This window comes from Pusillimonas sp. (assembly GCF_044464525.1).
GTDB lineage: Bacteria > Pseudomonadota > Gammaproteobacteria > Burkholderiales > Burkholderiaceae_B > Pusillimonas.
The window spans coordinates 54187-111857 of record NZ_JBIQLE010000007.1; the positions used below are offsets into that span (position 1 = coordinate 54187).

The 57671-nt window shown below is 59.8% G+C and carries 51 protein-coding genes (2 of these 51 only partly in view); 33 read left to right on the forward strand and 18 right to left on the reverse strand.

Annotated elements, in window-relative coordinates; translation table 11 throughout:
- From pxpB to ACIY1O_RS05845, 21 genes are all read left to right on the forward strand, one after another.
- Positions 1-667, forward strand: partial view of a 5-oxoprolinase subunit PxpB gene (gene pxpB, locus ACIY1O_RS05745; RefSeq protein WP_397474135.1) — the 3' portion only. It extends 56 nt beyond the left edge of the window; the window shows 667 of its 723 coding nt (coding positions 57-723); its start codon lies beyond the left edge, outside the window; it ends in the stop codon at positions 665-667.
- Positions 664-1689, forward strand: coding sequence for a 5-oxoprolinase subunit C family protein (locus ACIY1O_RS05750; protein ID WP_397474136.1), 1026 nt, complete (start codon positions 664-666; stop codon positions 1687-1689). The genes pxpB and ACIY1O_RS05750 overlap by 4 nt, the downstream gene beginning before the upstream one ends.
- Before the next feature lie 40 nt (positions 1690-1729).
- Positions 1730-2515: a GntR family transcriptional regulator gene (locus tag ACIY1O_RS05755; protein ID WP_397474137.1), complete on the forward strand. Its 786-nt coding sequence runs from the start codon at positions 1730-1732 to the stop codon at positions 2513-2515.
- Between the two features lie 138 nt (positions 2516-2653).
- Positions 2654-5071 (forward strand): xanthine dehydrogenase family protein molybdopterin-binding subunit, encoded by a 2418-nt coding sequence (locus tag ACIY1O_RS05760; protein WP_397474138.1) that lies wholly within the window; start codon positions 2654-2656, stop codon positions 5069-5071.
- Positions 5068-5883 (forward strand): FAD binding domain-containing protein, encoded by an 816-nt coding sequence (locus ACIY1O_RS05765; RefSeq protein ID WP_397474139.1) that lies wholly within the window; start codon positions 5068-5070, stop codon positions 5881-5883. The genes ACIY1O_RS05760 and ACIY1O_RS05765 overlap by 4 nt, the downstream gene beginning before the upstream one ends.
- On the forward strand, positions 5883-7112 hold the full coding sequence (locus tag ACIY1O_RS05770) for a xanthine dehydrogenase family Fe-S subunit (RefSeq protein ID WP_397474140.1): 1230 nt from the start codon (positions 5883-5885) through the stop codon (positions 7110-7112). The genes ACIY1O_RS05765 and ACIY1O_RS05770 overlap by 1 nt, the downstream gene beginning before the upstream one ends.
- A gap of 203 nt (positions 7113-7315) precedes the next feature.
- Positions 7316-8479, forward strand: a complete 1164-nt coding sequence (locus tag ACIY1O_RS05775; RefSeq protein ID WP_397474141.1) for an ABC transporter substrate-binding protein — start codon at positions 7316-7318, stop codon at positions 8477-8479.
- 155 nt (positions 8480-8634) lie between these two features.
- Complete coding sequence (locus tag ACIY1O_RS05780; protein WP_397474142.1) at positions 8635-9510, forward strand: branched-chain amino acid ABC transporter permease; 876 nt, start codon at positions 8635-8637, stop codon at positions 9508-9510.
- The gene (locus ACIY1O_RS05785; protein ID WP_397474143.1) at positions 9507-10607 is read left to right on the forward strand and encodes a branched-chain amino acid ABC transporter permease; all 1101 of its coding nucleotides are present in this window, start codon (positions 9507-9509) and stop codon (positions 10605-10607) included. The genes ACIY1O_RS05780 and ACIY1O_RS05785 overlap by 4 nt, the downstream gene beginning before the upstream one ends.
- Positions 10604-11398: an ABC transporter ATP-binding protein gene (locus ACIY1O_RS05790; RefSeq protein WP_397474144.1), complete on the forward strand. Its 795-nt coding sequence runs from the start codon at positions 10604-10606 to the stop codon at positions 11396-11398. The genes ACIY1O_RS05785 and ACIY1O_RS05790 overlap by 4 nt, the downstream gene beginning before the upstream one ends.
- Positions 11391-12095, forward strand: coding sequence for an ABC transporter ATP-binding protein (locus ACIY1O_RS05795; RefSeq protein ID WP_397474145.1), 705 nt, complete (start codon positions 11391-11393; stop codon positions 12093-12095). Before ACIY1O_RS05790 ends, ACIY1O_RS05795 begins: the two co-directional genes overlap by 8 nt.
- 201 nt (positions 12096-12296) lie before the next feature.
- Entirely contained in the window at positions 12297-13253 is a 957-nt protein-coding gene (locus tag ACIY1O_RS05800; protein ID WP_397474146.1) for a CoA transferase subunit A, read from the forward strand.
- Positions 13246-14058 (forward strand): CoA-transferase subunit beta, encoded by an 813-nt coding sequence (locus ACIY1O_RS05805; RefSeq protein WP_397474147.1) that lies wholly within the window; start codon positions 13246-13248, stop codon positions 14056-14058. Before ACIY1O_RS05800 ends, ACIY1O_RS05805 begins: the two co-directional genes overlap by 8 nt.
- 47 nt (positions 14059-14105) lie before the next feature.
- Positions 14106-15080: an LLM class flavin-dependent oxidoreductase gene (locus tag ACIY1O_RS05810; RefSeq protein ID WP_397474148.1), complete on the forward strand. Its 975-nt coding sequence runs from the start codon at positions 14106-14108 to the stop codon at positions 15078-15080.
- Positions 15081-15161: 81 nt separating this feature from the next.
- Positions 15162-16592, forward strand: a complete 1431-nt coding sequence (locus ACIY1O_RS05815) for a carboxyl transferase domain-containing protein (protein ID WP_397474149.1) — start codon at positions 15162-15164, stop codon at positions 16590-16592.
- Positions 16593-16609: 17 nt separating this feature from the next.
- Entirely contained in the window at positions 16610-18589 is a 1980-nt protein-coding gene (locus ACIY1O_RS05820) for an acetyl-CoA carboxylase biotin carboxylase subunit (protein WP_397474150.1), read from the forward strand.
- Between the two features lie 7 nt (positions 18590-18596).
- A complete protein-coding gene (locus ACIY1O_RS05825) occupies positions 18597-19718 on the forward strand; it encodes a Re/Si-specific NAD(P)(+) transhydrogenase subunit alpha (RefSeq protein WP_397474151.1) in 1122 nt (373 codons plus the stop codon).
- On the forward strand, positions 19718-20032 hold the full coding sequence (locus ACIY1O_RS05830) for an NAD(P) transhydrogenase subunit alpha part 2 (RefSeq protein WP_397474152.1): 315 nt from the start codon (positions 19718-19720) through the stop codon (positions 20030-20032). Before ACIY1O_RS05825 ends, ACIY1O_RS05830 begins: the two co-directional genes overlap by 1 nt.
- Positions 20029-21462, forward strand: coding sequence for an NAD(P)(+) transhydrogenase (Re/Si-specific) subunit beta (locus ACIY1O_RS05835; protein WP_397474153.1), 1434 nt, complete (start codon positions 20029-20031; stop codon positions 21460-21462). Before ACIY1O_RS05830 ends, ACIY1O_RS05835 begins: the two co-directional genes overlap by 4 nt.
- Before the next feature lie 288 nt (positions 21463-21750).
- Complete coding sequence (locus ACIY1O_RS05840; protein ID WP_397474154.1) at positions 21751-22734, forward strand: diaminopimelate dehydrogenase; 984 nt, start codon at positions 21751-21753, stop codon at positions 22732-22734.
- 186 nt (positions 22735-22920) lie between these two features.
- The gene (locus ACIY1O_RS05845; RefSeq protein WP_397474213.1) at positions 22921-23208 is read left to right on the forward strand and encodes a HigA family addiction module antitoxin; all 288 of its coding nucleotides are present in this window, start codon (positions 22921-22923) and stop codon (positions 23206-23208) included.
- Here ACIY1O_RS05845 and pobA read toward each other — a convergent pair.
- On the reverse strand, positions 23198-24379 hold the full coding sequence (pobA, locus tag ACIY1O_RS05850; protein WP_397474155.1) for a 4-hydroxybenzoate 3-monooxygenase: 1182 nt from the start codon (positions 24377-24379) through the stop codon (positions 23198-23200). The genes ACIY1O_RS05845 and pobA overlap by 11 nt on opposite strands.
- 166 nt (positions 24380-24545) lie before the next feature.
- Here pobA and ACIY1O_RS05855 point away from each other — a divergent pair, with 166 nt between their 5' ends.
- The gene (locus ACIY1O_RS05855; RefSeq protein ID WP_397474156.1) at positions 24546-25433 is read left to right on the forward strand and encodes a helix-turn-helix domain-containing protein; all 888 of its coding nucleotides are present in this window, start codon (positions 24546-24548) and stop codon (positions 25431-25433) included.
- Positions 25434-25455: 22 nt separating this feature from the next.
- On the opposite strand, the gene ACIY1O_RS05860 is transcribed toward ACIY1O_RS05855, so the two are convergent.
- Together ACIY1O_RS05860 and ACIY1O_RS05865 are read right to left on the reverse strand one after the other, a co-directional pair.
- The gene (locus tag ACIY1O_RS05860) at positions 25456-26622 is read right to left on the reverse strand and encodes an ABC transporter substrate-binding protein (RefSeq protein WP_397474157.1); all 1167 of its coding nucleotides are present in this window, start codon (positions 26620-26622) and stop codon (positions 25456-25458) included.
- Between the two features lie 96 nt (positions 26623-26718).
- Positions 26719-28359 (reverse strand): FAD-dependent monooxygenase, encoded by a 1641-nt coding sequence (locus tag ACIY1O_RS05865; protein ID WP_397474158.1) that lies wholly within the window; start codon positions 28357-28359, stop codon positions 26719-26721.
- A 207-nt stretch (positions 28360-28566) separates the two neighbouring features.
- Here ACIY1O_RS05865 and ACIY1O_RS05870 point away from each other — a divergent pair, with 207 nt between their 5' ends.
- The gene (locus tag ACIY1O_RS05870) at positions 28567-29520 is read left to right on the forward strand and encodes a LysR family transcriptional regulator (RefSeq protein WP_397474159.1); all 954 of its coding nucleotides are present in this window, start codon (positions 28567-28569) and stop codon (positions 29518-29520) included.
- Between the two features lie 130 nt (positions 29521-29650).
- Here ACIY1O_RS05870 and ACIY1O_RS05875 read toward each other — a convergent pair whose 3' ends face one another.
- Together ACIY1O_RS05875 and ACIY1O_RS05880 are read right to left on the reverse strand one after the other, a co-directional pair.
- Entirely contained in the window at positions 29651-30316 is a 666-nt protein-coding gene (locus ACIY1O_RS05875) for a 3-oxoacid CoA-transferase subunit B (RefSeq protein ID WP_397474160.1), read from the reverse strand.
- Between the two features lie 10 nt (positions 30317-30326).
- Entirely contained in the window at positions 30327-31025 is a 699-nt protein-coding gene (locus ACIY1O_RS05880; RefSeq protein WP_397474161.1) for a 3-oxoacid CoA-transferase subunit A, read from the reverse strand.
- A 158-nt stretch (positions 31026-31183) separates the two neighbouring features.
- On the opposite strand from ACIY1O_RS05880, the gene ACIY1O_RS05885 reads away from it, so the two are divergent.
- Positions 31184-32014, forward strand: a complete 831-nt coding sequence (locus ACIY1O_RS05885; protein WP_397474162.1) for an IclR family transcriptional regulator domain-containing protein — start codon at positions 31184-31186, stop codon at positions 32012-32014.
- A gap of 341 nt (positions 32015-32355) precedes the next feature.
- Here the strand turns inward: ACIY1O_RS05885 and ACIY1O_RS05890 are convergent, their stop codons facing one another.
- The 7 genes from ACIY1O_RS05890 to pcaH all read right to left on the reverse strand — a co-directional run bounded on the left by ACIY1O_RS05890 (position 32356) and on the right by pcaH (position 37933).
- The gene (locus tag ACIY1O_RS05890) at positions 32356-32982 is read right to left on the reverse strand and encodes a BPSL1445 family SYLF domain-containing lipoprotein (protein WP_397474163.1); all 627 of its coding nucleotides are present in this window, start codon (positions 32980-32982) and stop codon (positions 32356-32358) included.
- Between the two features lie 162 nt (positions 32983-33144).
- The gene (locus ACIY1O_RS05895; RefSeq protein ID WP_397474164.1) at positions 33145-33336 is read right to left on the reverse strand and encodes a hypothetical protein; all 192 of its coding nucleotides are present in this window, start codon (positions 33334-33336) and stop codon (positions 33145-33147) included.
- A 121-nt stretch (positions 33337-33457) separates the two neighbouring features.
- Complete coding sequence (locus tag ACIY1O_RS05900) at positions 33458-34747, reverse strand: saccharopine dehydrogenase family protein (protein ID WP_397474165.1); 1290 nt, start codon at positions 34745-34747, stop codon at positions 33458-33460.
- A 42-nt stretch (positions 34748-34789) separates the two neighbouring features.
- Positions 34790-35887 (reverse strand): carboxynorspermidine decarboxylase, encoded by a 1098-nt coding sequence (locus ACIY1O_RS05905; RefSeq protein ID WP_397474166.1) that lies wholly within the window; start codon positions 35885-35887, stop codon positions 34790-34792.
- A gap of 17 nt (positions 35888-35904) precedes the next feature.
- Positions 35905-36258: a helix-turn-helix domain-containing protein gene (locus tag ACIY1O_RS05910; protein ID WP_397474167.1), complete on the reverse strand. Its 354-nt coding sequence runs from the start codon at positions 36256-36258 to the stop codon at positions 35905-35907.
- 296 nt (positions 36259-36554) lie between these two features.
- Positions 36555-37193, reverse strand: a complete 639-nt coding sequence (gene pcaG / locus ACIY1O_RS05915; protein ID WP_397474168.1) for a protocatechuate 3,4-dioxygenase subunit alpha — start codon at positions 37191-37193, stop codon at positions 36555-36557.
- Positions 37193-37933 (reverse strand): protocatechuate 3,4-dioxygenase subunit beta, encoded by a 741-nt coding sequence (gene pcaH / locus ACIY1O_RS05920; RefSeq protein ID WP_397474169.1) that lies wholly within the window; start codon positions 37931-37933, stop codon positions 37193-37195. The genes pcaG and pcaH overlap by 1 nt, the downstream gene beginning before the upstream one ends.
- A gap of 223 nt (positions 37934-38156) precedes the next feature.
- Between pcaH and pcaQ the strand changes: the two genes are divergently transcribed.
- The 3 genes from pcaQ (at position 38157) to ACIY1O_RS05935 (ending at position 41938) form a co-directional block, all read left to right on the forward strand.
- A complete protein-coding gene (gene pcaQ, locus ACIY1O_RS05925) occupies positions 38157-39125 on the forward strand; it encodes a pca operon transcription factor PcaQ (protein WP_397474170.1) in 969 nt (322 codons plus the stop codon).
- Between the two features lie 287 nt (positions 39126-39412).
- Positions 39413-40573 carry an ABC transporter substrate-binding protein gene (locus ACIY1O_RS05930; protein ID WP_397474171.1) on the forward strand — a complete coding sequence of 387 codons (1161 nt, stop codon included), beginning with the start codon at positions 39413-39415 and terminating at the stop codon, positions 40571-40573.
- 192 nt (positions 40574-40765) lie between these two features.
- On the forward strand, positions 40766-41938 hold the full coding sequence (locus ACIY1O_RS05935; protein ID WP_397474172.1) for an ABC transporter substrate-binding protein: 1173 nt from the start codon (positions 40766-40768) through the stop codon (positions 41936-41938).
- 363 nt (positions 41939-42301) lie between these two features.
- Here ACIY1O_RS05935 and pcaCD read toward each other — a convergent pair whose 3' ends face one another.
- The 3 genes from pcaCD to ACIY1O_RS05950 all read right to left on the reverse strand — a co-directional run bounded on the left by pcaCD (position 42302) and on the right by ACIY1O_RS05950 (position 46855).
- On the reverse strand, positions 42302-43570 hold the full coding sequence (gene pcaCD, locus ACIY1O_RS05940; protein ID WP_397474173.1) for a bifunctional 4-carboxymuconolactone decarboxylase/3-oxoadipate enol-lactonase PcaCD: 1269 nt from the start codon (positions 43568-43570) through the stop codon (positions 42302-42304).
- 53 nt (positions 43571-43623) lie between these two features.
- Positions 43624-45015, reverse strand: coding sequence for a lyase family protein (locus tag ACIY1O_RS05945; protein ID WP_397474174.1), 1392 nt, complete (start codon positions 45013-45015; stop codon positions 43624-43626).
- A gap of 112 nt (positions 45016-45127) precedes the next feature.
- Complete coding sequence (locus ACIY1O_RS05950; RefSeq protein WP_397474175.1) at positions 45128-46855, reverse strand: methyl-accepting chemotaxis protein; 1728 nt, start codon at positions 46853-46855, stop codon at positions 45128-45130.
- Between the two features lie 150 nt (positions 46856-47005).
- On the opposite strand from ACIY1O_RS05950, the gene ACIY1O_RS05955 reads away from it, so the two are divergent.
- Complete coding sequence (locus ACIY1O_RS05955) at positions 47006-49588, forward strand: GDYXXLXY domain-containing protein (RefSeq protein WP_397474176.1); 2583 nt, start codon at positions 47006-47008, stop codon at positions 49586-49588.
- A gap of 45 nt (positions 49589-49633) precedes the next feature.
- Positions 49634-50194, forward strand: coding sequence for a peroxiredoxin (locus ACIY1O_RS05960; protein WP_397474177.1), 561 nt, complete (start codon positions 49634-49636; stop codon positions 50192-50194).
- Between the two features lie 69 nt (positions 50195-50263).
- Here ACIY1O_RS05960 and ACIY1O_RS05965 read toward each other — a convergent pair whose 3' ends face one another.
- From ACIY1O_RS05965 to ACIY1O_RS05975, 3 genes are all read right to left on the reverse strand, one after another.
- The gene (locus ACIY1O_RS05965) at positions 50264-52738 is read right to left on the reverse strand and encodes a TonB-dependent siderophore receptor (RefSeq protein WP_397474178.1); all 2475 of its coding nucleotides are present in this window, start codon (positions 52736-52738) and stop codon (positions 50264-50266) included.
- Between the two features lie 169 nt (positions 52739-52907).
- Complete coding sequence (locus ACIY1O_RS05970) at positions 52908-53894, reverse strand: FecR domain-containing protein (protein ID WP_397474179.1); 987 nt, start codon at positions 53892-53894, stop codon at positions 52908-52910.
- 7 nt (positions 53895-53901) lie between these two features.
- On the reverse strand, positions 53902-54414 hold the full coding sequence (locus tag ACIY1O_RS05975; RefSeq protein WP_397474180.1) for a sigma-70 family RNA polymerase sigma factor: 513 nt from the start codon (positions 54412-54414) through the stop codon (positions 53902-53904).
- Between the two features lie 331 nt (positions 54415-54745).
- Here ACIY1O_RS05975 and ACIY1O_RS05980 point away from each other — a divergent pair, with 331 nt between their 5' ends.
- From ACIY1O_RS05980 to ACIY1O_RS05995, 4 genes are all read left to right on the forward strand, one after another.
- Entirely contained in the window at positions 54746-55945 is a 1200-nt protein-coding gene (locus tag ACIY1O_RS05980) for a PepSY-associated TM helix domain-containing protein (RefSeq protein ID WP_397474181.1), read from the forward strand.
- 40 nt (positions 55946-55985) lie between these two features.
- A complete protein-coding gene (locus ACIY1O_RS05985) occupies positions 55986-56552 on the forward strand; it encodes a thiamine pyrophosphate-binding protein (RefSeq protein ID WP_397474182.1) in 567 nt (188 codons plus the stop codon).
- Positions 56552-56884: a hypothetical protein gene (locus ACIY1O_RS05990; protein ID WP_397474183.1), complete on the forward strand. Its 333-nt coding sequence runs from the start codon at positions 56552-56554 to the stop codon at positions 56882-56884. Before ACIY1O_RS05985 ends, ACIY1O_RS05990 begins: the two co-directional genes overlap by 1 nt.
- 132 nt (positions 56885-57016) lie before the next feature.
- On the forward strand, positions 57017-57671 hold the start of the coding sequence (locus ACIY1O_RS05995; protein ID WP_397474184.1) for a DUF3772 domain-containing protein. 1781 nt of this gene lie beyond the right edge of the window; 655 of the gene's 2436 nt are visible here — the first part of the coding sequence; it begins with the start codon at positions 57017-57019; its stop codon lies off the right edge, out of view.

The following is a 57671-nucleotide window of genomic DNA, read 5'->3' on the forward strand; positions in this document are numbered from 1 at the left end:
TGTCATCGACCGGGCGCTTAGCGATCGCGTGCTGCGGCTGGGCCGGCGGATACGGGCTTTGGGCATCGTGGGCATCACCGATCTGGTGCCGACCTTTCGGTCTTTGCTGGTCAATTACGACCCTTTGGTCGTGGGCGGCGAAGAGCTGCAGGGCAAGCTCGAGGGTTTGCTTGAATCTTCCGAAGCAGAAGGACAAGAGGCGCGCCAGTGGACGATTCCGGTTTGCTACGAGGGCGAGTATGGGCCCGATGTCGACGAGGTGGCGCAAGCCGGTGGCCTAAGTTCAGCCCAGGTTGTCGAGCAGCATGCCGACACGCTTTTCCATGTATATATGCTGGGCTTTGTGCCGGGCTATCCCTATATGGGAGATTTGCCCTCGTCGCTCGTACTTCCCAGGCGCAGCAACCCGCGAACCCGCGTGCCGCCCGGCTCTGTGGCGATTGCATCGGTCATGACCGCCATCTACCCGCTTGAAAGCCCCGGTGGTTGGCATCTTATCGGTTCGACGCCTGTTCGCTTGTTCGATGCAAAAAGCGAAAGCCCGGCCTTGCTCAGCCCGGGCGACAAGGTCAGGTTCAAACCCGTCGGCATTGATGAGTATTCGAATATCCGCAAGGCCGTCGAAGCCGATGATTACGAAATTGATTGCCAGAGGGTCGTATCATGACAGCGGTATTGAAGGTGCTCGATGCCGGGCCGTACACTACTTTTCAAGACATGGGCCGCATGGGTTATCAAGACGTCGGCGTGCCGGTTTCGGGCGCCATCGACAGGGTAAGCGCGCGGCTGGCCAATGTGCTGGTGGGCAATTCTGCGGGCTCGCCCGTGTTGGAAATGCTTTTGCAAGGCATGTCTTTCGAAGTGCAGGCCGGTTCGGCCAGGGTGGCTCTGTTCGGTTGCGATGGTTCCTTGGCGGTGTCCGGCGCGCGCCAACTGACGGTGCCCGCAGGCCGCAGTGTCCGCCTGCTGCGGGGCGATGTGGTGAAAGTCACATCGCTTGGCCAGTCGCTTTGCGGATACGTGGCGGTTGAAGGCGGTTTTGATGTGCCAGTGCAGTTGGGCAGCGCTTCAACCTACGTAAGGGGCGGTATTGGCGGGTTTGAGGGGCGGACGCTGCGACGCGGCGATATGCTGGGCCTGATGATGCCCGACGCAGAAATACGCTTCGAAAAAGAGCTGGCCGTGCCGTACGATTATGCTTATGGGCAAGCTATACGTGTGGTGCTGGGGCCTCAGGACGATTACTTTACGAGCCGGGCCAAGGAAGACTTTTTTTCCGGGCAGTACGTGGTTTCGGACAAAGCCGACCGCATGGGCTTTCGCCTGGACGGGCCTGCGCTTGCGCACGTCGATAGTTATGATCTGGTGTCAGACGGTATTGTCAGCGGCGCCATCCAGGTGCCCGGTTCAGGAATGCCGATCGTGTTGCTGGCCGATGCGCAGACCACGGGCGGGTATCCCAAGATCGCCACGGTCATTTCCAGCGACATACCCGTGTTGGCTCGACGCCGTCCGGGTTCCGCGGTCGAGTTTCAGCAAGTAAGCTTGGAAGAGGCCGAGGGTCTCGCGCGCGACCTGAATGTTAAATTGTGTAATATCGCTGAATATGGCTTGAAAGAAGTGGCGCCGGCCGGTGTCATTGATCAGGCAGCATTGCGAACCGAAAACTTGACGAGCGGAGTGGTATAACCCCGGCGCTTCTTGTTATTGAATCTATAGAGAACACGATATGCAGAAACGGCACGTAGAGGGTTTGTCTGGTCACATCCCCGCATATATACAGGTGGCCTCGGCGCTGCGGCGCCGCATCGAAACGGGTGAGTGGCTGCCTGGCGAAAAAATTTCCACGCTTGAAGAACTTGAAGAAGAGTTCAAGCGGGCCCGGGTAACCGTCAGGCAGGCCGTGGGGCTGCTCGAGAAAGAAGGCTTGCTGATGCGCCAGCAGGGGCGCGGCACCTTCGTGGCAGAGCATGTGAATGACAAGCGCTGGCTCACGCTCCAAACTTCTTGGGACGCGATGATCCGCTCCATCAAGAACAACGTGCCACGATTCATCACTGTCAACGAGCCGCCGGCATTTCCCCGCCTTAGCGCAGAAGAGGGCAAGCTGGCGGACGAGTACGGCTTCTTGCGCAGCCTGCAGTTGCGCGACGGCATGCCTTACGCCGTGGTAAGCGTACACATTAAAAGCTCGGTTCTCGAGCAATATCACGACGAGTTCATGAAGCAGACGGCGCTTGCCGTGCTCGACAAGCTTCGCGGCAGCGTGGTCAAGAAAGCCCATCAAACCATGACCATCGGCACCGCCGATCCGGAAGTCGCCCGCTTGTTGGGAGTTTCGCTAAGCGCACCCACGGCCGAGTGCCGTTGCGTTGTCACGTCCGACGACAACGAGGCCATCTACGTGGGTGAAATCACATACCGCAGCGATTGCATCCGCCTGTATATGGACCTTCTCGACAACGGCGAGGCTTCCGAAGAAGCCGCCGAGCTCGAAGCGAACAGTAAAGCCTGACCCTATTTCTTTCGGTATATCCACGTAAACCCGAATTGAAGGTATATGGTCCTATATTTAGAATGATGGTAAGAAGACAACTTATCTGGGCATCTCGTCGCTAATGTCGGTCGGGAAAGCTCCTTCAGGAGGTTTGCGATGTCTAAACAAGGTGTGGGCAAAAGGGTTCTTCGCAAGGAGGACGATCGGTACATGCGTGGTCGGGGCAAGTTTGTAGCCGACATACGCTTGGCTGGAATGCAGGACGTTGCGTTTGTGCGCAGCCCGGTGGCCCATGCCAATTTGTCCGACATCCACATTCCGGAAGGCTACGAAGATCAGGTCTTTACAGTTGCCGACCTGAACAGCGCCGGCGTCAAGCCGATTGTCGCCGATACCGCACTGCCGGGTTTTCGTTCTTCGGCGCAACCGATTCTGGCCGAAGGCAAGGTGCGCCACGTGGGCGAGATGGTTGCCATGTGCATGGCAAAAAACCGCGCTCAAGCAGAAGACATTGCAGCGGCCGTGCAAGTGGATTACGACGAGCTCGATGTCGTGTATGACATGCTGCAGGGGCGCGAGGCCGAGGCGCCGCGTCTGCACGACGCCTGGCCCGACAACCTGTTTCTTACCACCGACTTCAGCGTCAATATAGATGCGGTGCGCGACGCTCCGATCAAAATCAACCGAAAAATACGCACCTCACGCCAGGCGATGGCGCCGATGGAAGGGCGCGGTTGCGTGGCTTACTGGGACAGCCGGGTCGAGCAACTGGTTATCTACACCGCAACCCAAATTCCGCATATCGTGCGCACCGGGCTGGCCGAGTGCTTGGGTCTACCCGAGGCCAAGGTGCGAGTCATCACGCCTGACGTCGGCGGCGGCTTCGGCTACAAGGGCTTGTTGCTTCCCGAAGAGGTTGCCGTCAGCTGGCTGGCCATGCGCAGCGGCCATCCGGTGCGTTGGATCGAAGACCGGCGCGAGCACTTGACCGCCGCCGCCAATTGCCGCGAACACTATTACGACATCACCTGCTATGCATCGGCCGACGGCCGGCTTCTGGGTATCGATTGCGAGGCAACGGTTGATTCGGGCGCGTATTCGTCCTATCCGTTTTCGGCCTGTTTGGAAGCGGGGCAAGTGGGCAGTATTTTGCCGGGGCCTTACGACTTTCCCTCATATCATTGCGAAACCTATTCTGTTGCGACCAATAAATGCCCCATCCTGCCGTATCGGGGCGTGGGCCGTACGGGCGTTTGCTTCGCGCTTGAGCTGGTGCTTGACGAGCTGGCGCATGAGGCAGGCATCGAACCCTACGAACTGCGTATGAAATCGCTGGTGAAGCCCGAGCAAATGCCGTTCGACAACATCACCAACAAGCACTTTGACAGCGGCGACTATCCCGAGGCCCTGCGCCGCGCCGTCGAGGCCATCGATGTGCCCGGCGTGCGCGAGCGGCAGAAGCGCGCCGAGGCCGATGGCCGCCTGATAGGTGTTGGGCTGGCGGTATATTGCGAGCAGGCAGCGCATGGCACTTCCGTTTACGCCGGCTGGGGGATTCCCATGGTGCCGGGTCACGAGCAGGCAACCCTGCGCATTACACCCGACGGCGGCCTTGAAATCCGCATCGGTGCGCACTCGCACGGACAAAGTCTCGAGACCACATTGGCCCAGGTGGCCAATGAGAAACTTGGCATTGATATCGCAGACATCAAGGTCGTGCACGGCGACACCGAATACACGCCTTATTCGACGGGCACCTGGGGTTCGCGCTGCATGGTGATGTCCGGGGGCGCAGTGTCGCGCGCCTGCGATGCGCTGCTCGAACGCCTGAAAGAAATCGGCTCGTTCGTGCTGAAAACCACGCCAGACAAAATCACGGTGGCCGATGGAATCGTGTATGCCGATGATGTCAGCATGCCCATCAGCGACGTGGCTCGAACCTGGTACCGGCGTCCGCAAGATCTTCCCCCCGGCGCCAACGCCAGTGGACTGGAAGTTACCGAAGGGTATAAGCCAGACCGCGATACCGGTACCTTCGGGTATGGCGCGCACGCCGCGCTAGTGGCGGTCGACCCGCAAACAGGCGATGTAGAAATTTTGGACTACGTGGTGGTGGAAGACGGCGGCAAGCTGGTCAACCCCATGGTGGTAGACGGCCAAATTTACGGTGGAACGGCACAGGGAATTGGCACGGCGCTGTACGAAGAGATGCCTTTCGATACCGCCGGCCAGCCCCTGGCTTCTACTTTCGCCGATTATCTGTTGCCCGGCCCCACCGAAATTCCCGAGCCCAGGCTTATCCATATGGAAACCCTCTCGCCGTATACCGAGTTTGGCGTGAAAGGTATTGGCGAAAGCGGCGCCATTGCGCCGCCCGCAACCGTACTTAACGCGATCAACGACGCCTTGCGTCCGCTGGGTGCCGCGCTGTATACGTCGCCGGCCACACCGCATCGCGTGCTTGAAGCTATTTTCGAGGCCCGCGCGGCCGAGGGCGTGACACCTGAATTCAAGGTGCCGCAATTCGAGCCTGTCGCCAAAAAAGAAAAGCAATTGGCTGGAGAGGGACTATGAAGCCGTCGTTGTTCGAGTACGAGCGGGTTGCCGATTCCAAGTCGGCGATCAAGTTGGTTGAGCGTGAAGACATCACGGTCAAGGTACTGGCGGGCAGCCAGTCGCTTGGCCCCATGCTGAACTTGCGCTTGGTTCAACCGGATCTGCTGGTCGATATTACGCACATCCCCGAGTTCAAGCGGGTGGAAGAGGGCGCTGACGGCGTCACTTTGGGCGCCTGCGTCACTCATGCCGACATCGAGGACAAACGTGTACCCGACGTTACCAACGGGGCGCTGCCCGCTGTTGCACGAGGCATTGCCTATCGCGCTGTGCGCAACCGCGGCACGGTGGGCGGCAGTCTGGTTCACGCCGACCCCGCGGCTGACTGGATCACCTCTTTGGCCGCGATCGGCGCCAAGGTGAACATCGTCGGCCCCGCCGGCGGGCGCAGCATGCCGGTCGAGAACTTGATGACCAGCGTGTTCGAGAGTGATCTTGGCCCGGGCGACCTGGTCGACTCCATCTATATTCCGCGCTTATCCGCCGATGCCAAATGGGGGCATTGCAAGATCAATCGCAAGACGGGCGAGTTCGCCCACGCCATGTCCGTCGTGCTCAAGGACCCCGCGCGCGGCGTCTGCCGCATTGTGATCGGCGCGATCGAGGCCAAGCCCATCGTCATCGCCGATGCGCATGATTACTTTGAGAGCAACGGCGACATCAAAAGAGCCATGATCGAGCAACTGTTCGAGCAGGCCGGCCTGGTGGACCCGATAGCAAATCAAATTCACATGACCGCGCTTATGCGTGCCGTCCAGCGAGCACAGTAATGAAAACCATATCCCTGAATGTCAATGGAAAAGCGCATAAGGGCCTGGCCATCGAGGCGCGTACTCAGTTGGCCGACCTTCTGCGCGACGAGTTGAACCTTACCGGCACGCACCTGGGCTGCGAGCATGGTGTTTGCGGCGCGTGTACGGTGCTGATCGACGGCGTTCCCGCCCGCTCATGTATTTCTCTGGCCGTGGCTTGCGACAACGCACAGATCACCACCATCGAAGGCATGGATGACGACGAGGTCATGAAATCGCTTCGAACCGCATTCACCGAAGAGCACGCCCTGCAGTGCGGTTTCTGCACCCCCGGCATGCTGGCATCGGCCCGCGACCTCGTGCTTCGCATGCCCGAGGCAAGCGAACACGAGATCCGTTTGGAAATGAGCGGCAACCTGTGCCGCTGCACGGGCTATGTCGGCATCGTCAAGGCGGTCAAGCGCGTTATCGATGAGCGTCGCGAAGCCGGCCGGAACCAGGTCGTGAACGGCCGGACAGACCTGGGGCCGGTAGGTTCGGGTCACGCCCAGATCATGGCCGCCGATCCGGCGGGTATTGTGCTGCCTTCAGGCGCCGCGACAAAAAAAGCCGCACCGGCGCCCCGGGCCGCCGCGCCCGCCGCCGCACGCAAGGTTGACGATTCCAAGCCCATGACCCGGCTGCAGCAATCGTTTACCGTGGCCTTCCCGCGCGACGAGGTCTGGGAATTCTTCGGCAGGCTTGATCAGGTCACCACTTGCTTGCCGGGGGCCTCGCTGCTGAACGAGCCCACCGCCACCCATGTAGAGCCGCGCCTGCGGGTCAAAGTGGGCCCCATCGTGGCCGATTTCGAGGGGGTTGCGGACGTCGAGCGAGACGACGAAAATTACAAGGGAACGATTTACGGGTCCGCGCGCGATACCAAGTCGGCATCGGCCACGCGCGGCGAGGTCGAATACGTTCTCAGTGAAATTAATGGCGGAGCCGAAACCAAGGTGGATGTCCAGGTTGGGTTTGCCCTAACTGGCCCCTTGGCGCAGTTCAGCAGGTCGGGTATTGTCATGGACATTGCCAAACGCATGACTGATGCGTTTGCGCAAAACCTGCATCAGCGTCTTTCCAGCCGCGACAATCCCGACGCAGCCGCCAGCGCCGAAATAACCGAACTGAATGCGGGGTCTTTATTGTTTTCGGTATTGCGCAGCAGAGTGACGGGCTTTTTCAAGCGTCTCTTTGGGAAGCGTTGATTATCCGGGCATCCCTGCCCGGCATTTCAAGCGCAATTTGCAGTCCGTAGTATCGCAGTAGCTGTTAGGGCCGATATTAGTATGAACCACTATATACGGCGCAAAACATCACACCTATCATCATACTAATAATAGGTTGATGGAATAATAAACTCTTACAGATTGACGGCACCACATACTCAATACATCTAAGGAGCATCGCAATGAAGCTAAGAAGACAAATATTTACTTCTAGTCTTGCAGCCACGGCACTATCGTTCGCCATGATGGCGCCCACTTACGCCGAGACCATCAAGATCGGTGTCAACCAGCCTCTTACAGGCGCCATCGCCGCTTCCGGAAACTACATTCTTGAAGGGGCAAAGATCGCCGCGGACGAAATCAATGCCAACGGAGGAGTCAAGGGCAAGCAGATTCAACTGGTGGTCGAAGACAACAAGGGCAACCCCACCGAAGCAGCCAACGTCACCGAGAAGCTGATCGTTCGCGACAAGGTGCCCGTGCTGATGGGTGCATGGGGCTCTACATTGACATTGGCCAGCATGCCCAAGCTGATGGAATATAAAGTTCCGATGGTCGTTGAAACTTCCAGCTCGGTCAAGATCACCAAGTCGGGCAACCCCTATGTGTTCCGCTTGGCGCCCACCAGCGCGATCGAAGCGGATAATTTCGTTCGTTATATTGAACCTCTGGGAATCAAGAAAGCCGATCTGCTCGTCGTGAACAACGACTGGGGCCGAGGCGCAGCCGTGGAATTCAGGCGGGTGCTCGAGGCCAATGGCGTACAAGTGGGTAAAGAGCTGATCATGGACGCGGCTGCCCAGGACATGACATCGCAGTTGTCAGAGGTTCGCGGTAGCGATGCCGACACCCTCATCGTGACCACAGCAGTCGAGCAACTGACTCTGCTTCTGAAGCAGGCCCAATCGCTCGGCCTCAAGCGCCAGATCATCACCACGGGTGGTTCGCAAAGCCCGGATCAACTGATCGAGCAGGCGGGCAGCGCGGCCAATGGCTCCATGCATTTGCTGTTCTTTACGCCCTGGACGCCCGAAAGCACGGCTCATCCTGAAATGTCCGAGGCCTTCATCGCCGAATGGAACAAGCGCGGCCTTAACGTAGCCGGCCTTACCGAAAGCTTCCGCGGCTACGACGGCATCCGCACCATTGCCGCCGCACTCGAAGCTGTCGATGAGGTTACGCCAGAGAATATCCGCGAGGCGCTCTGGAACGTCAAGATCGACGGCTTGAACGGCGATATTTCTTTCCGGCCGGATGGCGAGGGGGACAAGGCCAGTGCGCAATACGACGCAAGCACCTACCTCGTGGCCATCAAGGACGGCAAGGTCGTGGCGGTCGACGACTAATCACCTGAAAGCAATACGGGCTGTGTTGCCCGTATTGCTTTCGTTGCGTTGACACCCATCGCATGTGGGGTGGTCAATAGCTTCGAATCCGGGCGGGCGAGGGGTAGCGCGCCATCCTCGCCACTCTTAATCCAGGCGCGAAAGTGGGGCAGACAGTGGATCAGTTTCTTCAGCACGTTGCCAATGCGCTGATACTCGGGGGCACATATGCGTTGCTCGGTATCGGGCTGACGTTGATTCTTGGCGTCATGAAGGTGGTGAACTTCACCCATGGAGAGCTTTACGCCTTTGGCGGCTTCATGGCTTATTACTTCGTATCCGGCTTGGGCTGGAATTTCTTCGTCGCGCTTGTTGCGGCGGTGATGCTTGGCATTATTCTGGGCGCTCTTATTGAACGCCTGGTGTTAAGGCACATGCGATCAGCAGATATTGACTCGACCATGGTCGCCATGATCGGGTGCTGGATCGCCATGCAAAACCTCGCGCTGCTGGTTTGGGGCGGCGTTGCAAAATCGGTTGCCACCCCTTTTCCGACCGAGCCCCTAATGATGGGACCGGTTGCAGTATCGTGGCTGCGCATCTTTGTTTTGTGTGCTGCCATCGGCCTCATTATTCTGTCGTATTTTTTGCTGCAAAGAACATCGCTGGGCAAGGCGATGCGCGCCACATTCCAGGACAGGGATACCGCTTCGCTCATGGGTATCAACATCAACGTCATTTATATGGCCACTTTCGCGCTGGGCTCGGGCCTGGCCGCTGCTGCCGGGGCGTTGCTGGGGCCGGTGTTCGTCGTTACGACCACGATGGGCAACCTGGCCGCACTGAAAGCGTTTTCCATCGTTATTTTGGGTGGCTTGGGCAGTATTCAGGGCGCAATGATCGGTGGATTCATTCTGGCTTTTGCGGAAGAACTGGGTTCGGGATACATCTCGTCCGGCTACCGCGATGCGGTCGGTTTCATCTTGATTATTCTGGTCCTGTTGTTTAGGCCTACAGGCTTGTTTAGCGTCCGCGGGGAGAGAATCGGATGAAGAAGAACCTATACACGCTTGTTGTATTGCTGATCTTGTTCACGCTGCCGTTCTGGCTGCAAGATCCTTACTACCTGCATATCGTCATTACCACCGGCCTGTTCATCGTGGGCGCCATGAGCCTTAACCTGCTGCTGGGTTATACCGGGCAGCTTAACCTGGGGCATATCGCCTTCTTCGGTATAGGGGCTTATGTCAGCGCGCTCACTTCCCTGGGCTTTGACATACCGGCTTTCTTCGGCGATGGGCGCTACGTTGTCGAACCCGGCTCGCCGTTCCTCGGGTTTGTGTTGGCCATTGTAGTCGCCGGGTTGTTCGGCTGGGTTGTCGGGAAGCTTTCGTTCAAGATCCGCGGTGCCTACTTCGTGATCGTGACGATCAGTTTCGCCGAGGTGACTCGCCTGGTCGCGCTTAACTGGGTAGACCTTACCCAAGGTCCGCTGGCCTTGAACAATATCCCCCCAATGGGCTACAACCTGCCGTTCATTGGCTCTGGTGAGTTTTGGTCGAAAGTACCGAACTACTACCTGGTGCTGGCCCTTGGTGTGGTGTGCTATGTGATCATTCGTCGCATTGTGCGCTCGAGGGTCGGCCGCGCCATGATCGCCCTTCGCGAGAACGAGCCTTTGGCCGTCTCCACGGGCATTAACGTTACGCGCTACCTGAACTTCGCCGCATGTGTGTCGGCTGCAATGGCGGGCGCCGCCGGCAGTCTGTACGCACACTATATCCGCATCATTGACCCCGACGTATTCCTGTTCATCTATACGGTCACGATGGTGATCATGGTGATCACGGGCGGCAAGGGCACGTTGATCGGTCCCATCATCGGGGGCATTATCTTCGGCATCCTGCCGGTTGGTCTTCGCGAAGTTGCCGGCCCCGAAATCCAATGGATCGTCTACGGCGTGGCCATGGTGCTTATCGTGATGTTCCTGCCGCAGGGCATTGTTCCGGCGGTGCTGCGCTTGTGGGACCGCAAGTTCGGCTCCGGAGACGACACTTCAAGCCAACGCCGAAAAGATGGTGATGGCGATGCGCCAAAGCCGGTACCGCACGACGGGAAAACACTTAAAACCAGGGGGGCCGACGCATGAGCACGAATGAAAACACCAGCCCGTTGCTGGAAGTCAAGAACGTGGCCGTTCATTTCGGAGGCCTGGTCGCTATCTCGGATATGTCGTTCACACTTCGGGAAGGAGAACTCTTGAGCCTGATCGGCCCCAACGGGGCGGGCAAGACTACCGCCTTCAACGTTGTGACCGGCTTTTTGCGGCCTACCAAAGGGTCTCTGTACTTCAAGGGAGTTTCGCTTGCGGAACACAGCCCTCATGAGATTGCCGCCATGGGCCTGGTTCGAACGTTCCAGCGCACCAGCTTGTTCACGAACGAGACAGTGTTCGACAACATTCTTACCGGGCTCCACTTGCAGGGCAAGGCTTCCTTCCTGGAAACCGTTCTTGCGCTGCCCAGCTTCCGGCGCGAAGAGCAAAGCCTCAAGGACCAGGTCTGGGATCTACTCGACTTTGTCGGCCTGGCTCATCGAGCCAAAGAGCAAAGCGGGTCATTACCCTACGGCGAGCAGCGCTTGCTGGGAGTGGCCATCGCCATGGCGGCCAAGGCCCAGGTTCTGCTGCTGGACGAGCCCGCGGCCGGCATGAATGCTCCCGAGACAGCCCGTTTCATGGAAATCTTGCACAAGATCAGGCAAAGAAATATTTCCATCCTGCTTGTCGAGCACGACATGCCTTTGGTGATGGGGGTTTCTGACCGGGTAATTGTGCTGAACTACGGCAAGATCATCGCCAACGGCACGCCGGCCGAGATCCAGAATAATCCCGACGTGATCGAAGCCTATCTGGGGCAGGGGGTCAAACAGCATGCTTGAGCTAAAGAACGTAGTGTGCCGCTATGGCAACGTAAGCGCCTTGAAAGACGTGTCGTTAACAGTCGAGCAGGGCGAGCTTGTGACCATCATCGGTGCCAACGGCGCCGGCAAGTCCACCACCCTCAAAGCCATTTCCGGATTGCTCAGCCCAGCCGAAGGAAGCATACGCTTCATGGGCGAGGACATCTCCAAGGCCTCGGCGCAGCAGATCATTTCAATGGGAATATCCCATTGCCCCGAGGGCAGGCGGGTATTTCCTCAAATGACGGTGCACGAGAATCTTGAAATCGGCGCCTACATACGCAAGGATCGCAGTAGCGTATCGGACGACATCGAGCGGATGTACGACATGTTCCCGCGCCTTCGAGAGCGTCGAGAACAGGCGGCCGGCACCTTGTCCGGCGGCGAGCAGCAGATGTTGGCCATTGCGCGCGCACTTATGTCGCGCCCCAAGCTGATCATGTTCGATGAGCCTTCCCTGGGCTTGGCGCCCAACATCGTCGAAAAGACCTTCGAGATCATTCGCGAGGTACGCAAGGGGGGCACCACGGTCTTGATGGTCGAACAAAACGCTTTCGCGGCGCTCGACATGTGCGACCGGGGCTATCTGTACGAGTCCGGACAGATGACGCTGCAAGGCACGGGGCAAGAGATGATCAACGACCCCCATGTAAGACACGCGTACTTGGGCGGATGATGAAGAGCGACACCGGCCTGTCGTCGGCTGGTTTGCGGGTTCCATATCGAATTGCAAACCAGCCGGAGGCGGGTCCGGTTCGCCGCGAACGAAGTTAGGGTTTGTCTTAACTATTTTTTAAGGTGTTATGGTACTATCATTAGTACTATAGAAAGCCAGGTCCTATTTTGATGCCCCGCTAAGTCGGGCCGGAGGTTAGAAATGCAAGAGTCGTCTTATTTGAACCTGCGAGAGCGCCTGTCAAAGCGCGATCGCAGCCTGCGCGAGAAGGTCATGACGCTGGAAGAAGCGTCGGCCCTCGTCAATGACGGCAGTCAGGTCGGTATCGGCGGAAGCACGCTGTCGCGCACGCCCATGGCCATGATCTGGCAACTCATTCGCGATAACAAGAAAGATCTGTCGGTATATCGCAGCATTGTTTCCAGCGAGGGAGATTGGCTGTTTGCCTCGGGCATCTGCAAGCATATCGAGACCAGTTGGTTCAGTCAGGGCATCGTATGGGGCATCTCCAAAGTCATGCGCCACTATGTCGAAACGAAGAAGGCCAGCTTTCAAGAGTGGAGCCACCTGGGCATGGGCATGCGTTTCCGCGCCGGGGCCATGGGTGTTCCGTTCATGCCCATGCGTTCCATGATGGGCTCCGACGTGGTCAGCCTGCGCCCGGAAGTCAAGCTCATCGACTGCCCGTTCACCAACGAGCCCATACTGCTGGTGCCGGCCTTGAATCCGAACGTGGCATTGATACATGTTCAGCGTTGCGACGCCTACGGCAACGCCCAGATCGACGGTCTGCCCTTCATGGACATCGAGCTGGCCATGGCCGCCGACAGCGTCATCCTTACCACTGAGCGTATTGTCTCCAATGACCAGATCCGCCGTGCGCCCGACCAAACCAAAATCGGGTTCTTCAACGTCGACGCCGTGGTCGAGGTGCCTTTCGGGTGCGCGCCGCACGAGTGCACCAACGTATACGAACCCTTCTTGTCCCACATGGACTACTACACCGGCAAGGTCAACAAGGACCCGGTGGGCGCCATGAACGAGTACATCGACGAATACATACGCGGGCCAGAATCCTGGAACGAGTACCTGGCGAAGCTGGGGCTCGAAGAGGTGCTGGACGCCGCCAAACGTGGAAGGAGCCTTCTAAATGACTAATACAGCCATTGTTGCGCGCGACGAAACCCAAGGAGCCGCCGGAAACTACACCGAAGCCGAGATGCTCACCGTCATGAGCTCGCGCGTGCTGGACGACGGAAAGGTGGTGTTCGCCGGGGTCGGTATTCCCTTGCTGGCAGCCACGCTGGCTCAGATGCAACGTTGTCCGGGCCTTACCATTCTGTTCGAAGGCGGGGTCATCGGGCCTTTCATCGAGGCGGGCAAGCTGCCGCCGTCGACCAACGAACAACGCTGCACCAAGCGGGCGAACATGGTCGTAAGCAGTACTGATGTCCTGCTGCTGCTTCAGCGTGGGCACGTCGATATCGGCTTCATGAGCGGCGCGCAAATCGACAAGTACGGCAACCTGAACTCTTCCTTCCTGGGAGACGACCCAAATGATCCCAAAGTGCGCTTGCCGGGCACCGGCGGGGGCAACGATATTTCCAGCCTTACCAATATGATCGTCGCCATGAAGCACGAGCCTCGCCGCTTTGTCGAGAAGGTCGACTTCATCACCAGCCCGGGCTTCCTGCAGGGCGGCACGTCGCGTTACGACAGCGGCCTGCGTGCGGGCGGCATGTTCCGGGTGATTACCAACCTGGGCATCTTCGGCTTCGACGAAACGACCCGCGCCATGAAGGTGCTGGCGCTGCACGAGGGCGTGACGATGGAAGAGGTGCAAGACAACACGGGCTTCGATCTTTTGTACGACAAGGGTGAAATCGCTGTCACGAAGGCGCCTACCGAGACCGAGCTGCAAGCACTTCGCGAGCTTGACCCGGACAGGCGCTACATCGGTTGAAAAACATTATTTGAATTATTTAGACGATTCGTCGAGGAGAACTTAATATGGCTACGCTTCATGGCACATTCGGCATTGCCGCTCGCAACTTCACCGCATTCCCGATCATTCCCGAAGCAGAGGAGCTGATCGAGTACGGCGTGCGCATGGAAGAGCTGGGCTTTGACTCTCTTTGGGTGTGGGACCACATCCTGCTGGGCGTTGACCCCCATTTCCCCATTGTGGACTCTTTGACACTGCTGACGGCCATTGCCGCGCGCACCAAGAAGATCAAGCTTTCCACGGGCATTTTGGTGTTGCCGCTGCGCAACCCCGTTGCGCTCGCCAAGCAATTGTCCAGCATGGACCAAATCTCCAACGGGCGTCTGCTTCTGGCGATGGCGGCGGGTTGGTACAAGCGCGAATTCGATGCCGTGGGCGTGCCGTTCGAGCAGCGCGGTCGCATCATGGATGACAACCTCGACATCATGCGTCGTTTCTTCAACGAAGATCTGGTCTCGGGCGAGTGGCCGAACCATAATATTCCGGCCGGCGTGATGTTCCCCAAGCCGGTACAACAGCCTTTTCCCATTCTTATCGGCGGGTACGCCGATCGTGTTCTGAAGCGCGCGGCCACCAACGGCGACGGCTGGCTCACATACTTCTACAAGCCCGACGCATTCGTCGAGTCGTGGAAGAAGGTTTGCGACTATGCCGAAGAGTCGGGCCGGGACCCTGCCACTTTGCTCAACGGAAACCAGTTGCCGATTATGGTGGGTGATTCGCGTGCGGCGGTGGAAAGCACGATGATGGAATGGCTCAATGTCGACTTCGACATTGCTCAGGGCAGCAAGTCGACCATGGATAGCGCCATTATGGGCAACGTCGACGAGTGTGTGGCTCAACTCAAAGAGCACATCGATGCGGGCGTGCAAAAGCTTGTCTTCGTTCCATACAAGTACCAAATGGATCAGGTCGAAGTCATCGCCAAAGAGATCGTGCCGCAACTGCGCGCCTACGCAGCCCAGAAGAACAAAAGCTGATACAAAAGACCGTAGCGCCGGCCGCCGCAAGTGGCGGCGGCCGGCAACCATGGTTTATTGTGATCATCCAGGACTTTACACATGACCAATAAAAGCGGTGGAGACACAAACGCCCTGGACGAGGCCGTCTTGAATACCGGAAATCGTGAACCCTTGCCGGCGACACGCAGCCTGACGGCGCAAGAGCGTCTTGAGCTCTTGTTCGACCCGGGCTCGCCGCTGGACCAGCGGCCGTATCTACAGGACGAAGCCGATGCCTCGTCATGGCCTGTGCTGACCGCCGTGGGGCGCATCAATGGCATGGCGGTGTGCGCCATTGTGCAAGATGAACAAATCCACCCAGCCGGTATGGATTCATCTCATTGGCGACAGGTTCAACTTGCAATCAGCTTCGCCTGCGACAGGCGTCTGCCCGTGGTGGCCGTATTCGATGGCTCGCCGACGCAGCTGGCCGGCGGTCTGCAAGCATGGTCCGCCATTTCGCATAGCGTGGGCGCAGCGGCGGCGTGTCCAGCCCCAAAACTGGCCTTGGTGGTAGGAGAAAACACCGGGCCCATCGCTTTGCTGACTGGTGTTTTTGATGCGGTGATCATGGCGCGCGGGCAGTCGACGCTTACGCTGACAGACGCCACAATTGCCAATCGCATCACCCATACCAGCATGCAGGAAGACGACCTTGGCGGGTGGAAAGTGCACGCCGAGCATACCGGCCTGGCCGATCTGGTGTGCGACAACGAGGTAATGGGTATCCGCAGTATCCGGCGCTTATTGCAGTACAGCGCCGAGTCGTCGGGCTGGACCTGGCCCGAGAGCCTGGGCTTGTCTCATTGTCCGGGCCTCGACACCTTGTTGCCCGACAGCCTGGATGAAAACTATGACGTGCGCGAGTTGCTTCGAGAGGTGAGCGACACTCGCTCTTTCCTCGAGATGGGCGCGGGTGTCGCCGGCAGCCTCGTTGTGGGTTTTGCTCCGATCGGGGGTCGTGCAGTGGGATTCGTGGCCTCGCAGAATAAAGAACTGGCAGGAGCCATTGATATTCAGTCCTGCCGCAAAGCGACGCGACATCTGCGTCTTTGCTCGGCCATGGGCGTTCCTGTCATAACAGTGGTCGATGTGCCGGGTTTCGTGCCTGGCCACGAACAGGAATCCGGTGGATTGGCCCTGGAGGTGGCGGCGTTGCTTAGGGCGTATGCGAACGCGACAGTGCCGAAAATTACGATTGTGATCGGCAAGGCGCTGGGCGCCGCAGGCGTGGCGCTGGGTTCGCGCGCGTCGATGCCGGACCGCATCGCGGCATGGCGAGGCGCCAGCCTGGGGCTGATGGGAGCCAAAGGCGTGCGCAGCCTTGCGCAGCGTTCCGGCGCCGATGTGGACCAGATTCTTTCCGTGTTGGACGTCGATCATGCTGTGCGCGGCGCCTACGTCGATGCAGTGCTTGAGCCCGGACAGACCAGACAGTGGCTGGGTGAAACGGTGGCCTCTTTGTGCCAGTCGAAAGAACGGCGTGTTTGACATACAGGGTCGCCAACATGTTTTCTAAAATTCTTATTGCAAACCGGGGCGAGATCGCTTGCCGGATCATCAACACAGCTCGCCGAATGGGCATCGCCACGGTCGCTGTCTATTCGGACGCCGACCGGCGCGCCTTGCATGTACAGATGGCCGATGAGGCGGTGCACATCGGCCCCGCGCCCGCCATCGAGTCGTACCTGGTGGCCGACAAGATCATCGAAGCCTGCCTGCGTACCGGTGCGCAGGCGGTTCATCCGGGCTATGGCTTTCTTTCTGAACGCTCGTCGTTCGTAGAGGCGCTTACCCAGGCTGGAATCGTTTTCATCGGTCCAAACAAGAACGCGATCGATGTCATGGGCGACAAGATCGCCTCCAAGAAATTCGCCAACCTGGCCAAGGTGTCCACGATTCCAGGGCACCTCGGTGTCATCGAAAGCGCCGAGCGCGCTACGGAAGTGGCGCGCGAGATTGGCTTGCCTGTCATGATCAAGGCGTCCGCCGGCGGCGGCGGCAAGGGAATGCGGGTTGCCCATACGGTGGATGAGGTGGCCGAGGGCTTTGCCAGGGCGCGCTCCGAAGCGGCTGCGTCTTTTGGCGACGACCGGGTGTTCGTGGAAAAATTCATCGAGAACCCGCGCCACATCGAAATACAGGTGTTGGGTGATAAGCACGGCAACGCCATTTACCTGGCCGAACGCGAGTGCTCGATTCAACGCCGCAACCAGAAGGTGCTGGAAGAAGCGCCGTCGTCGCTGCTGGACGACGAAACCCGCCGCCGGATGGGCGAGCAGGCAGTCGCGCTGGCCCGCGCGGTGGATTACGATTCCGCCGGCACCGTCGAGTTTGTTTGCGGACAAGACAAGTCGTTCTTCTTTCTTGAAATGAACACCCGCCTGCAGGTCGAGCATCCGGTCACCGAATTGATCACCGGAATCGATCTGGTCGAGCAGATGATACGCGTGGCTGCTGGCGAGCCGCTTGCCTTGCGCCAGGACGACGTCAAGATCAACGGCTGGGCGGTGGAAAGCCGGGTATATGCCGAAGACCCGGCAAACAACTTCATGCCCGCGGCAGGCCGTTTGCGCACCTACCGTCCGCCGCTGGAAGAGCAAAGGGAAAACGGCGTGACCATCCGGAACGACACGGGGGTCTACGAAGGCGGCGAGATCGCGCTGCATTACGACCCCATGATCGCCAAGCTGGTCACCCATGCCCCCACGCGCCGGCAGGCCATTGATGCGCAATGCGAGGCGCTGGACGCTTTCGCCATTGAGGGCATCGCCAACAACCTGTCGTTTCTTTCGGCCCTAATGCACCATCCCCGCTGGCACAGCGGCGAGCTATCCACCGGGTTCATTGCCGAAGAGTATCCCAACGGATACGCGCCTGCAGAGCCTGCAGGCGATACGGCCCGCAATATGGCCATGGTTGCAGCGGTGATGGACAAGTGCCTGCATCCGGTCGCGGTCGACGGCGGCGCCTTTCATGATGTCGTCGTCCGGCTGGGCGCAAAAGACCTTGCGTTGTCGGTGGCCGGAAACGCCGGCCGCTGGCGCCTGCGCTTCTCCGGCGAGTCTGCCGAGCACATCATGGAATCCGACTGGCGCACCGACGAGCCGGTGTGGCGCGGCCTGATCGACGGGCAACTGTTTGTGATGGGCGTCGACATCAGCCAAGAGCATTTCGTTATTTCCCACGCGGGTACGCTGGCCAAGGCCCTGGTTCTTGGCCCCAAAGAAAGCGAGCTTCTGGCCTTGATGCCCGAGGTTCAATCCGAGGCTGGAACAAAGAGCCTGGTCTGCCCCATGCCGGCCATGCTGATATCGCTTGCCGTCAAGGTTGGAGATCAGGTCTCGGCGGGCACGGCGCTATGCGTCGTAGAGGCCATGAAGATGGAGGTCAGCCTGGATGCCGAAGAAGATGCGGTCATTACCCGAATAGAAGTCAAACCCGGCGACAAGCTTGCCGGCGGCGACATAATCATGGACTTTGCCTGAGACAATTATGCGAATTGGAGTTCCTTTAGAAACCCTTGCGGGAGAGTTGCGCGTGGCCGCAACGCCCGAGACTGTCAAGAAATATGTCAAGGGCGGCCACGAAGTGGTCGTGCAGCAAGGCGCCGGCCTGGCGGCAAGCTGCACCGACGATGGCTTTGTGGAAGCCGGCGCCACGCTTGGATCGGTTCAAGATGTTTTTGCCTGCGACCTGATCCTCAAGGTTCGTGCTCCGTCTGAAGCCGAGCTGGCCATGATTCAGCCCGGCAAGGTCGTGCTGGGCATGCTCGACCCCCATGACACCGCCCAGCTCGAGAGCCTGGCCAAGGCCGGCATCACTGGCTTCGCGCTGGAAGCCGCGCCGCGCATTACGCGGGCACAGAGCCTGGATGTATTGTCGTCGCAGGCCAACCTGGCAGGCTACAAGGCGGTGCTTCTGGCAGCCCACTACTACGATCGCATCTTTCCCATGATGATGACCGCGGCGGGCACGCTCAAGGCGGCTCAGGTGGTGGTTCTGGGCGCCGGCGTGGCCGGCTTGCAGGCCATCGCCACCGCCAAGCGCCTGGGCGCGGTGGTCTGGGCTTCCGACGTCCGCCCCTCGGCCAAGGAGCAGGTGGAATCGTTGGGCGGCAAATTCATTGATGTTCCCTTCGAAAGCGACGAAGAGCGAGAAATCGCCGAAGGCGTGGGCGGCTATGCCAGGCCCATGCCCCAAAGCTGGATGGATCGGCAGGCGGTGCTTACAGCCGAACGCTGCGCCCAGGCAAATATCGTGATCACCACGGCGCTGATACCGGGGCGCCCCGCGCCAACCCTGATCAACGAAGACACTGTTCGCTCGATGAAGCAAGGCTCGGTGATAGTCGACCTGGCGGTCGAGCGCGGCGGCAACTGCCCGCTGTCGGTGGCTGGCGAGGTAGTCACGCAGCATGGGGTTACGCTGGTGGGCCTGACCAATCTGCCGTCCATGATAGCGGCAGACGCGTCGGCGCTTTATGCGCGGAACATGCAAGATTTCCTCAAGCTGATCATCGATGACGAGGGGAAGTTGGCCATCCAGAAGGAAGATGAAATCGTCAAGGCGTGTCTGGTGTGCGAAGACGGCCAAGTACTTTGGGGAAAACAATAATGGAAGCGATCAATCCTACGATCTTGAATCTGATCATATTCGTCCTGGCCGTCTACGTTGGCTATCACGTTGTATGGAATGTGACACCGGCTTTGCATACGCCGCTCATGGCCGTAACCAATGCCATTTCCGCCATCGTTATCGTGGGAGCCATGCTGGCCAGCGCGCTGACGGTCGACCCCCTGGCCAAGGGAATGGGGGTGTTTGCCGTGGCGCTTGCGGCGGTGAACGTGTTCGGTGGCTTTCTTGTCACCAAGCGCATGCTGGAGATGTTCAAGAAGAAAGAGAAGAAAGTCCAAGGAGGCAAGTCATGATTTCGATTGACCTGGTGGTACTGCTGTATTTGATTGCCTCGGTGTGCTTTATCCAGTCGCTGAAGGGGCTGTCGCATCCGACCACTTCGATCCGGGGCAATACCTTCGGCATGGCCGGCATGGGCATTGCGGTCCTGACCACGGCGGCGCTGATATGGTCCCAGCTTGGCGAAGGGGCGGTCAGTGGGCTGGGCTGGGTGGTGTTGGGGCTGCTCATCGGCGGCACCATCGGCACGATCATGGCCAAGCGGGTCGAAATGACCAAAATGCCAGAGCTGGTCGCCTTCATGCACAGCATGATCGGCTTGGCCGCGGTGGCCATCGCCATCGCCATTGTCGCCGAGCCTTCGGCCTTTGGCATTGTGGATGTTCAGGGCGTAATTCCGGTGGGCAACCGTATCGAGCTGTTCCTGGGCTCGGCCATTGGCGCGATCACCTTCTCGGGGTCCGTCATTGCTTTCGGCAAGCTTTCGGGCCGCTATAAGTTTCGCCTGTTCCAGGGGGCGCCCATTGTCTTCTCGGGCCAGCATTATTTGAACCTGCTGCTTGGCTTGGTGCTGGTCGGCTTTGGCGCCTGGTTTGCCTTGACGCAAAACTGGACGCCCTTCATCTTGCTGACGGTGCTGGCTTTCATATTGGGCCTGCTCATCATCATCCCCATCGGTGGCGCCGACATGCCTGTGGTGGTTTCGATGCTGAACAGCTATTCGGGCTGGGCCGCGGCCGGTATCGGTTTCTCGTTGAACAATTCCATGCTTATTGTTGCGGGTTCGCTGGTGGGCTCATCGGGCGCGATTCTGTCATACATCATGTGCAAGGCGATGAACCGCTCATTCTTCAATGTAATTTTGGGCGGTTTCGGCAATAGCGGCTCCAGTGCCGCAGCCGCCGGCGACGGGCAGCAGCGTAGCGTCAAGTCGGGCAGCCCGGACGACGCCGCCTTCCTGCTCAGCAATGCCGAGACGGTCATCATCGTGCCCGGCTACGGTCTTGCCGTGGCGCGCGCCCAGCACGCCCTGAAGGAACTCACCGAAAAGCTCACCGAGCAGGGCGTGCAAGTGAAGTACGCCATTCACCCGGTTGCCGGTCGCATGCCTGGCCATATGAACGTCCTGCTGGCCGAGGCCGAGGTCTCGTACGAGCAGGTGTTTGAAATGGACGAGATCAACGGCGAGTTCAGCCAGGCCGACGTGGTGCTGGTGTTGGGCGCCAACGACGTGGTGAACCCCTCGGCCAAGACCGACCCCAACTCTCCGATCGCCGGCATGCCCATTCTGGAAGCCTACAAGGCGCGATCCGTCATCGTGAACAAGCGGTCGATGGCGTCGGGCTATGCGGGCCTGGATAACGAGCTGTTCTACATGGACAAGACGATGATGGTATTTGGCGACGCCAAGAAAGTTATCGAAGACATGTTGAAGGCAGCATAACGTTTGACGTGCTTTGTATGGCAGGCACCGGTCTTGTGGCCGGTGCCTGTTGCATTTGGGCGGCGGGAGTCCGGTGCAAGAGCAGGATCACGTGGAATCAGTCGAGCAGATGATGGGGCTGACATCCAAGGATCGGGTGAGTCGGGTATCGGGCGAATTAGGCATCGGGGTGAAGCAGGCATCGAAAAATAGGTTAAGCCGAGCCACGAAAGACCGGGTGGATCAGGCATGGAAGAACCATGCTTTAAAATGGCTGCCTATCAAGAATTGTCCAAGCAGGAGAAAAATTTGAGCACGAAGATCAGGGTGGGTATTGTCGGTTACGGCAACTTGGGACGGGGGGTCGAAGCGGCCATCATGCAAAATGCCGACATGCAGCTGATTGGCGTCTTCACGCGCCGCCCGCCGGCACAGGTGCAATTGCTGGGGTCGGCGCCTGTTTTGCATATCGATGAAATTGGCCAGTACCAGGGCAAGATCGACGTTCTGATACTTTGCGGCGGTTCAAAGAACGACCTGCCCGAGCAGGGGCCGGCGCTGGCGGCTTTGTTCAACACGGTAGACAGCTTCGACACACACGCCAAGGTGCCGCAGTATTTCGATGCTGTGAACCAATCCGCCGAGGCGGCCGGCAATACGGCCATTATTTCCGTGGGCTGGGACCCAGGCCTGTTCTCTTTGAACCGTTTGTTCGGCGAAGCGGTATTGCCCGAGGGCGCCACCTATACCTTCTGGGGCAAGGGCTTGAGCCAGGGGCACTCCGATGCCGTGCGCCGCGTGCCGGGCGTGAAGGCCGGCGTGCAATATACGCTGCCGGTGCCCGAGGCCGTCGAGCGTGTGCGCAATGGCGAGCTGCCCCAGCTTTCCACACGCGAAAAACACAAGCGTGAATGCTACGTGGTGCTGGAAGAGGGGGCCGACGCCGCCATTGTCGAACAAGCGATCGTGACCATGCCGGATTACTTCGTTGACTACGACACCACGGTGAACTTCATTGATGAAGATACCCTGAAGCGCGACCATGCCGCGATGCCGCATGGCGGTTTCGTTATCCGCAGCGGCACCACCGGCCAGGGGAATACTCAAGTGATCGAGTACGGCTTGAAGCTGCAAAGCAACCCCGAATTTACCGCCAGCGTGCTGGTTGCCTACGCGCGCGCCGCCCACCGAATGAACCAAATGGGCCAGGCCGGCGCCAGGTCGGTGCTTGACGTGCCGCCGGGGCTGCTATCGTCCAAAAGCGCGGCACAGCTTCGCAAAGAGCTTCTGTAAGGCTTTTGACGCCATGGCTGTTGCTTACGCCCGCGGATATTTACGGGCGCTTCATAGTGCGCCGAGATTTACCGCACAAAAAAAGCGAGGGCGTGTCCCTCGCTTTTTTTGCAAGCTGTCCATCGTCACTTTCAAGTGTAAAGACACCCAAGCATTATTTGAAGGCAGGGCAGTTCCACGCTTTTCCTGCATACGGCGCATCCGGGCGAAATACTGCGGGAAGATTATCTGGCCCCGCTGGGTCTGACGCCTCACGCGCTTTCGAAGGCGCTGTGTGTGCCGCCGGCGCGTGTCAACGACATTGTGCTGGGGCGCCGCGGCGTTACGCCTGATACCGCCTTGCGGCTGGTGCGGTATTTTGGGGGCGATGCGCAGTCTTGGTTGAATCTTCAGCAGGCCTACGACCTGAAAACCGCTGAAAAGACCGCGCTGCCCCGCATATTGAAAGAGGTGAAGCCGCTGCTTACTCGATAGGCTCGTACGGCAGGCCCACGTAGTTTTCGGCGATGTTGGTCAGCCCGGCTTCCGAACTGGTGTAGTAGTCGAGCTCGGCAAGTTGGATGCGCTTGCCGAAGCCGTCGTCCGAGAACTTGTGCAGCATGGATGTCATCCACCACGAGAAGCGCTCGGCCTTCCAGATGCGACGCAGGGCGATCTCAGAATACTTGTCCAGCAGGTCGGTGCGGTTTTCCTTGTAGGTCTTGAGCAAAATGCGGTAAAGGGTAGAGACGTCGCTGGCGGCCAGGTTGAGGCCCTTGGCGCCGGTGGGGGGCACGATGTGCGCGGCGTCGCCCACCAGGAACATATTGCCGAACTTCATGGGCTCGGTGACAAAGCTGCGCAGCGGAGCGATGCTTTTTTCAATCGAGGGGCCTGTAACCAGGCGGTCGGCGGCCACTTTGGGAATGCGGGTTTTAAGTTCTTCCCAGAACCGGTCGTCGGACCAGTCTTCGATTTTCTCGTCGAGGCCAACCTGCACGTAATAGCGGCTAAGTGTCAGGGAACGCTGGCTGCACAGGGCGAAACCACGCTCGTGGTTGGCATAGATGAGCTCGTCGTACACGGGGGGCGTTTCCGACAGAATGCCCAGCCAGCCAAAGGGGTAGACGCGTTCGAAGGTTTCGATCTTGTCCTTGGGAGCCGTTTGGCGGGATACGCCATGAAAGCCGTCGCAGCCGGCGATGTAGTCGCATTCGAGTTCGACTTTCTGGCCGTCTTTGACGAAGGTGACGCGGGGCTTGTCGGAATAGATGTCGTGCAGTTGCACGTCTTCGGCTTCGTAGATGGAAACGCCGCCTTCACGCTTGCGTGCGTCCATGAGGTCTTGAGTGACTTCGGTTTGCCCATAGACCATAACCGTTTGGCCGTTGGCGTGCTTCTTGAAATCCACCCGGTGCATTTCGTTGTTGAAGGCCAGGTACACGCCTTCGTGGACGTGGCCTTCGCGGTCCATGCGCTCGCTGGCCTTGGCCTCGCGCAGCAAATCGACCATGCCCTGCTCAAGCACGCCGGCGCGGATGCGGCTCAGGACATACTCGGGCGAGCGACGCTCTAGGATGACAGTGTCGATACCTTGATGATGCAAAAGCTGGCCCAGCAGCAGGCCCGAAGGGCCGGCGCCGATGATGGCGACTTGGGTTTTCATGAGCGTCTCCTGACGTAACGGCGGGCTGAAGCCCACACGGGCTTATGACGGAAATTCGTTAAACGGCCCAAAGCGGCCGGTCAATTGCAATAATGGCCCGGATCGCGCCGGGAGGGAATGCATTTCTGCCTATAATAATTGTACTTTTCGAAAATATGACAAATTTATGCCTACTACTGCATCCGTACCGGTTTACCAGCTTTACGGTGAGCGCGAGCGTTGGCCCACGCCCGATATGGTTCATTGCGAGCTTATTGCCGACAGAAGCAAATTGCACGATTGGCAGATCAAGCTTCATCAACACCACGGCCTGATACAGATGCTTTATCTGAAGGGCGGTGATGCGCGTGTGGGGCTGGACGGCGGTCACCATGATATGTGCGCAGGTCAATTGGTGGTGGTGCCCCAGATGTGCGTGCATGGCTTTCGTTTTGCACCCAACGCTGTGGGCCACGTGGTTACCCTGGGCTACCCGCTGGCCAATCGGCTGGCCCTTGCCATCGACGATGCCGGGGTGTTGCCGCCTACACCGCATATCTATACGGTCGCCGCTGAAGATTGCGCGCGCATAGACATGGCCTTCGACACCCTGCAGGATGAATACCTTGGCAACCGGCCTCATCGCAATGCCATAATCGAAGCGATGCTGACCACCTTGCTGGTATGGGCGGGACGACAGCGTGAGCGCACCTCAGCCGAGCCGGCGCAGTCAGCGGACAGGGGGCGGCGTCATTTTTCCACGTTCAACAAACTGATCGAGGAACACTACGCCGAGCAATGGTCGGTCGAGCAATACGCGCGTGCCATTGGCATTACGGCGGCCCATCTCAATAATCTGTGCAGACAGATCGTGGGGCATACCGCCCTGGAATTGATTCACCAGCGTGTGGTGCTGGCGGCCAAGCGTAACCTGGTTTATACCTCGATGACGGTCAGCGTGGTCTCCCATACGCTGGGCTTTTCCGACCCAGCCTATTTCACGCGGTTTTTCAAGCGGGAAGTGGGGGTGTCGCCCAAAGAGTTCAGGCGACAGGCGGCTACTCTGCTCGAGTAGCCGCTTCAAAAAGAGCGCGAGCTTATTCCTTGCCCGGATCGCGATAATTCTTCAGGGAGTCATCAATCTCCACATTGACCAGCTTGCCCTCCTGACGTTCGACCTGCCGGATGTAGATGGTCTGGTTGATGTCACGGGTGCCGGCGTCTATGGTGACCGGCCCTCGCGGACTGACGAACGAGATGCCGCGCACCGCTTGCATGAACGCCTCGGCTGACGTGTCGCCGCCGGTCTTTTTCAGGGTTTCGTCGATGATTCGCATTCCATCGTAGCCGCCTACCGACATGAAATTGGGGCGGTCGTTGGGGTAGGCTTTGTAGTAAGCGTCTGTATAAGCCTTGTTTTCCGCAGACTCATGCACTTCGGAGTAGTGATGCGCGGTTATTAGACCCAAGGCGGCATCGCCCATGGCGTCGATGCTGTCCTCGTCGGTCATGTCGCCGGTGGCGATGACGCGAATTCCCTCGGCGGCCAGGCCGCGCTCTTGGAAGCCTTTCAGGAAGGCAACGGGCAGTTCGCCGGCGGGCAGGAAAAGAAACACCACGTCGGGCTTGACGTCCTTGATGCGCTGCAAGAATGGGGCGAAGTCGGGACTATGCAGAGGCACGCGTATCTGGCCTACGATTTCGCCGCCGGCCTCGGTGTAGCTCTTCTGGAAGTAGCCTTCAGCGTCATATCCCGGGCCAAAATCCGCCACAAGGGTGATGGCTTTTTTCAGGTTGTTCTGTATCGCCCACGGCCCCAACGGGACGGTGTACTGTGCAACGGTTGCCGAGCTGCGCACGATGTTCGGCGAACGTGTTGTGAGGCTTGATGTGCCGGCGTTCATGACTATCATGGGCTTGTTGCCGCTGGTGGCAACGGCGGCGGCTGCGACTGCGCCGGGTGTCATGGCGAAGCCGGCCAGAATATCCACGTTGTCTCGTACGATCAGCTCTTGCGCCAAGCGTCGGCTGATCTCGGGCGCCGCCCCAGTATCGTCCTTAAGTATCACCTCTACCTTTCTGCCGTCGAGGGTGTTGTCATGCTGTTGAAGATACAGCCTTACCCCATGCTCGATTTGTTTTCCGTAGCCGGAAAACACACCCGACATGGGCAGGACAAGCCCGACGCGCAGCGGCTCGGCGGCGGCGCCATTGCCCGCCAGGGCGCCCAGGGCCAAAGCGGCCAGTAAATGACGCAGTTTCATGATGAGTCTCCTTAAGGGTTGTTCGAGATCGTTGTACGTTGGGGCTTATGTTTTTATTGTTCAGACTGCAGCTTTTCGTGCCGGTTTTTCCCTAGTTCAGGCATGGGCGAAGCCCAAGTTGCGATTCAATGCGGTAGCAAAGCCGTCATCAAGGCGATTGCCGCGCCAGGCGATATGCTGGTCGGGGCGAATCAGCGCATAGTCGGCGCCATATAGGTCTCTTGCGGCATCGTTATTTATCTGTAGTTCTTTCAGCGGGAGCTTATTCAGGGCCTTTTCCGTTTCAGTGGCTGTCGCAGATTGCCCCATGTTCAACAGGGTAAAGCCGTGGCCGAAGCGGTCGAACAATGAGCTTCCGTCGCTCAGCCAGACGTGCGGAGCACGGTGGCCTGGGCGTCCGCAGGGCAAGTAGAGGTTCGCGGTGTCCGGTGGGGCGCAGCCCGGTTCGGCGGCAACTATGGGCGACTCCTCGTACCGCGCGCCCAGGTGTACGCCCGGAATGGAGAATTCCTTGTAGGCATGAAAACCCAGATAGCTTCCCAGCGCGTTGCGCGACGCGTTTCCGGTAGGGGTGTCGGCTTCGATATCGGCAGGTATGGGCGTGTGGCCTATGCTGTCGGCGAACTGGCGTGCAAAGCCGGTATTGCGAAATGCCGCTGGACGACGCTCGGCCTCATAGCTTTCAAGCAGGTCGGGGCCGCCGTAGCCCTTGATCGCGGCCTCCAGTTTCCAGGCCAGGTTTGCAGCGTCTTCAATACCGGTGTTGTAGCCAAGCCCGCCGGTCGGGGTAAATAGATGGGCTGCGTCGCCGGCCAGGAATACTCTGCCGGTGTGCATGCGTTCGGCCACCAATGCAAAGCCGGCGGTCCACGCGGAATTGCTGATTAGTTCGAAAGGCAGGTTGGCGCCGACCGCCGTTGCGATGCGACGACCGACGTCGTCGTCATCAGGTTGTTGCCCTTCGGACAGCTGGATATTGATAATGAAACGGCTTTGACCGTCTACCGAGACGATCAGCGAGCGTTGATCAGCATTCAAGGTCCAGTATTGCCATGCGCGTTTCCCTTTTACGCGGTCGTATAGCGCAGGCGCGCTAAAGTACGCGGCGGCCATGCGTCCGCCCATGAAACCGCGCTTTTCGCCCGACGTGCCGGCATAATGCAAACCCATCAGTGAACGCACTGTGCTGCGCGGACCGTCGCAGCCGACCAAGTACCGGGCGCGGCAATGTTTGACCGCGCCGTCCGCCCCCACGATTTCCGCCACGACGCTCTGGTCATCTTGTGTGACGTTCTGAACAGTAGACAGGTATTGCACACGATTGTGGGCATGGCTTTGCGCAGCGCGCAGCAGCACGGGTTCGACATAAAGCTGTGAGCAGCGGTGCGGCAGTTCGGGCGTGGGCCACAACGACTCGAGCTCGCGCAGACGGTTGGCGGCGAATGAGGACGATGGTTGCTGGAAACGTGCCAGTTCGTATGTGGACAAGCGCGTGAAATAAGCAACGTCGGTGGGGTGGTCGGGGGGCAGTCCGAGACCGCGTATTTCGGCTGCAAGGCCTAGTCGGCGGTAGTGCTCCATGGTGCGTGCGCTGTTGGCGTTGGCCGCCGGGTGCGTGCTGGTACCGGGCTTATCGTCGAAAACGTGCGTTGATATGCCGCGCATGCCCAACTCGGCAGCCAGAAACAGGCCTACCGGTCCGCCCCCGACGATGATGACGTCGCAATCGAAATTCATGCTCGCTCCACTGCTGTGAGTAATCCAAAATGTCACCGCACAATGTTGAGGCGGTTGAATAGCAGTGTGCGGCTGTCAGGACTATGTGTCTATATAATGGCTATCATTGTTTATATGCATTTAATTCATTATCGGCTTGGCCAAGTGTTGAACAGCCCATACTGACGAGGGTGCGCCTGCGAGCGCACTGGCACATGAGAGAACGAAATGCCCGACACCGCTCAACACCCAGCACACGATTTGAATTTTCTGTATTTGGTAGACGCTCTTTACCGCGAAGGCAGTGTTTCGGGGGCGGCGCGTCGGCTCAATCTGACCCAACCCGCCGTCAGTCATGCTTTGGGCCGCTTAAGAGGGCGCTTCGGCGATCAGCTGTTTGTGCGCTCGGGGGCGGGCATGACGCCCACTCCGCTTGGCGAGCGAGTCGCATTGGGTGCGAGCAAGGCCCTGGCATTGATACAAACCGATATCCTGAATGAGCCGATGTTCGACCCCCGGGTGGCCGAACGGCGCTTTAACGTTGGCATGACAGATATGGGAGGCAGCGTCATCTTGCCCAAGGTGTTGCAGATGCTCGACCGAGAGGCCCCCGGCATCACCGTCCGGCCCAAAGTGGCCACCTCGTCAGAGATAGGTCAGATGCTCGAAAACGGAAGCGTTGACGTGGCTTGGGGTTATTTTGGTCATCTGGGCCCCAGCTTGTACCAGCAAAGCTTGTTTCGGCGCGCTTTAATCGGCATTCGCCGCAAAAGCCGGCGCCATGAGCCCATGACCCTGCAGACTTTCGTGGATACGCCGCACGTGATTGCCAGCGCTACGGCCGTCACCAATGAGTTGTTGCAGCAACGGCTGAAAGAGCGCGGCCATACTTTGAAAATCGCGCTCGAATGCCCTTATGTTCTTGCAGTGCCGGCCATCGTGGCAGGCACATCATGCATCGCTACCGTTCCTGATGAATTGGCGGAAGTTTTTCAGCGGCTGGCTGATATTGAAACGTTCGAACTGCCGCTGCCCATGCCCGACTTTACTGTCAAGCAGCATTGGCATGCGCGATTCAATGACGACGCCGGCCATCGTTGGTTCCGGGCGAAAGTATTCGAGTACGTGTCGGATGCTGAAGGAAATGTCGAAGACCTACCCTCAAAGAAAAACGGCGCTTGATGAAGCGCCGTTTTATAACAGCCGTATCAGCCAATCGTGGTTATCCCTCAGCGCTGCTGCATTTTCCGCGTTTTACATATTGAACCTTCGAGCGCTGATATTTCGCAGCTGGTAGGCTGGATGAGGCCGATTAGTTCGAGCGAGCATCGGTAAGCGGCACGGACGTCATCTTTTGAAGCTCGTCAAAGCTTAAGCCGGGCACGAGCTCGATGACTTTGACGCCCTCGGAGGTAAGGTCGAAGACGGCGACGTCAGAATATATGCGGCTGACGCACTCGACACCCGTAACGGGGTAGGTGCATTCGGGCACCAGCTTGCAATCGCCTTTTTTGGTCAGTAAATCCATCATCACGTAGGTTTTCTTGGCGCCGATGGCCAGGTCCATGGCGCCGCCCACGGCGGGAATGGCGTCGGGTGCGCCGGTGCTCCAGTTGGCCAGGTCGCCGTTGGCGGCTACCTGAAAGGCGCCCAGCACGCAGACGTCGAGGTGGCCGCCGCGCATCATGGCGAAGCTGTCGGCATGATGGAAGTAGCAACCGCCGTCCAGAAGGGTGACAGGCTGTTTGCCGGCGTTGATCAGGTCGTAGTCTTCTTCGCCCTTTGCCGGGGCCGGGCCCATGCCGATGACGCCGTTTTCACTGTGCAGGATAACTTCGCGGTCGGCGGGCAGGTGGTTGGCGACCTTTGTGGGCAGGCCGATGCCCAGGTTGACGACTGCACCGTCGGCAATATCCATGGCGACGCGCGCGGCCATTTCGTCGCGTGTCCAGGCGGGGATGGTTTTAGTTTCGCTCATGACGCTGTCCTTAATCTTGTTTGAAGCCCGCGGGACCGGTGGCGGTACGCGGCACTTTCACAATGTGTTTGACGAACAGGCCGGGCGTGACCACGGTTTCGGGGTCGATCTGGCCGAGTTCGACGATCTCGTGCACCGATGCGATGGTGCACTTGGCGGCGGTAGCCATGATGGGACCAAAGTTGCGGGCCGTTTTCCGATACAGCAGATTGCCCCAGCGATCGCCGGTTTCGGCCTTGATAAGCGCAAAGTCGGCGAAGATCGGGTGCTCTAGCACATAGTGGCGACCATTGATTTCGCGAACTTCCTTCCCCTTGGCCAGTTCGGTGCCGTAGCCCGTGGGCGTGAAGAAAGCACCGATGCCGGCGCCAGCGGCGCGAATGCGCTCGGCCAGGTTGCCTTGCGGAACCAGCTCGAGCTCGAGCTTGCCCGAGCGGTAGAGTTCGTCGAATACGTAGGAATCGGCCTGGCGCGGGAAAGAACAAATGATCTTGCGCACGCGGCCCGCTTTCAGCAAAGCGGCCAAGCCGATCTCGGCGTTGCCGGCGTTGTTGTTGACGATGACGAGATCTTTGGCGCCCTGGGCGATAAGGCCGTCGATAAGTTCGGCCGGTTGGCCCGCACCGCCGAAGCCGCCGATCATGACGGTTGCACCGTCGTTGATTCCGGCCAGGGCCTGCTCGATTGAAGGAGAGATTTTATTAATCATGTTTCCAGTACGAACATTTTGTTGAAAATAGGTGGTTTCGTTCTTATAATGAATTTTTATTCGGATGTAGAACTATTTCTATTAAGGATAATCAGGCGGGGCCCGCTTGTCAATGATAGCGGGTCAGCTTCGCCAGTGGCTTTTCCTGAGGTTTTTTCATGAATTCCCCCGACCCAATTTCGAATGATTCCCTTGCCGGCGGCACGGCGGACGAGGCCCCAAAGCCGGGCGATAGCTACGTGCGCTCTTTCGCACGAGGGCTGGCGGTCTTGCGCAGTTTCGGAGCCGAGGCGCCGGCCCAAACCCTTTCGGAGGTGGCTGAGCGCACTGGCCTGACCCGCGCCGGGGCGCGCCGCATTCTGCTGACCTTGTTAAGCCTCGGCTATGTATCAATGGAAGGCAGGCTGTTTCGCCTTACTCCCAAAGTGCTGGAACTGGGCTTTGCTTATCTAAGCTCGCTACCGGTGTGGTCGCAGGCCCAGCCCATCATGGAGGCGCTGGTTGAAGAATTGCGTCAGTCCTGTTCCATCGCAGTGCTGGATGGCAGCGAAATCGTCTACGTCTTGCGCGTGCCGGCGCATCGCATCATGTCGATCAACCTGGGTGTCGGCAGCCGACTGCCGGCCGATTGCACCTCGATGGGAAGGGTGCTGCTGGCAGGCCTGGCCGACGACGAGCTCGAGGAGCGAATCGCCACTATGAAGCTCGAGCCCCATACTTCCACCACCATCGTTGATCGGGGGGCATTGATCGAAGAGATCAGGCAGGTGCGGGTCCAGGGATGGAGCCTGGTTTACGAAGAGCTCGAGCCAGGCCTGGTGTCAGTCGCGGCGCCCATTCGAGCCCAAGACGGCCGCGTGGTGGCGGCATTGAACGTAAGCGGCCACGCCCGCGCCATCACGCCAGAGCATCTGCTTAAAGTATGCTTGCCACGCCTGCTTGCCGCAGCAGCCAAGATCAATATGGCCACCAGCCCACGGCACGTTTGAGTGCCGCCGATCAAGTACTGCCGCTTAAGTACTGCCGCTCAAGTGGTGCCGTCTATGCCACACTCCTGCGCAAGCCGCTCGAGGCGGGCTTTTCTGGGCCGGGCGTTGGAGGGCGCTGCCGCAAACCGCCCGACCGCCCGGCCCAGAAAAGCCCGCCTCGAGCGGCGCTCAAGAACCCAAATAAAACCGCGCTCAAGAACCCAAATAAAACCGCGCTCAAGAACCCAAATAAAAGCACCCCAAAAGTTGGACATAAATCCAACCTTTGGGGTGCAGTTTACAGCGGGAAGGAGTCAAAGAAACGCGCCTTCGCATACGAAGCGCCTTGGCTTTTCCAGCCTTTAGTTGGCAGAGCCGTCCTGGATAGGCGCAGACCCCCGCTCATCAAGAGGCTCAACCTTGGTTCCTTCCAGCGACACGCCCGCCGCCAAGCCGGCATTGGTCATCACAAAACCCACCACAGGCTCATTCAGGGTGTTCAGATCGACCGCCCCCGTGGCACTGACATTGGCGACGGCAACTGTGGCGTCAACCCCCGCAGTCCAGCCGTTGCTCGCCAGGAATTTGTCCAGAGCATCTTGAGTCTTGAAGACGAAAATAATGGCTTTGGACTGTGCTCCGGCCTGCAGGCCGATCGAGCCGCTGGTGGTGGTGAAGTAGCCTCGGTTTTGGCCGCCGACCTTCAGCACACCTTCGCCATGCTCGGCGCCCACGATGAAGCTGCCGCCCAGGACGCGAGGAAAGATCAGCACACCTTTTGATTGGGAAACCAATTCGCGTGAATTGGGAGCCACTTCGTAAAGCCGTTTCAGGGCCGCATCGGCTCGCTGATCAGTGTCGGCTCGCTTCTCGGCACTGGTTTGCTGGGACTGCGGCACCGTCGTGGTGCAAGCCGCCAGCGCCAGGCCGGCTGACGCGATAGCGACAGCGACCAATGTGCGTGGAATGAGATTTGTTTTTTTAGTCATGCCTTACTCTCCAGTACTGGGAAATGGAACAGGGTAGAAGTTGCATGCGTGCGCCGAATGCTGCGTGTCAACGCGCAGGCAATAGGTGAGGCATTGCAAGAAGTGTACCCGGCTATGGCGGCTTGGGGTGACTAAGTGCCCAGACTTCGCCCGTATGGCCGCTTATTTTTGTGCGGTGCGAGCCGCGTCCTGGATGCTGTCCCCAACTTTTTCCATTTCTTGTCCCGCTTGGCTCACAGCCTTGTCGATCTCTTTGCCGGCTTTTTCGGCCGGACCCTCTCGTTCACATCCGGCGAGGGATAAGGCAAGAACTGCCATGGTAGCCAGGCTTATCAATGATTTCTTATTGAGCATGCGTTTTTCCTTTTTAGTTTTGGACATTCCACGGGGGCGCATGGCGCACCCCCGTATAAAGGCATTTTGGGCTAGTTCCGCCGCATGTTCAACGTCGGCAACAATTGTTATCTTCTATTGCTTATCGAGAGTTGACGACCTTGCCGATTGATGAGTTTTCGATGACTTCCTGTTGCGGGTCGACAATATAGTCTTGGTCATCGTGACGGGCGCGAGTGACCAGGCCCATACGGTTCATCAAGGCAATGAAGGGTGCGGGGTCGAGCTCTTCGACGTTGACCATGCCGCCCACATCCCAGGTGCCGTTGGCGATGAGCAGGGCCGCGGCTACCGCCGGTACGCCGGCGGTATACGAAATGGCTTGGCTGCCCACTTCCTTGTAGGCTTCTTCGTGGTCGCACACGTTATAAATCAAGACCTCTTGCGGCCGGCCGTCTTTCTCGCCCTTGAGCAGATCGCCGATGCAGGTTTTTCCTGTGTAGTCGGGCGCCAGCGAAGCAGGGTCGGGCAGGACAGCCTTGACGACTTCGAGAGGCACGATCTCTTGGCCTCGAGCGGTGCGCACCGGTTGCTCGGAAAGCAGGCCCAGGTTTTTCAATACGGTGAATACATTGATGTAGTGGTCGCCAAAGCCCATCCAAAAACGAATGTTGGGAACGTTCAGGTTTTGCGATAAAGAGTGGATTTCGTCGTGGCCGGTAAGGTAGGTGGCGCTTTTTCCCGTCACGGGCAGATCCCACTCTTTGCGGTGCTCGAACATCTCGTTGGCTTTCCACGCGTTGTCCTCCCAGGACCAGACGGTGGAGGTGAATTCGCGAAAGTTGATCTCGGGGTCGAAGTTCGTGGCAAAGTAGCGGCCGTGGCTGCCTGCGTTCACGTCGATGATGTCGATGGATTCGACACTGTCAAAATAGGTGTCAATGGCGTAGCGCGCGTAGGCGTTGACCACGCCCGGGTCGAAGCCCACGCCCAGCACCGCGGTGACGCGTGCATCTTTGCAGGCCTGGCGGCGCTTCCATTCGTAATTTCCATACCATGGGGGCGTCTCGCACACCTTGGCAGGATCTTCGTGGATGGCGGTGTCCATATAAGCCGCGCCGGTCTCGATGCAGGCTTGAAGCACCGACATGTTCAAGAAAGGCGAGCCGACATTGATGACGATCTGGCTGCGCGTGGCCCGGATCAGGAATTTGCATGCCTCCACATCCATGGCGTCGAGCTGGTGGGCCTGCAATAGGCCGGGCTGCTGCAGAGTTCCTTTTTCGTGGATGGAATCGATGATGGCCTCGCACTTGGAAAGCGTGCGTGAGGCGATGTGAATGTCGCCCAGTTGGCTATTGTTCTGGGCGCACTTGTGGGCAACGACATGGGCGACCCCGCCGGCACCGATGATCAAGACATTGCGTTTCATGGATGTGTTCTCTTTCAGACTCAAACAGGTTGGAGGGTGTCCTCAGGACAAGCTGTCGACGTAGTCGTCGTACGAAAATTCGCGTATCAAGCGTGTTTCGCCATCAGATTGCTTGATGGCAATGGCGGGCATATGTATGCCGTTGAACCAATTCTTCTTGACCATGGTGTAGCCTCCGGCATCTCCGATAGAGATCCGGTCGCCCACCTTTAGGGGCTGGTCGAACCGTCCTTCGCCGAAAATGTCTCCGGCGAGGCAGGTTTTGCCGCAAATTTCATAGGCGTGCTCGCCGCTGCCATTGCCCAATGGGGCGGTTTCGCGGTAGATGAGCAGATCGAGCATATGGGCTTCAGTCGAGCTGTCGACCACCGCCAGGTTCTTGCCCCGAAAGCCCACGTCGAGCACGCTTACCTCTAGTGTAGTGGTATGGCGTACGGCGGCTTCGCCCGGCTCGAGGTATACCTGCACGCCATAGGCCTGCGCGAAAGCGCGCAAGCGGTCGCAGAAGGCATCCACCGGATAGCCCGGCGCGGTGAAGCTGATGCCCCCGCCCAGGCTGACCCAATTGAGACGGCGCAGGATATCGCCATAGCGCTGCTCTACTTGAGTAAGCAGGGCGTCGAAGCTTTCGAAGCTGTCGTTCTCGCAATTGTTGTGGATCATCACGCCGTCGAGGCGGTCAATGACCGACAGGATGGTTTCAAGATCGGATTCACCCAATCGACTGAAGGGCCGGGCGGGGTCGGCCAGGTCGAATCCGGCGCGGCTGATGCCCGGATTGAGCCGCAAGCCCGTGGGTTTGCCGTTGGCCCGGCTTTCGAATTGCAGGAATTGATTAAGCGAGTTGAAGATGATCTTGTCGCTGTGGGCGACAACTTCGTCGATCTCGTGTTCGGCGAAGGCTACGCTGTAGGCGTGAGTTTCTTTGCCGAATTTTTGATGGCCCAGCTTTACCTCGTATAAAGAAGAGGAAGTGGTGCCATCCATGTGGGGGCGCATCAGCTCAAATACGGACCATGTGGCGAAGCATTTAAGCGCAAGCAGAAGCTTGGCGCCGGAGCGTTCCCGGATGCGATCCATGACTTGCATGTTGCGCAGCAGGGCAGATTCGTCAGCTAGATAAAAAGGCGTTGGGATCATTTATTGTTGTTGAAGCGTCAGGGTGAATCGAGCCCGGCCGGTTTGCGGCCGCGTTTCTTGGGTTCGTTGTGCTTGTCGTCGCTGTAGTCGATGATCATGGCGGGTTGTTCTGGAAAAGTGGCCACCAGCGTCAGCTGGCCGCCTATGCATTCAACATAGTGGCGCAGGGTGGACAACAACATGTCGCTGCGCTTTTCGAGCCGCGAAATAGTGTCTTGCCCCACGCCGAGTGCCGCCGCGAGTTCTTCCTGGGTTTGGCCGGCGCGCTTGCGCAGGTCTTTAAGCGTGGTCAGCGAGCCCGTGTCGGCCAGCGCCATGCCGCTGCCGTTGACGGCTTTGACGGACTTGGCGCTTTGGTGCTTTTTTGACATGTAAAAAGTATCGTTCCAAATAGGCAGGGCGCAATTATGACTTGAAGGTCATATGGTGTCAAATGCATATTAAGGGATTGCAAGAGGCGATGGCTGATAGGGTCTGGCGGCGGTCATATAAGACTGCGGATACCCAAGGCTAAGACTGCACCCAAAGCAAGGGAATAGCCGGCGCGCCTGACTCCTGGACGTGTGCAGCGGACCATTCCCAGTACAAACAGAAACGCCCGCGACGTCGTGTGGACGCGGCGGGCGCAGGGGTGGGCGACGCGTGGCCGCCCGGCGTCTTCAGCGGATCAGACGTCGAAGAACACGGTTTCGTCCGGGCCCTGAATGTGGACGTCGAACTGGTAGACGACCTTGCCGTCTTTCTCGGTGCGCTGGGCGATAAGCGTCTTGCGGCGCTCGACCCATTCGATACCATTCAGGATGGGATCTTTGGAGTTGGCTTCTTCTTCGTCGGAGAAGTAGATGCGCGTATGCAGCCCGATGTTGATGCCGCGGGCCACGATCCACGCGTTGATGTGCGGGGCCATGACCTTGCCGTGCCGGCCCACCACAGGGCCGGGCTTGACGGTGTCGAAGCTGTAGAGGCCGGTGTCGAAGTCGGATGCGCCGCGTCCCCATCCGCGAAAGCTGGGGTCGATGGCCTTGTCTTCTTGCTTGTCGGCGGGGTGGTTGTAGCGGCCCGCTGCGTTGGCCTGCCAGATTTCAATCAAGACGTCGCGAATGAGTGCGCCGCTGCCGTCAAACACCCGGCCTTCAACGCGGATGCGTTCGCCCTTGGTTTCAGGCGTAACCAGCACATTATCGAAGTTGTTCTCGAAGATGTCGAAGCCGGCCTGCTTGGGCGCCAGGCCGATGTGTACGTACGGACCCGCTGTTTGAGAAGCGGTTTCCTTCAGGTAGGTGGGCTTGTTTAATTCCCTGAACATTATTTCGCTCCTTGGATGGTATTTTCGAACAGAGTTGCCCGGCTGCCGCGCACGACGATGTCGAAGCGGTATGCCATGCTGTCCAGCGCAACGAATGCGCCGCGATCCAGTTGCGCGATAAGGCCGCGCACCGCCTCTTCATCCGGGATGGAGCGGACGATGGGGCAACTGGGGATAAGTGGATCGCCTTCGAAATACATCTGTGTGATCAGGCGCTGGGCAAAGCCCGAGGCCTGCACCGAGTAGTGGATGTGGGCGGGGCGCCAGTCGTTGATCTGGTTGCGCCAGGGATAGGGACCGGGCTTGATGGTGCGATAGAAGTAATAACCGTTTTCGTCGGTAAGCACGCGTCCACAGCCGCCGAAATTGGGATCGATGGGAGCGATGTAGGTATCGTTCTTGTGACGGTAGCGTCCCGAGGCGTTGGCCTGCCAGACTTCGACCAGCGCATTGGGAACCGGACGGCCGTTTTCGTCGAGCACATAGCCATGCACCAGGATACGCTCGCCGATGGGCAGGCCATCTTTGGCGTAGTTCATGATGAGGTCATTGTCCAGGGCCCCAAGCTCGTCGGGAGAGAAGCGCGGACCGGTGATTTCGGACAGCGAGTTCTCGATCGAGATGAGCGACTTCTGGGGTGAACGCAGCACACTGGTTTTATAGCCAGGCGTATAGGCGGGCGGGTGCCAGCTTCGGTCGCGTTGCAGAAACTCGCCGAACTGTTCGATGGGGGTGGTCATAAATTCTCCTTTAGACTGGCTGCGTCGTGCAACGACTCAGTGACCAACATGGTAAACGTTGGAAATAATCATGTAAATTGAATTAAACGGCAATATTTGATAAGCTGTAGTTATTGATATGGCATGACATTGCACGCATAAAGCTCAGCTGTGCGCACCTTAGCGGCGGTTTTCCAGCTTGCTGGCGCAAGCTCAATGGCGCCTGGCAAACAAGAGAGTGCTCGTGGCCTCGATCGACCAACAACAGTTCAACAGCCGCATTCGCTTGCGGCATTTGCAATGCTTTGTCGCGGTGGCGCAAGAGCAGCATTTGCGCAAAGCCGCCGAGCGTCTGCATCTTAGTCAACCCGCCGTATCCAAGACACTTGCCGAGCTCGAAGAGTTGGTTGGAGCACGCCTGATGGACCGAGGCCGTTTCGGCGCGCGACTTACACGCGACGGACAATCGTTTCTGGATCACGCCTTGTCCGTACTTGAGGCGCTCGAAGGCGCGCGGCGCGCGGTGCAGGATGACGGGCAGGGCGCTCATGAAACTGTGATGGTGGGCGCGCTGCCTACTGTCGCCCCCGATTTGCTGCCCGAGGCACTGGTTCTTTTTCGTCGCGTCTGGCCGCAGGTCCGGGTTGACGTGCAGATTGGGGCGAATGCGCCCTTGCTCGACAAGCTGCGTTCGGGCGAAGTCGATTTCGTGCTAGGCCGCATGGCCGACCCCGCCGCCGTGGCCGGGCTTTCATTCGAACTGTTGTATGTCGAGCCGTTGGTCGCGGTTGCGCGGGCCGAACATCCTTTGCTGGCCGAGCCCGATCCTGCCCTGCATCGCATTGTCGAATACCCGTTAATCGTGTCGACGCGGGGCACGGTGCCGCGCCACAACACCGAAAGTTTCCTGCGTTCTCGCGGCCTTGGCTTGCCGTCCAACTGTCTCGAGACCTTGTCGGTGTCCGTGGCTCGCCTGGTGGCCATGGGCACTGACTCTGTCTGGTTCACGCCAATGGGCGCGGTGCGCGAGGATGTGCTCAACGGTAGCTTGGTGCGTTTGTCCGTGATTACCGAAGGCACCGAAGAGCCCGTAGGTTTGCTGCGACGCAGCGATGCCCAGTTGGGGCAATGCGCAACATCTTTGATGAAGATGCTGCGCGAAACCGCCGAGCAGCGCCGCGCGGCAAGGCGCGACTGGAAAATTCCTGGTTGATTCTCGAGTGCGCGCCAGCCATAGAGCGGGCACGATCATTCCGCCGGGAGGTGCTAAATAGGCTGGCGTGGAGCACAGAAGCCAGTTTGGGTCAGATCTTGCGCAATGCGCACGGCACCTTCGCAGGTCCGGCATCTCAACCGTTCACTCATCGGTTTGACAAACCTCTTTGAGACTTCTAACCTCTATAATATTGTTCTATCCATGAATAAATGTTCGTTTGACGAATTTTTGATCTAACCTGAGCGGCTGTCAGCCGCCAGATGTGTATTTCGCAGGAGATTTGAATGCGCAAAACTTTATTAGCCGTCGCCTTGGCGTTCGGCATGACCGGCGCCGCTCACGCTGCCGATTTGAAGATCGGCATGGTCTTGCCGATGTCTGGTCCCTTTGCTCCGTATGGCGAGCAGATTCTCAATGGCGCTCGCCTGTATCTTGAGCAGAACGAGCAGAAACTGGGCGATCGCAATGTCGAGCTCATCGTCAAAGACGACACCGGCGTGGCGCCTGCCATCAGCCGTCGCGCCGCCCAAGAATTGGTCAATCGCGACAAGGTGGATATATTGGCGGGTTTCGGCCTGACGCCCTCGGCGTTCTCGGTGGGGCCCTTGGCCACTCAAGCCAAAGTACCCATGGTAATTATGAACGCCGCCACGTCCTCGGTAACCGAGAAGTCGCCGTACATTGTGCGTACCTCGATGGCGCTGCCGCAAATAACGGCGCCGATCGCCACTTGGGCTATCGACAATGACATCAAGAAGGTCTACACCCTGGTGGCCGACTACGGCCCTGGCCACGACGCCGAAAAGCAATTTGTCGAGACCTTTACCGAGGCGGGCGGCGAGATCATCGGCCAAGTGCGCACCCCCGTTGGCAACCCGGATTTTGCTCCCTTCTTGCAACGCATCAAAGACAGCAAGCCGGACGCGGTCTTCTTGTTTGTTCCCGCGGGTGAGCAGGGCGTGTCCTTCCTCAAGGGATATCAAGAGCGCGGCTTGGCCGACGAAGGCATCAAGCTCATTTCCACCGGCGACCTCACCGATGAGGACGTGCTCGATGCAATGGGTGCCGCGGCCGGCGTCATGACGTCGTTTCATTATTCCGAGGCGCATGATTCCGACCTGAACAAGCAATATGTCCAGTCGTACTACAAGGCTTATCCTGGCAAACGCCCCAACTTCATGTCGGTGGCGGGTTACGACGGCATGAAGCTGATCGACGAGGTACTGAAGAAGAACGGCGGCGACGCCAGCGGTGACGCCTTCATTGAGACGGCAAAAGGCCTGTCGTGGGAAAGCCCGCGCGGTCAGGTGACCATCGATCCCGAAACGCGCGACATTGTGCAAGACATCTACATTCGCGAAGTGAAGGAAGTAGACGGCAAGCTGCAGAACGTCGAGTTTGATCGCATCGCCGAGTTCAAGGACCCGGTCAAAGCTAAAAACTAAGCGACTTCTGCCGTAGTTGCACGGGCTTCGACGTTTCGGCGTCGAAGCCCGTTTTTATTGGCGATTCCGGCGTTTCTTATTGGCGTAAACCCTAGACTTGCCTATTAGGCATTGACAAAAAGTAACCCTCTTTTTAGCCTAGCAAGGTATCGATCTTTCGGCAATATCTCGATAATTAACTGAGGAGTCTCAATGCGTATCACTAAAGCCCTATTAACCGCAGCCATGTCGCTGGGCGTCGTCGCCTCGGCTCATGCAGCCGACGATTTGAAGATCGGCTTCGTGCTGCCGATGTCGGGCCCGCATTCGTCATACGGTCTACAAATTCTTAACGGCGCAAAATTGTACATGCAGCAGCATGGCGACACGGTTGCCGGACGCAAGGTGCAGATCTTAGTCAGGGACGACACCGGCGTGGCTCCCGAAATCAGCCGTCGCGCCGCCCAAGAGTTGGTCAACCGCGAGAACGTCGATGTTCTGGCCGGCTTCGGCCTTACGCCTTCGGCCTTCGCCGTTGCTCCTTTGTCGGCCTCTGCCAAGATGCCCATGGTCGTCATGAACGCCGCCACATCGGCAGTTACTGAAAAGTCGCCCTACCTTGTGCGCACGTCGATGACACTGCCCCAGAATTCGGCCCCCATGGCCACTTGGGCGCTTGCCAACGGAATCAAGCGCGTCCACACTCTGGCTGCCGACTACGGCCCAGGCCACGATGCCGAGAAGCAGTTCGTCAAAACCTTCACTGAAGGCGGCGGCGAGATCATCGGCCAGGTTCGCACTCCGGTTCAGAACCCCGACTTCTCTCCTTTCCTGCAGCGCATCAAAGATGCCAAGCCCGATGCCATCTTCATGTTCGTGCCTTCGGGCGAGCAAGGCGTGTCCTTCCTTAAAAGCTATGCCGAGCGCGGCCTGGCCGCAGAGGGCATCAAACTGATCGCCACGGGCGACCTTACCGACGAAGACGTGCTCGACGCCATGGGAGACCCTGCCCTGGGCCTGATCACTTCCTTCCACTACTCCGACGCCCACGATTCCGAGCTCAACAAGACGTACACCGAAGACTACGCCAAGGCCTACCCCGGCGTGCGCCCGAACTTCATGTCCATGGGCGGCTACGACGGCATGCAGCTTATCTACAAGGTGCTTGAAAAGACCAACGGCGATTCTTCGGGCGATGCCTTCATCGAAGCAGCCAAAGGCATGGCCTGGGAAAGCCCGCGCGGCCCGATCTCCATCGATCCCGAAACGCGCGACATTGTCCAGAACATCTACATCCGCAAGGTCGAGCGCCGCAACGGTCGCCTTGAAAACGTCGAATTCGACGTGATCGAGAATGTCAAGGATCCGGGCAAGGCCGACAAGTAATCGGCTGGCTTTTAGCTGATCGTCTCACTGAAAAGCCCCGGCATATGCCGGGGCTTTTTTCGCTAGCGTCTCAGAGTGGTAGCGCCTGAATCTCTCAGTTCCACTCAATTAAGAGGTCGGGTGCGGGGCGCAGGATATTTGGGCCGTCCAGCGCGCGCCGGATTTGTTACATTCTGCCGGGGGAAGTCGGCGACAGCCTGTTCGAGTCCCGAAGCGCGCAGCGCTGAGATCGAGTTCTGCCGCCGCCTGGCTGAATGTGGAAAATTCGGGAAGCCCGGCAAAGCCGGGCCGCGTGATGCGGCCCAAATATCCTGCGCCCCGCACCGACCGGCTCAAGAGCGCAGAGGCAAAGTAATGGATCGCTTACTTAGGCAACTGTGCCAGAAACTTCGACACAGCCTGCTCAAAAGCCTTGGGCTGTTCGGCCACCGCCAGGTGGGAAGCATCTTCCAATACCACCAGCTCGGCGCCAGGAATACCCTTTGCCATGGTCTCGGACATAGACACCGGCGCGCCCTGGTCAAGGGCCCCGGCAATGACTAGAGTGGGGGTCTTAACCTGCGGCAAACGGCCGGTTGTATCCACTGTGCCAACGGCATTGCAGCAGCCTGCATAACCTTCCGCGTCTGTGGTGATCAGGCGCTTGCGGAAGGCGGCGACGGCGGCTGATTTCTTTTCGCGGAAATCGGCATGGAAGTAACGCTCCATGACCGCATCGGCGATGGCTTCGATGCCACTGCCGCGTACCGTCTCGATGCGCTGTTGCCAGGCCGCACGAACGTCTTCGGGGTAGCCCGAGGTGGAATTGGCAACGACGAGGCCCGCAACCAGTTCGGGGTGGCGGATGGCCAGTTCCTGGCCTACCATGCCGCCCATCGAAAGACCGATCCACACTACCGGGCCGCAGCCCAATTCGCGAACCAGCCGTGCGGCATCGTCGGCCAGCTCTTCCATTGTGTAGAGCGAAGCGGGCGCATCCGAGCTGCCGTGGCCGCGATGGTCGTAGGCGATCACGTCGTTGTCCGCGGCAAGTTCATTGGCCAGAGCGTCCCACATGCTTAGATCGCAACCCAGCGCGTGGCTCAGGACGATGGTGTGGCGAGGCGCGCCGTTGCGGGCCTTGCGTACCGTATAGTGCAGCGCCGGCTTGCTGAGGGTGGCCGATTCCCGGCCAATGCCCGGATGGGCGGCAGCCGTCATCTCGGCCGGTTCCAGTGTGTATCCGATTTCGGGGCCGATCTCGCGCAAAATGGCCATGGCGTGGGTAAAGCCGGTGTTGGCGGCGGGTACGCCGGCGTAGATCGCCGTCTGGATCAGCACTTCTTTCAATTCGTCTGGCGTCAGGCGAGTGTCGGGCGCGCCGCCTTGCAGCGCCGCGCGCACATGAAGCTCGAATTCTTCCCAGCGGCCCAGTGCCATGGTAATGGCCAGCACCATGGCCCGGCGGGTTTTCTTCTCGAGGCCGGGACGGCCCCAGATTTCGTTCCAGGCGAAACGGGTGATCAGGTGCTGGAACTCGGCGTTGAAATTGTTGGCGTTGGACAGCGAACGATCTACCCAGGCGTCGCCAAGGATCTCGCGCCGATTTTTCAATCCGCGCTCAAGGTCGTGGTCGATGGGGTCAATACTCATGCGATTGGCTCGATAAAAAATAGAATTGAAAGTTGGTATTGGCGCGGCCCAGCTTATTGCGCTTGGGTTTTAGCGCTGGCCTCATTGAGCACTTGGCGCAGCTTTGCGGCTTGCGCGCGAGCCAGTTCGGCGGCGCTGGCGTTGGCCACGCGCGGGTCGAACAGGGCTTGCAGTGCGTTCAAGTCAAGCTGCGCGCTTAATTGCGGGCTGGCGCGTACGGCCTCGGTGACGACTTCGCCCAGTTGTCGCCCTTCGGCTAGTGTCTGTTGTGTAAGGCTCTCCATCAGCTTATGCGCTTCGGGCTTGCCGATGGCGCCAGCCAGGTAGATGGAGACCGCTTCGGCATAGACCAAGCCGTGCAGGGCATCGATATTGCGCTGCATCCGCGCGCTATCGATATGCACTCCTGCGATGGCTTCGCGCATGGCTGCCAGAGCGCCGTGAGCGCTGATGAACAGGCCGGGCCATTCGGCCAGCTCGGCTTGCCAGTTTCCAAGGCCCCGCTCGTGTTCCTGCCCCATGGCGCCCAGCAGGGCGGCGGCGCGTTGGGGTACGCGACCCGCAGCAGCAAGGGCTGTCATGCAAGATACCGGGTTGCGCTTGTGCGGCATGGCGGTGGAGCCGCCGCGTCCGGCGCCGGCGGGCTCGGCCAGTTCGGCGATTTCGCCTTGTGCCATCAGGCTGAAGTCGGTGGCCAGTTTGCTGATGCTGCCGGCCAGCACTGCGACTTCCATGCCCAGGCGCAGCCACTCGTCGCGTTGGGTGTGCCAGGCGGCTTCGGGAACCCTCAAGCCAAGTTCGTCGGACACCCGGCGCGCGACGGCCGGGCCTTTTTCCCCCATTACCGCAAGGGTGCCCACCGCGCCGCCCAGTTGCAATTGCAGGGCCTGTTCGGCAGCGGCCTTCAATTGACGGCGAGCGCGGACCAAGGGGGCGGCCCAACCGGTGAACTTGAAGCCCAGGCTTGTCACTTGAGCCGGTTGCATGAGGGTGCGGGCCAGCACGGGCGTATGCAGGTGCTGGCCGGCAAGATCGAGCAGCCGGGAGCACAGCGCCAGCAGCGATTCATCGATCAGCTTCAGGGCTTTGCGCGTGGCCAGCACCATGCCGGTGTCGATGACGTCCTGGCTTGTGCTGCCCCAATGAACATGGGTGGCAGCGCTGGGCTCGTCATTCTGCACGGCCTGGGTCAACGCCTTGACCAGCGGGATCGCCATGCTGCCGGCGCGCCGGCTGGCGATGATGATGGCTTGCACGTCGTAATCAGCAATGTCGCCATGCCGGGCAATGACGCGAGCTGCTTCGTCGGGGATGATGCCTTCTTCGGCTTGAGCCTTGGCCAGGGCGACTTCGAAGCGCAACATTTCCTGCAGAACCGCGTTGTCGTCGAAGACTGCGATGATTTCGGATGTGGTCAGGAAACTGTCGAAAATGGAAACGCTCACCGTGGGCTCCGGCAGGTAAAACGAAAGGGGGTAAATGCAGAAGGCCGGCAAAAGCCGGCCCAGGTATTGTAGCTGTTGGGCCTCACCTGTGTAAGGCGGGTCCATTGGCGTGTTATGAGGACCCGATCGCGCGGCGGGGAGCGTGACCGAGCGATCCTGTTGCCGAGGGCTCATTGGCGGCCGGGGCCGACCGCCTGGGCTCGGGCCGCGAGGAGCGGCCATGGCGGCCATCGAGGGAAGCGGGGCGGCCTTCCTTGTTAAGGCCAGTGTTAAGAACCCCGATCGCGTCGCCCAGATTCTCGGCTTCGAGCGATAGCGTGCGCACGGTTTGGCCCAGATCGTGAACGAGCTCGGCGTTTTGTTGCGTGACACCGTCCATCTGGCCGATGGCTTGGTTGATTTGCTCTAGGCCGCTGGACTGTTCTACCGAGGCGGTGAAGATTTCGCCCATTATGTCGGTAACCCTTTGCACCGAGTCGACGATTTCCTGCATGGTTGCGCCCGCCCTTGCGGCTTGCTCGGAGCCGATGGTGACTCGCCCGGTGGATTCGTCGATCAGGCCCTTGACCTCTTTGGCTGCTTGAGAGCTTTTGAGGGCCAGGTTGCGCACTTCACCGGCCACCACGGCGAAGCTTTTACCGGCTTCGCCCGCACGGACGGATTCGACCGCCGCATTCAGTGCCAAGATGTTGGTCTGGAAAGCGATACCTTCAATAAGGGTGACGATGTCTGAGATTTTGCGCGAACTGTCGCGGATGCCGTCCATGGTTTCCACCACTTTGGCGACGACTTTTCCGCCCTGGCGCGCGATGCGCATGCTTTCGTCGGCCAACCCTGCGGCCACATGGGCGTTGTCGGAGTTTTGTTTGACCGTGGCGGTGAGCTCTTCCATGGCGGCTGCCGTCTCTTGCAGTGAAGAGGCCTGATCTTCGGTGCGTGCCGACAGATGAGTATTGTTGGCGAACAGCACTTGGGCGCTGTGCCCGGTTGCCGTAACGCCGATCTGAACGTCGTCGCTGATGCTGATCAGGCTCTTGCGCATGATGTCCAGATAGAAGGTGACACGGCCCAGTTCGTCGTTTTGATTGCCTTGCCCCAGCTCTGTTGTAAGGTTGCCGGCGGATACTTGCCGTGCGGTTTCGGCCATTTTGTCGATGGACTGCAGCACACGACGCGACAGCGAATAGCCTTGCGCGAACATTCCGGCGGTAAGCAGGCCTATCAAGGGCCAGGCCACCCATTGCCATTCTTGCGGCACGCCGCCGGTGGCCGCGAAATAAGCGCTTGCCCCGATGGCCAGGAACGCTGCCAGCGACATGCGCATGACGCTGATGCGCAGCCCGCGGCTGAAGGGCAGTGCAGCCAGGTCGGCCAGACGGCGCCAGCCACGGCGGACGCGTTGTCCTTGCACGACGCCGTAGCCTTTGGCCCGCCCGGCGTTGATATCGGCGTAAAACTGCTCGGCCTGGCGCACCTGCTCTTCGGTGGGCTTGACGCGTACCGACGCGTAGCAGGTAACCTCGCCGTTTTCCATGACGGGATAGGCGTTGGCCAGCACCCAATAGAAACCGCCGTCTTTGCGGCGATTCTTGACCAGGCCCAGCCAGGGCTTGCCGGCCTTGAGCGTCTTCCATAAATCGGCGAAGGCCGCAGGCGGCATGTCGGGGTGGCGAATGATGTTGTGCGCCTTGCCCATGAGCTCGTCGCGCGAGAACCCGCTGACCTCGATGAAGGCCGGGTTGGCGTAGATGAGCCGTCCCTTCATATCGGTTTTGGAGATCAGGTATTGATTCTCTCGTACCTTCGTTTCAACATTGGTGACAGGCAGATTCTTGCGCATGGTTGGCGATAAGGTAGGGTGATGTGGGTTTTCGTTGTTGTCGTTTTGGGTGCATATATTGATACACCCTCGGTTGATGTGGCTACGGCAGCTTGCGGGCGAACTTTAGGGTGTTGATAATGGGCATCCAACCAATAAAGAAGACAATGCATGAGAATGGAGCAATTGCGCGGTAAGGCGCCGCTGGAACGTAGGCCGGTCTTCGTGGCTAGAGGCGGGCTTGCGCTGGCCTGCCTGCTGCTGGCCAGCGGGACTGTTTGTTGGGTCGCCGCCAACTGGCCGCATGCCACGGCGCTGCAAAAGCTGGCGGGCGCACAGTTGCTGCTCGTCGCCCTGGTATTGGGGGCGGTATGGCGCGCCGGCTTCCATGATGCGCGGCTGTCTGTCGATGCCGTCCCGGGCAAGCATAATTTTTCCATGGCGGCGCATTTGGCCGCGTTGGCGGGTGTCGCCTGCGGGGTGTTGCTGGCCCTGATCGGCCAAATCTATCAGACAGGGGCTGATGCATGGACGTTATTCCTGGCCTGGGCCGTCTTGCTTGTCCCATGGTTGCTTGCAATGCGCACGGTGTTCCTGGCTCTGCTTTTAGCAGTGGTGCTAAATACCGGTCTGGCCTTATTTCTGGATACCCATGCAGGTGGAATTTTGCCCAGCTTTGGCGGCTGGGCAGGCTGCGCCTTGTTGGTGGCCGTGTTGAATGCTGCGCTACTGGCTTTGTATGAACACTTCGAGGCCTATTTCGGCGACGCCTGGCGCGTAGGGCCAAGAGTGCTGTCGGCGGCCGTTGCAGGCTGGCTGGTGCTGGCGGCGTTTTCCGGCATTGATTCGCAGGCGGGGCCCATTGGTTATTCCATCGTGGGGTGGGCGGCCTTGGCTGTGATGTATCTGATCTACACCCGCCGTCGCGCCGACTTGGCCATCGTCAGCCTGGCCGCTCTTGCCGCCTTCGTCTTGCTGGTGTTGCCGCTGCTTTATTGGGTGGGGTCCGAAGCAGGGCTGCTGTTGGTCGTTGTGGTGCTTCTTGTTGCCATGGCGATGGGCTTGCGCAAGCTGGGCCAGTTGCTGCGCGCTCGGGCGCTCAAAGCCGACCCCTGGTATGTAAGCGCCTTTCGCTTGGTGGCAATGGGCATTACAGCTGTGCTGCTGATCGTGTTTCTGCTCATTACCCTGGATTTTGAAGTTGAGTTTCTTTGGGCGCCGGGCCTGGCGCTTTGCCTGGCAGGATTGGCTGCGTATCGCCTGGGCGGGGCCGAACTGCCGCGTGAGCTGGGCCTTACCTTGATGACCGCGGGGCTGCTCTTGAGCGGGGGCGGGTTTTTCGCTTTGCACGAAGAAGGTTCGAACGTGGCTGTCTATGCCTTGCTCTTGCTGGGCGTCGTTGTGTATGCATTGGCCTCCAATGCTGCTTTTCGGTTCGTCGCGGCTTTCTTTACCTTGGGTTTGTTCACAATCATGACCTGGCCGTACGGGGCGTGGGAAGACGCTCTATTCGATGCCGGTCATGCAGTGTCCGAAGCCCCGTTGCCCATATATTTGCGCATGTGGTGGTTCAGTCTGGCCGGCGTGCTGGCCTTGCTGTTTAGCCGGGGTGAGCAGGCCGGTCGACGTTGGCGGCCTTTGGGTTGGGCCCTGGTGTTTCTAGCGCAGATCATTGTCTGGAACATTCCCGCATCGCAGTTTGTGCCCATTGCCGCCATGAACGGCCGAGACATTTCAGTGATGGTGATCTGGCTGGCATGCGCTGCGCTGCCTGTTGTTGCGCTGGCCGCGGTGCTGTGGAGACGGCCGGCTTTGCCAATATCCATTCGTCTTGGCGCTCCCTTGGCGCTTGCCGTTGCCGCCGTGGGATGGATGGGCGCGCCTGGCGTGTCTTTGGCGCTGCTGTGGCTGATTCTGGGCTTTGCCATGGGGCACCGAAGCTTGATGGGCTTCGGCGTGGTGGCGCTGTTGGCATATTTGACGCGCTTCTATTACCAGCTTGACACCAGTTTGTTGCAGAAGTCGTTTGTGCTGGCGACAACGGGGGCGTGGCTATTGATCTCGGTTTGGACATTGACTCGCGTCGTGCGTGCCGCCGCCGAGCCCGGTCAAACCAAGGCTGTTGAAGTTTCACCGAGCTTGAGCGCTGATTCGGCCGCCGCCCAAAAGGAAGAACGCCGCGTAAAACCTGCCGCATCGCCCAAGCAGGTATTGCTGCGGCGAAGCGGGCTGGTCGCCGGCTTGCTGATCATATTGATTGCGGCAAATGCCGGCATTTACCAGCGCGAGCAAATACTTAGCGACGGCAGGCGCGTGATATTGGGACTGGCGCCGGTCGACCCGCGTTCGCTTATTCAGGGCGATTACATGCGCTTGAGTTTCGATGTGGCCAACGATGCACAGACGATATTGCGGCAGGCGCCAGATTCATTAAGACAGAGTATCGAGCGCCGGCGCGCCGGTTGGCTTGTGCTGCGCCCGGATCAGCACGGCGTGCATCGCCTGGTCTCGCTCATGCCCAAGCAGGATCAGGCAGGGCTCCAAGACAACGGGCTTGCGCAAGAAGATGTATTGTTGAAGTTCCGGCTGCGGAACGGCCAGATGCGGGTTGTAACCGACGCCTGGTTTTTTCCTGAAGGGCAAGGCGCTTATTTCGAGCAAGCTCGCTATGGCGAGTTTCGGGTGGACGACGATGGCGCCGGCCTGTTGACCGGGCTTCTTGACGCAGAGCTGCACAGCTTGTCCGGTCAGTAAGCGTTTGGTGCGCGCAAATTTCGCTGAAATTGATAAGGAGAGACGATGATGGCCCGAAAACTCAAGCACAGCCTGGCCTTGCTCGCGGGGGCTTTTCTGATCATGGCGGCGGCGGCTTCAAGCGCGCTAGAGGTGGGCGACCGCGCGCCAGACTTCACCTTGCCGGGGTCTGATGGCGGCACCTATAGTTTGTCCGATTATCGCGGCAAGCAGGCCGTGGTTCTGGCGTGGTTTCCCAAGGCCTACACCTACGGCTGCACCGTGGAGTGTAAATCGCTGGCGGAAAACGGCCACCTCATCCGTGAATACGACGCGGCCTATTTCATGGCCAGTGTTGATCCCCTGCTGGACAACAAGGGTTTCGCGAAGGAAACCGGGGCCGACTTTCCCTTGCTAAGCGATGAAGACAAATCGGTGGCCCGGGCCTACGGCGTGTTGCATGAAAAAGGCCACGCCAAGCGGCATACCTTCTACATCGGCAAGGATGGCGCCATCCTGAAGATAGACACCCACGTCAACCCCGAGACTTCGGCCGAGGACATGGCGGCAACGCTGGGTGAATTGGGTGTGGCGCCTGCCAGCGCGATCAGGCCTTCCAGCGATTGATGGCTTCGATGCAGCAGCCGGTAGAGTGTTTCACGTTGCGAGTGGCCACGGGGGTGCCGAGCACGGGCCCTACCACTGCTTGCGCAGGTTCAGCAGCACCGTCCGGCCCTGGCCGTAGAAGCATTGCAGGTCGTTCAGGCAGTAATTGACATACTTGCGGTCGGCCAGGTTGCTGGCGGTAAGCGAAAGCTTGAAGCCGTTCAGCGTGGGGTTGGCCTTGCCCAGGTCGTAGTGGATGGCCGCGTCCCACAAGGTGTTGGCCGACAGCCGCAGGGTGGCGCCGGAGTCGGCATAGTTGGCGCCGATGTAGCGCACGCCCACGCCGGCGGACAGCCCGTTCAACCCTGCATGGTCGAGCTCGTGATTGACCCACAGCGAGGCCATGTGGCGGGGTACGCGTGGCAGGGGCAGGCCTTCTCGCGAGTTGCCGGAGGCGTCTGCGTTGGCCTTGGTGATCTTGGAGCGGGTGTAGGCGTAGGCGCCGATGACGTCGGTGTTGTTCCAGAAGCGGGTGCGGGCTTCCAGGTTGATGCCTTTGGATTCGACCTCGCCGGTCTGGATGCTGAAGAACTCGCGGCCTGGCTGCGTGTCGGGGGTAAGCATGTTGGTCTGCGTAAGGTGGAAGGCCGAAAGGGTGATGAGGGTGTCCGAATTCCCGGGCTGGTACTTCAGGCCCACTTCGGCCTGCTTGCCTTCCATGGGCTCGTAGGGCTTGCCGTCGAAATCCGTGCCGGCCAAGGGCTCGAAAGAGGTGGAATAGCTGGCGTAGGGAGCCAGGCCGTTGTCGAATACGTAATTGACACCCAGCCGGCCGGTGAAGGCTTCATCGCGGCGGGGAACGCTGCTGTCGGCCACGCGGTTCTCGGTGTCGGCGTCGGCGCGATCATAGCGGCCGCCGGCGGTGATCACCCAGCCGCCCGCGCGTATCTGGTCCTGTACATACAGGCCCGCCTGGCGCATGGTCTGCATGGTGCTCATGCGGGGAATCAGATCGGGGATGGCGATGCCGTAGACGGGGTCGTACAGGTCGATGGCTTGGGTCGGGGCCGAAGCGAAGCGATAGTCGTCCTTTTGCTTGACGTAGTCGAAGCCTGCCAGCAGGGTGTGCCGCAGCGCCCCGGTGGAAAAATCGGCCTGGGCCTGGGTGTCGATGCCCAGGATGCTGCCCTTGCCCAAGCCTTGCGTGGCGACCCGGTGCAAGGTGCGTTCGTCGGCGTCCAGCATATAGCCCGGCGTGCCGCGCGCGTCGATGTCCACATGGGTGTAGCGCATGTTCTGGCGCACCGCCCACGTGTCGTTGAATCGGTGTTCGAAGGCGTAGCCCAGGGCGTATTGTTCGCGGTCCATTCTTTCGTGCGAGGGTTCGCCCGCGAAGCGTGTGCGCGGCAGTTCGCCGTTGATGTTGTCGCGCAGCGTGCCCCGCGCGGGCAGGCCCTGGTATTGCGGAATGGTCTTGTCGTGCTGGTAGTGGGTCAGCAAGGTGAACGAGGTGTCGGCCGAGGGGCGCCAGGTAAAGCTGGGCGCGATCAAGCTGCGTTCTTCGTCGGAGTAATCCGTCATGCCGTCTGCTTTCTTCACCAGGCCGGTGATGCGATAAAGCAGTTTTTCATCGGCGTCCAGCGGGCCGGTCGAGTCGAATGCCAGCTTGCCCGCCCGCGGGTGGCCGCCTTGCAGCCACAGTTCGTGTTGCGGGGTTGCCTGCGGGCGGCGGCTGACCATGTTCAGGATGCCGCCGGGCGTGGTCTGGCCGAACAGGCCCGAAGAGGGCCCTTGCAGTACTTCCAGCCGCTCGAGCATATAAGGATCGAACTGCGGCACCGAAACGCTGTAGGCGCTGAACGGCAGCACGATGCCGTCCAGGTACTGGCGCACGAACAGGCCGCCGCGCGCCATGACCACGTCGTAGCGGCTGTCGGTGCCGCCGAAAGCCGAGATAACGCCGGGAGTGTAGCTGACCGCGTCGTTGACGGTTTGAGCGCCCAGCATCTCCATCTGCTCACGGGTGACCACATTGATGGTTTGCGGGGCTTCGAGTATGGAAGTATTGGTCTTGGTGGCGGTGGCCGTGCGTTCGGCGGTCAGGCCGGGAACGGGGCCGTATGGGTCTTCAAGCTGTGCCGTCACCGTGACGGGGGCCAGGGTGGACACCTTGAGGGACGGCGGCGCGGCCCTGAGCGAGTACGCGCCGTTGCCGCCCCGGATGACTTGCAGGCTGTGTCCCTGAAGAAGCTGCGCGAAGCCGTCCGGCACGGTGAATCGTCCTTGCAGGCCCCCGCTGTGCTTGCCTTCGGTCAGCGATGACGCGGCCGAAAGCTCCACGCCCGAAGCCTGGGCGAACTGGTTCAGCACAGAGCCGAGAGGGCCGGCGGAAATGTCGTAGCGTCGCTGCGCCTGCTCCTGTGCCTGTGCCTGTGCCTGTGCCTGTGCCTGTGCCGGCGCGGCCAGGGGGCTCAATGCCAGCCCCGCGCAAAGCGCGGCTCGCACCAGGGATGGAAACAGTCGGGGAGAGGCGTGCGGACGCGCCGGACGGTAACTCAGGGCCATGAAGATATCCTTTTTGTTCGGAAGGCTTGCCGGACTCATGCCGGGCTGAACGCAGCTTGAATCCAAGGGCCGAAATCGGGTCCGCGATCTTGCGGTGTTCATGGACTATTCCGAACGAGGAGGCGAAGTCCTCAATGCCTGGGCCGCTTATTTTGTAACCGCGCTGGGCTCAACGCGGGTTGACGGTGACCCAATAGCGGGTCCGAAAGGCCACTTCGACGGGCAGGGCAAGCTCCAGATTGGCCAGGGCGCGGTCCGTGTCGGTCAGCGGGAACACGCCGGTTACCGACAGGCCGGCCACTTCGGGCGAGCAGCGCAGCAGGCCGGGACGGTAGCGTCCCAGTTCGCTCAGGAAGTCGGCGATGCGCATGTTTTCGGCTACAAGCAGCCCTTGCGCCCAGGCGGCCTCGCTTTCGGAGGCGTCAGAGGCGGGCCGCACGTGGCGGCTCGAGAACGCGCTGCGCAGCCCGGCATCCAGTTGCAGCGCATCTTGCGGCGCATGGCCGGGCTGGATGCGAACGGCGCCATCATAGACCGCCACATGCGAGGCTTCGTCCTCGAGCCGTACTGTAAAGCGGGTGCCCAGCGCGCGCACGGTTCCATGCGGGCTGCGCACCAGGAAGGGCCTTGCCGGCTCGGCGGGATCGGGATGGGTGGTGATCAGGATTTCTCCGGCGCGCAGATGCACGGTTCGGGCGGATTCGTCGAAATCCACGTCCGTGGCGCTGGAGGTGTTGAGCAATAAACGTGTGCCGTCAGCCAGGACGGTTTCCCGTATTTCGCCGACCCCTGTGCTGTGGTCGGAGGATACGCGCCGCCATGCTTGGCTGTCGCGCACGATGGGCAGGGCGCCGACCGTGAGGACGGCAACCGCCACGGCCTGTAGCGCCCGCCGTCTCCCCGGCCGCTTGTCGGCCGTGGAATCCAGCAGGACCGGGCCCGCTTGCGGCGGCAGGTGTTTCAGCTTGTCGTCGAAGGCCTGCAAACGTTGCCAGGCGTGCTCGTGGTCGGGGTGGGCCGCGCGCCACCGGCGGCAGGCGGCATGATCGGCCTCGCAGGCATCATCGGCCCACAGCCGCGCCATCCATTGCGCCGCCTTTTGCATTATGGCCGGGTCGATGGCTGGTTGCGGGCGAGGGCCCGAAGTGCTGGACATGGCGGAATCAGCCCTGGTCGAGCAGGGCCAGGCAGCAGGCCTGAAGCCCGCGCGCAATGTATTTTTCGACCGACGACACCGAAACCTCGAGCCGCGCGGCGATCTCGCGATAGCTCAGGCCTTCCAGCTTGCACAGCAGCAGGGCGCGCCGGGCTTTCTCGGGCAGGCCTTGCAGGGCGGCGTCGATCTGCACCAGCGCCTCGACAGCCAGGGCGCGCGCCTCTTCGGAAGGCGCCTCGGGTTCGGGCAGCAGGCCTATTGCCTGCATGTAAGCCGCTTCGATGCGGCGCCGGCGGTACAGGTCGATGACCAGGCCGTTGGCGACCCGGGCAAGATAGCGGCGCGAGTGCTCGGGCTCGGGCAGGCTGCCGGTGCTTAGGATGCGTACGTAGGTGTCATGGGCCAAGTCGGCCGCATCGAAGGCATTGCCCAGCTTTCTGCGCAGCAGGCCGCGCAGCCAGCCGTGATGGTCGCTGTAGAAGGATTCGATCGCCTGCGGCGGGGGCTGGACCGTGGACATGATTGACTATGGAAAGAAGAATGCGGCTGAGATGGTTTCGATAATAAGAATTAGACGCATTATAGTTATAATGTCCTTTGTTGCCTATCCGTTATTCGCGTTTGTGCCTGGCGCATCCGCGGCGACATGCCGGCCACGGGCGCCAGCGGCGCGATTCGAACGCATCGCAAGCCGTTTATTTGCATATGGTTACAAAATGGGGTGGGGAAAGATTACGGGTTTGCCGGTTTCAAACGTCTTAGATAATGAGGGGGCGTTTTTCCGCGCCGGTTCAATCGCGCGCGGCGCCGTCCCTTCAAGCCCATGAAACAGAAGTAAAAGGCGGAACCGCGTGACCCAGGCAAAAAAAGTCTCCAAATCAAAACTGTGGTTTTTGGTGCATAGCTGGCTGGCGCTGCCGCTGTGGGTGTTCGTCTTCTTCGTGTGCGTCACCGGCACCGTCGCCACCGTCAGCCAGGAAATCGTCTGGCTGGCCAATCCGGTCGTGCGGGCCAACCCCCCGTCGGCCGATGCCCGGATGCTGGGGTACGACGCCGTCCTCGAGGTGATCGAGCGCGAGCATCCCGGCGCGGTGGTGGAATTCATTTCCCGTCCGGTCAAGTCGCAATTCGCGTTGACGGTGCGCGTCGCCTACCCGGACGCCACCGAGGCTTCACTTTATGTCAACCCATACACCGGCGAAATCCAGGGAAGCACCTCGGGCTTCAGCTTCCAGCAGTTCATGCGGGCCTTGCACGGCTGGCTGCTCGTGCCGTTCACCGACGGGTTCAGCCTGGGCTGGTATATCGTGGCCTTCCTGGGCATACCGATGCTGGCCTCGCTGGTTACCGGCCTGGTCGTCTACAAGCGCTTCTGGCGCGGCTTCCTGAAACCCAGACTGCGCCTGCGGCAGGGCGGACGCATCTTCTGGGGCGATTTCCACCGGCTGGCCGGCATCTGGTCGATTCCCTTCATTGCCATCATCGCCGTCACCAGCATCTGGTTCCTGATCCAGGCCGCGCTGGCCGACAACCATATTTCGTTTTCCACTTTTGGCGTGCCGCCCATAGTCGCCCGCGAAGACATCCCGCCCGTCGAGGCTGGGCAGCCTCCGCCCGGCATCACGCTGGACCGCGCGGCGCAGATCGCCCAGCAAACCTTTCCCGACCTTGAGGCTTCTTTCGTCAGCCTGCCCTCCAACGCCTTCGATCACATTCGCGTGGGCGGTCGTGGAGCCTACCCCCTCCTGTTCGAAACCCTGAGCATCAACCCCTACACCGGGGCGGTGGAGCATACGCGACGTGTTTCCGACCGGTCGGCGCTGGAACTGGTCACCGGGTCGATGCGCCCCTTGCACACGGGCGATTTCGCGGGAACCTGGCTCAAGCTCGTGTATGCCTTTTTCGGGCTGCTGCTGAGCATGATGGTCTTCAGCGGCATGCTGATCTGGACCAAGCGCACGGCCAAGGAAACCATGGTCGAGGTCAAGCGGCGCAAGTCGGCCCGCGCGGCGCGCGCCGTGGTGGCGACCGAAGGCGGGGGGCAGGCATGAGCAGCTTCATTGGGGCAAGGATTGAAGCAGGAGACGCGGCATGAGCAAAGCTATCGCGGCACAGACCCAAAGCACGGCATCCCGACGTCCGGTAACCAGATTCGCCCTTAAATGGAAGCGCTGGCGCTTCTACCTCAGCGCCCTGGTGCTGATCGCGCCACTGGCCTATCTGCCCGAGTATTTCGAAGACCTGGCCTTGTCGCGCGGCGACGTCGGCCTGGGCCAGCGCGAGGTGGGCGAATTCGCAGCGGGGCCCTGGAGCGTTCGCCTGGCCGAATGGCAGGTTGCCCCTCCCGAGCGCGAGGGCCTGGCCGGCCATGCAAAGGCTTTCACCCTGGCTCAATGCCAGGAGTGCATCGGGCACATCAAGGCGGTTTATCTGCGGGTGGGCGAGCCGCGCAACCTGCGCACCGCCGGCTCCCTGTTCGCCGGCAGCCCCTACCGGCAGATGGCCGAGGTTCTGATCCCGGAGCGTGCCGGCCCGGATGACGACATGTGGCTCACGCTCGAAGGCTGGGACGGTTCCGTGCATCAGGCGCGTGTACCTTTGTCCAAGGCGTCGCCGTCGACGGTTCAATGGTTGAAACAACGCAAAGGGAGACCGTAATGGTCGGATCCAAGCTTTTTTTCCTGAGGCGGCTTGCCGCGGGCGTGGGCCTTTGCCTGGCATCCGCCGCGGCCTGGGCGCATTTCCCCATCGGCCACTGCAAGGCGCTGGACGAAACCACCGTACAATGCAAGGGCGGGTTTTCCGACGGCAGCACCGCGCCAGGGCTCACGCTGGACGTGATCTCGTACGACGAAAAAATCCTGTTGTCGAACAAGCTGGACAAAGATTCGACCACCACCTTCAAGCGGCCGCCCGGCCAGTTCTATATTCTGTTCGATGCCGGTGCCGGCCACGTGGTCGAAATCGACCATACCGAAATCGATTCCTGACGCCCCGATCTAGCGTTCGCCCGGCGTCCATCCGCCGCAACCATGGCCGGGCCGGTGCTTCGCATCGGGTTCGGCAAGCCGCTTGCTGACGTGCTTGGCTCCAGATGATCATTTCCACAGGGCGGGCATGGAATGATGCGCACGTTACGGCTTCGCTTGGCCTCTCTTTGTTTGTTCTGCCTGGCATTGCTGTCTGGGCTGGGCGGCCCCGCGCCTCATGCGCTTGCACAGTCTTCCGCGCCGGCCACGACCCAGGACGTGAGCGCGGTCTTGGACAAAACCCAGGCATCGGTCACCGGAATCCAGGAGCGGTTGAAGCAAAAACCGCAGGCCATAGGCGACACAGATCTGGTCGCAATGCGCGACACCTTGCAGGAGGCCCAGTCCCGGGCCGACGAGATCGCGGCCCAGCTCGAGCCGGAATTGGCCGGAGTGCAGGCGCGCCTGAAAGAACTCGGCGCGCCCGCCCCCGATGCCGAAGAGCCTCCCGACATCGCCCAGCAGCGGGCGCAACTGACGAAGCGGCAGTCTCTCCTCGATTCCCAGATCAAGCTGGCCCGGCTGATGGGCGTGGACGCCAGGCAGGGCCAGGATCAGATTTCCGTCTTGCGCCGGGCCCGTTTCCAGGCCGAGTTGGGCGAACGTTCGCAATCGCTGCTGACACCCCGCTTCTGGCGCAATGTCGTGCGCGATGCGCCCCGGGACCTGCGGCGGCTCGACAGCTTGCTGGACGAACTGGGCGGCAGCCTCAAGGCCGTGCCCACCCACGTGTGGTCCACGGCGCTGG

Coding starts and splice junctions, on each gene's coding strand:
- ACIY1O_RS05960 (WP_397474177.1), top strand. CDS start 49,634: ATGATGGCCCGAAAACTCAAGCACAGCCTGGCCTTGCTCGCGGGGGCT.
- ACIY1O_RS05900 (WP_397474165.1), bottom strand. CDS start 34,747: ATGAAACGCAATGTCTTGATCATCGGTGCCGGCGGGGTCGCCCATGTC.
- ACIY1O_RS05765 (WP_397474139.1), top strand. CDS start 5,068: ATGAAGCCGTCGTTGTTCGAGTACGAGCGGGTTGCCGATTCCAAGTCG.
- ACIY1O_RS05815 (WP_397474149.1), top strand. CDS start 15,162: ATGACCAATAAAAGCGGTGGAGACACAAACGCCCTGGACGAGGCCGTC.
- ACIY1O_RS05855 (WP_397474156.1), top strand. CDS start 24,546: ATGCCTACTACTGCATCCGTACCGGTTTACCAGCTTTACGGTGAGCGC.
- ACIY1O_RS05860 (WP_397474157.1), bottom strand. CDS start 26,622: ATGAAACTGCGTCATTTACTGGCCGCTTTGGCCCTGGGCGCCCTGGCG.
- ACIY1O_RS05805 (WP_397474147.1), top strand. CDS start 13,246: ATGACTAATACAGCCATTGTTGCGCGCGACGAAACCCAAGGAGCCGCC.
- ACIY1O_RS05870 (WP_397474159.1), top strand. CDS start 28,567: ATGCCCGACACCGCTCAACACCCAGCACACGATTTGAATTTTCTGTAT.
- ACIY1O_RS05890 (WP_397474163.1), bottom strand. CDS start 32,982: ATGACTAAAAAAACAAATCTCATTCCACGCACATTGGTCGCTGTCGCT.
- ACIY1O_RS05835 (WP_397474153.1), top strand. CDS start 20,029: ATGATTTCGATTGACCTGGTGGTACTGCTGTATTTGATTGCCTCGGTG.
- pobA (WP_397474155.1), bottom strand. CDS start 24,379: ATGAAAACCCAAGTCGCCATCATCGGCGCCGGCCCTTCGGGCCTGCTG.
- ACIY1O_RS05825 (WP_397474151.1), top strand. CDS start 18,597: ATGCGAATTGGAGTTCCTTTAGAAACCCTTGCGGGAGAGTTGCGCGTG.
- ACIY1O_RS05930 (WP_397474171.1), top strand. CDS start 39,413: ATGCGCAAAACTTTATTAGCCGTCGCCTTGGCGTTCGGCATGACCGGC.
- ACIY1O_RS05910 (WP_397474167.1), bottom strand. CDS start 36,258: ATGTCAAAAAAGCACCAAAGCGCCAAGTCCGTCAAAGCCGTCAACGGC.
- ACIY1O_RS05895 (WP_397474164.1), bottom strand. CDS start 33,336: ATGCTCAATAAGAAATCATTGATAAGCCTGGCTACCATGGCAGTTCTT.
- ACIY1O_RS05885 (WP_397474162.1), top strand. CDS start 31,184: ATGAATTCCCCCGACCCAATTTCGAATGATTCCCTTGCCGGCGGCACG.
- pcaG (WP_397474168.1), bottom strand. CDS start 37,193: ATGTTCAGGGAATTAAACAAGCCCACCTACCTGAAGGAAACCGCTTCT.
- ACIY1O_RS05830 (WP_397474152.1), top strand. CDS start 19,718: ATGGAAGCGATCAATCCTACGATCTTGAATCTGATCATATTCGTCCTG.
- ACIY1O_RS05750 (WP_397474136.1), top strand. CDS start 664: ATGACAGCGGTATTGAAGGTGCTCGATGCCGGGCCGTACACTACTTTT.
- ACIY1O_RS05990 (WP_397474183.1), top strand. CDS start 56,552: ATGGTCGGATCCAAGCTTTTTTTCCTGAGGCGGCTTGCCGCGGGCGTG.
- ACIY1O_RS05905 (WP_397474166.1), bottom strand. CDS start 35,887: ATGATCCCAACGCCTTTTTATCTAGCTGACGAATCTGCCCTGCTGCGC.
- ACIY1O_RS05770 (WP_397474140.1), top strand. CDS start 5,883: ATGAAAACCATATCCCTGAATGTCAATGGAAAAGCGCATAAGGGCCTG.
- ACIY1O_RS05785 (WP_397474143.1), top strand. CDS start 9,507: ATGAAGAAGAACCTATACACGCTTGTTGTATTGCTGATCTTGTTCACG.
- ACIY1O_RS05955 (WP_397474176.1), top strand. CDS start 47,006: ATGAGAATGGAGCAATTGCGCGGTAAGGCGCCGCTGGAACGTAGGCCG.
- pcaCD (WP_397474173.1), bottom strand. CDS start 43,570: ATGAGTATTGACCCCATCGACCACGACCTTGAGCGCGGATTGAAAAAT.
- ACIY1O_RS05795 (WP_397474145.1), top strand. CDS start 11,391: ATGCTTGAGCTAAAGAACGTAGTGTGCCGCTATGGCAACGTAAGCGCC.
- ACIY1O_RS05790 (WP_397474144.1), top strand. CDS start 10,604: ATGAGCACGAATGAAAACACCAGCCCGTTGCTGGAAGTCAAGAACGTG.
- ACIY1O_RS05820 (WP_397474150.1), top strand. CDS start 16,610: ATGTTTTCTAAAATTCTTATTGCAAACCGGGGCGAGATCGCTTGCCGG.
- ACIY1O_RS05975 (WP_397474180.1), bottom strand. CDS start 54,414: ATGTCCACGGTCCAGCCCCCGCCGCAGGCGATCGAATCCTTCTACAGC.
- ACIY1O_RS05875 (WP_397474160.1), bottom strand. CDS start 30,316: ATGAGCGAAACTAAAACCATCCCCGCCTGGACACGCGACGAAATGGCC.
- ACIY1O_RS05985 (WP_397474182.1), top strand. CDS start 55,986: ATGAGCAAAGCTATCGCGGCACAGACCCAAAGCACGGCATCCCGACGT.
- pcaH (WP_397474169.1), bottom strand. CDS start 37,933: ATGACCACCCCCATCGAACAGTTCGGCGAGTTTCTGCAACGCGACCGA.
- ACIY1O_RS05950 (WP_397474175.1), bottom strand. CDS start 46,855: ATGCGCAAGAATCTGCCTGTCACCAATGTTGAAACGAAGGTACGAGAG.
- ACIY1O_RS05880 (WP_397474161.1), bottom strand. CDS start 31,025: ATGATTAATAAAATCTCTCCTTCAATCGAGCAGGCCCTGGCCGGAATC.
- ACIY1O_RS05810 (WP_397474148.1), top strand. CDS start 14,106: ATGGCTACGCTTCATGGCACATTCGGCATTGCCGCTCGCAACTTCACC.
- ACIY1O_RS05935 (WP_397474172.1), top strand. CDS start 40,766: ATGCGTATCACTAAAGCCCTATTAACCGCAGCCATGTCGCTGGGCGTC.
- ACIY1O_RS05755 (WP_397474137.1), top strand. CDS start 1,730: ATGCAGAAACGGCACGTAGAGGGTTTGTCTGGTCACATCCCCGCATAT.
- ACIY1O_RS05800 (WP_397474146.1), top strand. CDS start 12,297: ATGCAAGAGTCGTCTTATTTGAACCTGCGAGAGCGCCTGTCAAAGCGC.
- ACIY1O_RS05865 (WP_397474158.1), bottom strand. CDS start 28,359: ATGAATTTCGATTGCGACGTCATCATCGTCGGGGGCGGACCGGTAGGC.
- ACIY1O_RS05775 (WP_397474141.1), top strand. CDS start 7,316: ATGAAGCTAAGAAGACAAATATTTACTTCTAGTCTTGCAGCCACGGCA.
- ACIY1O_RS05760 (WP_397474138.1), top strand. CDS start 2,654: ATGTCTAAACAAGGTGTGGGCAAAAGGGTTCTTCGCAAGGAGGACGAT.
- ACIY1O_RS05965 (WP_397474178.1), bottom strand. CDS start 52,738: ATGGCCCTGAGTTACCGTCCGGCGCGTCCGCACGCCTCTCCCCGACTG.
- ACIY1O_RS05970 (WP_397474179.1), bottom strand. CDS start 53,894: ATGTCCAGCACTTCGGGCCCTCGCCCGCAACCAGCCATCGACCCGGCC.